At 68.7% G+C, this 43,296-nt stretch carries 44 protein-coding genes (1 of these 44 cut by a window edge); 23 read left to right on the top strand and 21 right to left on the bottom strand.

From position 1 onward, the window contains the following. Together KF871_RS11335 and ylqF are read right to left on the bottom strand one after the other, a co-directional pair. On the bottom strand, positions 1–803 hold an 803-nt coding region (locus KF871_RS11335), incomplete at its 3' end, for a biotin carboxylase N-terminal domain-containing protein (protein WP_291142161.1). A gap of 86 nt (positions 804–889) precedes the next feature. Beyond that, positions 890–1,855 (bottom strand): ribosome biogenesis GTPase YlqF, encoded by a 966-nt coding sequence (gene ylqF / locus KF871_RS11330; RefSeq protein WP_291142158.1) that lies wholly within the window; start codon positions 1,853–1,855, stop codon positions 890–892. Positions 1,856–1,973: 118 nt separating this feature from the next. Between ylqF and KF871_RS11325 the strand changes: the two genes are divergently transcribed. Continuing rightward, the gene (locus KF871_RS11325) at positions 1,974–2,459 is read left to right on the top strand and encodes an SRPBCC family protein (RefSeq protein WP_291142155.1); all 486 of its coding nucleotides are present in this window, start codon (positions 1,974–1,976) and stop codon (positions 2,457–2,459) included. Positions 2,460–2,471: 12 nt separating this feature from the next. Here the strand turns inward: KF871_RS11325 and gshA are convergent, their stop codons facing one another. Both gshA and KF871_RS11315 read right to left on the bottom strand, forming a co-directional pair. Next, complete coding sequence (gshA, locus tag KF871_RS11320; protein ID WP_291142152.1) at positions 2,472–4,040, bottom strand: glutamate--cysteine ligase; 1,569 nt, start codon at positions 4,038–4,040, stop codon at positions 2,472–2,474. 31 nt (positions 4,041–4,071) lie between these two features. Then, positions 4,072–5,058: a tRNA-dihydrouridine synthase gene (locus KF871_RS11315; RefSeq protein WP_291142149.1), complete on the bottom strand. Its 987-nt coding sequence runs from the start codon at positions 5,056–5,058 to the stop codon at positions 4,072–4,074. A 56-nt stretch (positions 5,059–5,114) separates the two neighbouring features. Between KF871_RS11315 and KF871_RS11310 the strand changes: the two genes are divergently transcribed. The 11 genes from KF871_RS11310 (at position 5,115) to KF871_RS11260 (ending at position 15,722) form a co-directional block, all read left to right on the top strand. Next, positions 5,115–5,603, top strand: coding sequence for a HugZ family protein (locus tag KF871_RS11310; protein WP_291142147.1), 489 nt, complete (start codon positions 5,115–5,117; stop codon positions 5,601–5,603). 5 nt (positions 5,604–5,608) lie between these two features. Further along, positions 5,609–6,292 carry an RluA family pseudouridine synthase gene (locus KF871_RS11305; RefSeq protein WP_367172051.1) on the top strand — a complete coding sequence of 228 codons (684 nt, stop codon included), beginning with the start codon at positions 5,609–5,611 and terminating at the stop codon, positions 6,290–6,292. Positions 6,293–6,325: 33 nt separating this feature from the next. Next, on the top strand, positions 6,326–7,096 hold the full coding sequence (locus KF871_RS11300) for an SDR family NAD(P)-dependent oxidoreductase (RefSeq protein ID WP_291142141.1): 771 nt from the start codon (positions 6,326–6,328) through the stop codon (positions 7,094–7,096). 24 nt (positions 7,097–7,120) lie between these two features. Continuing rightward, positions 7,121–7,684 (top strand): histidine phosphatase family protein, encoded by a 564-nt coding sequence (locus KF871_RS11295; RefSeq protein ID WP_291142138.1) that lies wholly within the window; start codon positions 7,121–7,123, stop codon positions 7,682–7,684. 56 nt (positions 7,685–7,740) lie between these two features. Beyond that, positions 7,741–8,925 carry a beta-ketothiolase BktB gene (gene bktB / locus KF871_RS11290; RefSeq protein WP_291142135.1) on the top strand — a complete coding sequence of 395 codons (1,185 nt, stop codon included), beginning with the start codon at positions 7,741–7,743 and terminating at the stop codon, positions 8,923–8,925. A 132-nt stretch (positions 8,926–9,057) separates the two neighbouring features. After that, positions 9,058–10,080 carry a methionine synthase gene (locus KF871_RS11285; protein ID WP_291142180.1) on the top strand — a complete coding sequence of 341 codons (1,023 nt, stop codon included), beginning with the start codon at positions 9,058–9,060 and terminating at the stop codon, positions 10,078–10,080. Positions 10,081–10,082: 2 nt separating this feature from the next. After that, positions 10,083–11,267, top strand: coding sequence for a serine hydrolase (locus tag KF871_RS11280; protein ID WP_291142132.1), 1,185 nt, complete (start codon positions 10,083–10,085; stop codon positions 11,265–11,267). A gap of 72 nt (positions 11,268–11,339) precedes the next feature. Beyond that, entirely contained in the window at positions 11,340–11,837 is a 498-nt protein-coding gene (locus KF871_RS11275; protein WP_291142129.1) for a hypothetical protein, read from the top strand. 102 nt (positions 11,838–11,939) lie between these two features. Then, positions 11,940–12,617: a response regulator transcription factor gene (locus tag KF871_RS11270; protein ID WP_291142126.1), complete on the top strand. Its 678-nt coding sequence runs from the start codon at positions 11,940–11,942 to the stop codon at positions 12,615–12,617. Positions 12,618–12,808: 191 nt separating this feature from the next. Further along, positions 12,809–13,750, top strand: coding sequence for a patatin-like phospholipase family protein (locus KF871_RS11265; RefSeq protein ID WP_291142123.1), 942 nt, complete (start codon positions 12,809–12,811; stop codon positions 13,748–13,750). Between the two features lie 121 nt (positions 13,751–13,871). Then, positions 13,872–15,722, top strand: a complete 1,851-nt coding sequence (locus KF871_RS11260; protein WP_291142121.1) for an ATP-binding protein — start codon at positions 13,872–13,874, stop codon at positions 15,720–15,722. A 47-nt stretch (positions 15,723–15,769) separates the two neighbouring features. Here KF871_RS11260 and KF871_RS11255 read toward each other — a convergent pair whose 3' ends face one another. Further along, a complete protein-coding gene (locus KF871_RS11255; protein ID WP_291142118.1) occupies positions 15,770–17,251 on the bottom strand; it encodes a SulP family inorganic anion transporter in 1,482 nt (493 codons plus the stop codon). Between the two features lie 248 nt (positions 17,252–17,499). After that, positions 17,500–18,393 carry a LysR family transcriptional regulator gene (locus tag KF871_RS11250; protein WP_291142115.1) on the bottom strand — a complete coding sequence of 298 codons (894 nt, stop codon included), beginning with the start codon at positions 18,391–18,393 and terminating at the stop codon, positions 17,500–17,502. A gap of 132 nt (positions 18,394–18,525) precedes the next feature. Here KF871_RS11250 and KF871_RS11245 point away from each other — a divergent pair, with 132 nt between their 5' ends. After that, positions 18,526–20,004 carry an MFS transporter gene (locus tag KF871_RS11245; protein WP_291142112.1) on the top strand — a complete coding sequence of 493 codons (1,479 nt, stop codon included), beginning with the start codon at positions 18,526–18,528 and terminating at the stop codon, positions 20,002–20,004. Here the strand turns inward: KF871_RS11245 and KF871_RS11240 are convergent. From KF871_RS11240 to KF871_RS11200, 9 genes are all read right to left on the bottom strand, one after another. Beyond that, positions 19,965–20,417, bottom strand: a complete 453-nt coding sequence (locus KF871_RS11240; RefSeq protein ID WP_291142108.1) for a DUF1810 domain-containing protein — start codon at positions 20,415–20,417, stop codon at positions 19,965–19,967. The genes KF871_RS11245 and KF871_RS11240 overlap by 40 nt on opposite strands. 83 nt (positions 20,418–20,500) lie before the next feature. Further along, entirely contained in the window at positions 20,501–21,853 is a 1,353-nt protein-coding gene (locus KF871_RS11235; protein WP_291142105.1) for an MATE family efflux transporter, read from the bottom strand. Further along, entirely contained in the window at positions 21,850–22,551 is a 702-nt protein-coding gene (locus KF871_RS11230; RefSeq protein WP_291142101.1) for an SDR family oxidoreductase, read from the bottom strand. The genes KF871_RS11235 and KF871_RS11230 overlap by 4 nt, the downstream gene beginning before the upstream one ends. Before the next feature lie 79 nt (positions 22,552–22,630). Further along, positions 22,631–23,224, bottom strand: a complete 594-nt coding sequence (locus KF871_RS11225; protein WP_291142098.1) for a TetR/AcrR family transcriptional regulator — start codon at positions 23,222–23,224, stop codon at positions 22,631–22,633. A 101-nt stretch (positions 23,225–23,325) separates the two neighbouring features. Then, on the bottom strand, positions 23,326–24,237 hold the full coding sequence (locus KF871_RS11220) for a cytochrome c (RefSeq protein WP_291142095.1): 912 nt from the start codon (positions 24,235–24,237) through the stop codon (positions 23,326–23,328). A gap of 12 nt (positions 24,238–24,249) precedes the next feature. Continuing rightward, positions 24,250–25,401 carry a hypothetical protein gene (locus KF871_RS11215; protein WP_291142093.1) on the bottom strand — a complete coding sequence of 384 codons (1,152 nt, stop codon included), beginning with the start codon at positions 25,399–25,401 and terminating at the stop codon, positions 24,250–24,252. Between the two features lie 25 nt (positions 25,402–25,426). Then, positions 25,427–27,010 (bottom strand): hypothetical protein, encoded by a 1,584-nt coding sequence (locus KF871_RS11210; RefSeq protein ID WP_291142089.1) that lies wholly within the window; start codon positions 27,008–27,010, stop codon positions 25,427–25,429. Between the two features lie 87 nt (positions 27,011–27,097). Beyond that, entirely contained in the window at positions 27,098–27,874 is a 777-nt protein-coding gene (locus tag KF871_RS11205; protein ID WP_291142086.1) for a hypothetical protein, read from the bottom strand. A gap of 132 nt (positions 27,875–28,006) precedes the next feature. After that, complete coding sequence (locus KF871_RS11200) at positions 28,007–28,999, bottom strand: hypothetical protein (RefSeq protein ID WP_291142083.1); 993 nt, start codon at positions 28,997–28,999, stop codon at positions 28,007–28,009. Positions 29,000–29,184: 185 nt separating this feature from the next. On the opposite strand from KF871_RS11200, the gene KF871_RS11195 reads away from it, so the two are divergent. The 4 genes from KF871_RS11195 (at position 29,185) to KF871_RS11180 (ending at position 32,628) form a co-directional block, all read left to right on the top strand. Next, positions 29,185–30,723, top strand: a complete 1,539-nt coding sequence (locus KF871_RS11195) for an AMP-binding protein (protein ID WP_291142177.1) — start codon at positions 29,185–29,187, stop codon at positions 30,721–30,723. Positions 30,724–30,854: 131 nt separating this feature from the next. Then, entirely contained in the window at positions 30,855–31,241 is a 387-nt protein-coding gene (locus tag KF871_RS11190) for a hypothetical protein (protein ID WP_291142080.1), read from the top strand. Positions 31,242–31,330: 89 nt separating this feature from the next. Beyond that, positions 31,331–31,900 carry a sigma-70 family RNA polymerase sigma factor gene (locus KF871_RS11185; RefSeq protein WP_291142078.1) on the top strand — a complete coding sequence of 190 codons (570 nt, stop codon included), beginning with the start codon at positions 31,331–31,333 and terminating at the stop codon, positions 31,898–31,900. Further along, a complete protein-coding gene (locus KF871_RS11180; RefSeq protein ID WP_291142075.1) occupies positions 31,897–32,628 on the top strand; it encodes an anti-sigma factor in 732 nt (243 codons plus the stop codon). Before KF871_RS11185 ends, KF871_RS11180 begins: the two co-directional genes overlap by 4 nt. A gap of 38 nt (positions 32,629–32,666) precedes the next feature. Here KF871_RS11180 and KF871_RS11175 read toward each other — a convergent pair whose 3' ends face one another. Beyond that, positions 32,667–33,260: a DUF2889 domain-containing protein gene (locus KF871_RS11175; RefSeq protein ID WP_291142072.1), complete on the bottom strand. Its 594-nt coding sequence runs from the start codon at positions 33,258–33,260 to the stop codon at positions 32,667–32,669. Positions 33,261–33,352: 92 nt separating this feature from the next. Here KF871_RS11175 and KF871_RS11170 point away from each other — a divergent pair, with 92 nt between their 5' ends. Together KF871_RS11170 and KF871_RS11165 are read left to right on the top strand one after the other, a co-directional pair. Next, positions 33,353–33,865 (top strand): cupin domain-containing protein, encoded by a 513-nt coding sequence (locus KF871_RS11170; protein ID WP_291142069.1) that lies wholly within the window; start codon positions 33,353–33,355, stop codon positions 33,863–33,865. Further along, positions 33,862–34,428: an MOSC domain-containing protein gene (locus tag KF871_RS11165; RefSeq protein WP_291142068.1), complete on the top strand. Its 567-nt coding sequence runs from the start codon at positions 33,862–33,864 to the stop codon at positions 34,426–34,428. The genes KF871_RS11170 and KF871_RS11165 overlap by 4 nt, the downstream gene beginning before the upstream one ends. Here the strand turns inward: KF871_RS11165 and KF871_RS11160 are convergent. Further along, positions 34,416–35,159 carry a 2OG-Fe dioxygenase family protein gene (locus KF871_RS11160; protein WP_291142065.1) on the bottom strand — a complete coding sequence of 248 codons (744 nt, stop codon included), beginning with the start codon at positions 35,157–35,159 and terminating at the stop codon, positions 34,416–34,418. The genes KF871_RS11165 and KF871_RS11160 overlap by 13 nt on opposite strands. A 344-nt stretch (positions 35,160–35,503) precedes the next feature. Here KF871_RS11160 and KF871_RS11155 point away from each other — a divergent pair, with 344 nt between their 5' ends. Beyond that, positions 35,504–36,328 (top strand): DUF2189 domain-containing protein, encoded by an 825-nt coding sequence (locus KF871_RS11155; protein ID WP_291142062.1) that lies wholly within the window; start codon positions 35,504–35,506, stop codon positions 36,326–36,328. Between the two features lie 18 nt (positions 36,329–36,346). Here KF871_RS11155 and KF871_RS11150 read toward each other — a convergent pair whose 3' ends face one another. The 4 genes from KF871_RS11150 to KF871_RS11135 form a co-directional block, all read right to left on the bottom strand. Further along, positions 36,347–36,709, bottom strand: coding sequence for a hypothetical protein (locus KF871_RS11150; protein ID WP_291142060.1), 363 nt, complete (start codon positions 36,707–36,709; stop codon positions 36,347–36,349). A gap of 170 nt (positions 36,710–36,879) precedes the next feature. Further along, positions 36,880–37,878 (bottom strand): MDR family oxidoreductase, encoded by a 999-nt coding sequence (locus KF871_RS11145; protein ID WP_291142057.1) that lies wholly within the window; start codon positions 37,876–37,878, stop codon positions 36,880–36,882. After that, positions 37,847–38,116, bottom strand: a complete 270-nt coding sequence (locus KF871_RS11140) for a hypothetical protein (RefSeq protein WP_291142054.1) — start codon at positions 38,114–38,116, stop codon at positions 37,847–37,849. Before KF871_RS11140 ends, KF871_RS11145 begins: the two co-directional genes overlap by 32 nt. Positions 38,117–38,119: 3 nt before the next feature. Next, positions 38,120–39,892 (bottom strand): long-chain fatty acid--CoA ligase, encoded by a 1,773-nt coding sequence (locus KF871_RS11135; protein WP_291142051.1) that lies wholly within the window; start codon positions 39,890–39,892, stop codon positions 38,120–38,122. A 337-nt stretch (positions 39,893–40,229) separates the two neighbouring features. Here KF871_RS11135 and KF871_RS11130 point away from each other — a divergent pair, with 337 nt between their 5' ends. The 3 genes from KF871_RS11130 to KF871_RS11120 form a co-directional block, all read left to right on the top strand. Beyond that, positions 40,230–41,267, top strand: a complete 1,038-nt coding sequence (locus KF871_RS11130; RefSeq protein WP_291142049.1) for an amino acid ABC transporter substrate-binding protein — start codon at positions 40,230–40,232, stop codon at positions 41,265–41,267. 159 nt (positions 41,268–41,426) lie between these two features. After that, a complete protein-coding gene (locus KF871_RS11125; protein ID WP_367172049.1) occupies positions 41,427–42,605 on the top strand; it encodes an amino acid ABC transporter permease in 1,179 nt (392 codons plus the stop codon). Positions 42,606–42,610: 5 nt separating this feature from the next. Continuing rightward, positions 42,611–43,296, top strand: the 5' portion of a protein-coding gene (locus KF871_RS11120) for an amino acid ABC transporter permease (RefSeq protein WP_291142047.1). The gene runs 418 nt beyond the window's last position; only the first 686 of its 1,104 coding nucleotides appear in the window; the start codon lies at positions 42,611–42,613; the stop codon falls past the right edge of the window.

Raw genomic sequence — 43,296 nt, 5'->3', positions numbered from 1 at the left:
GCGATCTTCAGCGCATAGCCGCACAGTTCCTGGCGCAGTTCGTCGCTCAGATAGGGAGCCGGCGCGCGTTCCACGACCTTCTGGTTGCGCCGCTGGATGGAGCAGTCGCGTTCGAAGAGATGCACGACGTTGCCATGCGTGTCGCCGAGTATCTGCACCTCGACATGGCGCGCGCGCCGGATCAGCTTCTCGAAATAGACCTCGTCGTTGCCGAAGGCCGCCAGCGCCTCGCGCCGCGAGGCTTCCAGCGCGCCCGGCAGGTCGGCCGCGGACTCGATGACACGCATGCCGCGCCCGCCACCACCCCAGCTGGCCTTGAGCATCACCGGAAATCCGATGCCTTCGGCCAGGCGGCGGCATTCGTCCAGGTCCAGCGGCAGCGGCGGCGTGGCCGGCATCACCGGCACGCCGGCCGCCACCGCCGCGTGGCGCGCCGCGACCTTGTTGCCCAGCGTGCGCATCACCTCGGCGCGCGGGCCGATCCAGCGCAGGCCGGCGGCCACCACGGCGTCGGCGAAGTCGGGATTCTCGGACAGGAAACCGTAGCCGGGGTGGATGGCGTCGACACCGGCATCACGCGCGATGCGCAGGATGTCCTCGCCGTCCAGGTAGGCCGCCAGCGGCTTCTTGCCTTCGCCGACGAGGTAACTCTCGTCGGCCTTGAAGCGGTGCAACGATTGCCGGTCCTGTTGCGAGTAGATGGCCACGGTGCGGATACGCATCTCGTTGGCCGCGCGCATGACGCGGATCGCGATTTCGGAACGGTTGGCGATCAGGATCGAGCGGATCGGGGCGGGCTGCATGGGAGAACTCCGGGGTGGGCGTGTTACCCCGGATGATGCCGCATTGCGCGGCGGCGGGGCCGGCTCGTATCCCCTGTCAACGCGGGTCAGCCCACGCCGCCCCCGTCATCGCCGCCCTGCCCGCGTTGCGGCAGCTTTTTCTTCTTGTGACTGCGCGCCGCCCGCCTGGCCTCGCGCTCGGCATCCAGCAGCTTCGCCTGCGCCTCCCACTGCTTGAACTCTTCCAGCGTCTCCAGCGTAACCGGCCCCCAGGCGCCGCTGCGAAAGTCGTGGATCGCGATCTCGGCGGCCTTCTGCATATGCGGCCGGCCGCCGGGCAGCAGCGGCGCGCGCTTGCGGCCGATCTCGGCCAGCACGGCTTCGTCGCTCAGGCCGGCGAGGTCGCCCAACTTGTAGCGGGCCTGCAGCCGGTCGGCGTGGTGGCGCAACATCTGCACCAGCAAGGCCAGCGCAACTTCTTCGTCGTCGTAGGCGTTCCGCCCCACGGCGCCGCTGGCGGCCAGCAGGTAGCCGCTGGCTTCGATGGCGATACGCGGCCACAACATGCCGGGTGTATCGAACAGGTAGAAATCGTCCGCCAGCACGATGCGCTGCTCGACCTTGGTGATGCCAGCCTCGTCGCCGGTCTTGGCGGCGCGCTTGCCGCCGCGCAGCGTGTTGACCAGCGTCGACTTGCCCACGTTGGGGATGCCGCAGATCAGCACCCGCATCGGCTTGACCATGCCGCCGCGCAACGGTGCCAGTTCGCGGCAGGCCGCGATCAACCGACGGGCCGGTGCGGTGTCGCTGGCGTCCAGCGCCAGCGCCCGGGTGCCGGCCTGGGCCTGGTAATGGGCCAGCCAAGCCGCCGTCTGCTGCGGGTCGGCGAGGTCCTGCTTGTTCAGGATCTTGAGCGCCGGCTTGCCGCGCGTGAGTTCCGCGAGCAGCGGGTTGGCACTGGAGCCGGGCAGGCGCGCGTCCAGCATTTCGATCACAACGTCGATGGTCTTCACGCGATCGGCAATGGCCTGTCGCGTGAGGTGCATGTGACCGGGGAACCACTGGACGCTCATGGGGAGATGCTGCAACGAAAGGCGGGGATTGTGCCCTGCCCCGGGGGTAAGCCCGCAGCGCAGGCCTGAGGGCTCCTGCCTAGAATGGCCGCGCCCGCAACCCACCCGAAAGGCAGACATGGCCATCACCGTCAAGATCGACCTCGGCTACGAATTCGCCGTCAAGGCCAAGGCGGCCGACGTTTTCAAGCTGCTGTCCGACGTGCCTGCTTCGGTGAGCCATTTCCCCAAGGTCGAGAAACTCACCGACCTGGGCGACGGCGCCTACCAGTGGGAGATGGAGAAGGTGGGCACCGCGCAGGTCAACATCCAGACGGTGTATGCGAGCAAGTACACCAGCAAGTTCGACGCCGCCAAGGGCACCGGCACCGTGAAATGGACGCCGGTCAAGGGCGTGGGCAACGCCCAGGTGGGGGGTCACTGGAAGATCGCCGATCAGGCCGGCAAATCCACCGCCATCGAGCTGTCCATCGTGGGCACCGTGGATGTGCCCCTGCCGGGTCTCATGAAGATGGTGGTGGCCCCGGTGGTCGAGGGCGAGTTCGAGAAGCTGGTCGACAAATACATCGCCAACCTCATCAAGAAGTTCGGCGGCGAGGTCTGAGCCTCTCGGCGTTCAGACCGTCATCGCGCCCAGCGCCGGCGCCGTGACCGGTGCGTGGCCCAGCCGCTCGGGCGAGACGTATTCCTGGCGGTAGATCTCGAACGGCATGGTGTCGCCGGCCTCGATCTCGCGCTGCTTCTGCACCGATTGCGCGGCCATGGTCTCGAAGCGCTGTTGCTGATCCTCGCCCCAGGGCAGTCCCAGCAGGTGCTGGTGGGTGCGCAGCGACTGCGCGCGTGCAAAGTCGATGAAGCAGTCCTCGTAGCCTGCGGCCATGGCCTTGAGCACTCGCGCCGAGGGCAACAGATCGGGCTGACGCAAGGTGCTGCGCGCATGGGCCACCGCCATGGCGTGGGCATCGGTGCCGTCGAGGTCGTCCAGGGCGTCGGCAATCGGCTGCAGTTGCTCGATGAGCTCCAGGCCCCAATCGGTCAGCTTGACCGGCGAGCCGTGGCGCAGCAGTTCGAGACCGGGCTCGCGACCGCGTGCGGCCGTGAGGTGCTGGTTCTGGGCCAGCTCGCGGATTTCGCTGGGCGTGTCGGGCGGGCTGTCGGCCAGCAGGCAGTGCAGCAGGAACACGTCCAGAAAGCGCAGCGTCATCGCGTCGATGCCGATGGGCTCGAAGGGGTTGAGGTCCATCAGGCGAACCTCGATGTACTCGACGCCGCGCTCGCGCAGCGCGTGCAGGGGGCGCTCGCCCGGGAAGATCACGCGCTTGGGGCGGATGGTGCCGTAGAACTCGTTCTCGATCTGCAGCAGCGTGGTGGCCAGCTGGTTGTAGTCGCCACCCGGGTTGCGGATGCCGACCGTCTCGTAGGCCGGCCAGGGGCGCGTGAGGGCGTCGTGCAGCGACGCGGCATAGCCTTCGAGGCTGTTGTAGCTCACCGCCAGCGTGCCCTGCGCCTCGCTCTGGTAGCCCAGACGCCCCATGCGCAGCGTGGTGCCGTGCGGCATGTACAGCGTGCCGCTGGCGCCCAGCTTCTGCAGTTCGTGGTTGCGGCCTTCGACAAAGCTCGAACACACCGTCGGCGACGCGCCGAACAGCGTCAGCAGCAGAAATGCGTGCCGGCGGAAGTTGCGGATCAGGCCGAAATAGCCTTCGTTGTTCACACCCGGGAGCGACCAGTTGTAGTGGATGCCCGAAATCGTCTGCATGCGCCGGCCGTAGCGGTGGCCCAGGCCCATGCGGTACACGCTTTTGGCACGGCCCACGTTGGACGAGCCGTAGCGCCCCAGCGGAATCGTCTCGTCGGTGGGCAGGCCGCAGGGCATGCTCGAGACCCAGAGCATTTCATCGCCCTTGGCCTTGAGGGTGCGCACCACGAACTGGTGCACCTCGGTGAGTTCGGCCAGGCAGGCGTCCACGCTGGCGTGCACGCCGGTGATCAGTTCGAGCTGCGACTCGCTGTAATCGGTGGTGATGTGCGGGTGGGTCAGCGCGCTGCCCAGCGGCGTGGGGTGCGGCGTGAGCGCCAGCTTGCCATCGGGCTGCGAACGCAGGCTTTCTTTCTCGAGGCCACGGCGCATGCCGCGAAGGCGCTCGGGGCCCAGGGCGGCCAGCCGTTGTTGCAGTGCAGACATAAATGACACTCTCGCGAAATGGGGCCGGAAGTTACCACGCCTGCGCGGTTTCTGCCTTGACCGGATCGGGGCAGCCCCAGCGGACCTGGGCCTGCTCGATCCAGGCAGAAATCAGTCGCGGATCGTGTTGTAGGCGCAGCTCGTCAAAGGCCTGCTGCGCCTGGGCATGGCGGTGACGCAGGTAGTTGAGCCACTGCTTGAGTCGCCCGGCGCGGTGGCGCGGTTCCACGCGGGCGCTGACGCGGGCCCAGAACACCGGCAGCAGCGGCACGATGCGCGACCACGCCACCGGCTCTCCGCCTTGTATCTGCTGCGCCAGGCCGGGGTCCGTGATCTGCCCGCGGCCAATCATCAGGTGATCGCAGCCAGTGACGGCGCGACAACGTTCGGCGTCCTCGGTGGTCCAGATTTCGCCGTTGGCGATCAGCACCGGCCGCTGCGCCGGCAGGGCCTGCGCCACGTGGGCAATGCGCTCCCAGTGCGCGGGCGGCTTGTAGCCCTGGGCCTTGGTGCGCGCATGGATCACCAGTTCGTCGGCACCGGCGTCGGTGATGGCCAGCGCGTTGTCTTCGGCACGGTCGTCGTCGTGGTAGCCCAGCCGCATCTTGGCCGACACCGGAATGTGCGCCGGCACGGCGCGCCGCACCGCGGCCACGATGCGCCCCACCAGCTCGGGCTCGTCGAGCAGCACCGCACCACCACGGCTGTTGTTGACCGTCTTGGCCGGGCAGCCGAAGTTGAGGTCGATGCCGGGCGGCCCCAGCGTGGCCAGGCGGGCCGCGTTCTCGGCCAGCAATTGCGGGTCGGAGCCCAGCAGCTGCGGGCGCACCGGCACGCCGGCCGCCGTGCGGCCCCCGTTGAGCAGCTCGGGCACCACGCGGATGAAGGCGCGCTCGGGCAGCACGGTGTTGGTCACGCGGATGAATTCGCTGGTGCAGCGGTCTACCCCACCCAGGCGCGTGAGCACATCGCGCAGGGTGGCGTCGAGCAATCCTTCCATGGGGGCGAGCAGCAGCATGGACCGTATTGTCCTGTGCCTGCCAAAACGCCCAAGCCAGCCCGACAATCGCCCCCATGACGCACGAACCCCGCCTGACCACCCTGCTGCGCGACATGCTGCACACGCGGCGCACCGCCGCGCTCGCCACCGTGGACGAACACGGCGCGCCCGCGGTGTCCATGGTGCCGTTTGCGGTGGATGAAACGCAGCGCTGCATCGTGCTGCACCTGAGCGCACTGGCGCCCCACACCGCCCAGTTGCAGCGCCAGCCGCGCGCGGCGCTGCTGGTGGCGCAAGGTGAGGTGCCCGGTGAGCCGGTGCATGCGCTGCCGCGGGTGAGCATCCAGGTGCTGGCGTTCACGCCGGCGCCCGAAGCACCCGATGCCGCGTCGGCGCGTGTGGCCTACCTTGAACGCTTCCCCGAGGCCGCGCCCATGACCGAACTCAGCGACTTCCGCTTTGTATTGCTCGAGCCCGTCGCCGCGCGACAGATCGCCGGCTTTGGCGCGGCGCGCACCGTGGACGAGGACGAACTGCGGCTGGCGCTGGGGCCCGCGCCTTGAACAACGTGAGCAACCTGAGCCACTCAACCAGCGTGGGCGAAGTCAGCCTGGTGTACGAGGACGAGGCCTTGCTCGTCTTCGACAAACCCTCGGGCCTGCTGGCCGTGCCCGGGCGCGGCCCCGAGAACCAGGACTGCCTGAGCGCGCGCGTGCAAGCGCGCTGGCCCGAAGCCCTGATCGTGCATCGGCTGGACATGGCCACCTCGGGCCTGATGGTGATGGCGCGCGGCATCGACATGCAGCGGCGCTTGTCGTCGAGTTTCGAGAAGCGCCGCTCACACAAGCGCTACGTCGCGGTGGTGGCCGGCGAGCTGCGCAACCCCGACGCGGACAACGGCTGGCAGGCGATCGATCTGCCACTGACCATTGACTGGCTCAACCGGCCACGCAGCATCGTGCACGCCAAGCTGGGCAAACCCAGCCTCACCCGCTGGCGGCTGCACCCACAAGACCCGGGACACCACACGGACATCGGCACGCGGTTAGAACTCGAACCCGTGACCGGGCGCACCCACCAGTTGCGCGTGCATCTGCAGGCCATTGGCCACCCCATCGTGGGCGACCCGCTGTACGCCAGCGAGGCGCAACGCGCGCTGAGCGACCGCCTGCTGCTGCACGCCACCTGGCTGTCACTGCCTCACCCGATCACCGACAACCTCATCGCGTTCGAGAGCCCCTGCCCTTTCTGACACGCTTCGCACAACGCACAACGCACAACCACGATGCACCACCTCTACATCCTCACCGGCGCCTCCCGCGGCATGGGCCTGGCCATGGCCCGCCAACTGCTTGCGAGCGATCACACGCTGCTGTGCCTGTCGCGCCAGATCAGCGCCGAACTCGACGCCGAGGCGCAGCAACGCGGCGCGCGCCTGATCCAGTGGTCGCAAGACCTGGCCGACAGCACGGGTGCGCGCGAGCGCGTGACCCGCTGGCTGACCGACCTCAACGCCGGCGACTTCGCCAGCGCCACGCTCATCAACAACGCCGGCGTGCTGCCCGACATCGTGCCGCTGCCCGATGTGCCCGAGACGCAACTCACCAACGCACTGCGCGTCGGCCTTGAAGCGCCCATGCACCTGACGGCCGCCTTCCTCGCGGCCACACGCGCCTGGGTGCAGGCCGGCTGGCAGGGCCCGCGCAAGGTCATCAACATCTCGTCGGGCCTGGGCCGCAACGCCATGGCCTCGCAGGCCGCCTACTGCGCGGCCAAGGCCGGCATGGACCACTTCACCCGCTGCTGCGCGCTCGAAGAGGCGCAACAGGCCAACGGTGCGCGGCTCGTGTCGCTGGCGCCGGGCGTGATCGACACCGACATGCAGATCCACCTGCGTGGCAGCGACGCCGGCAGCTTCCCCGACCGCCAGCGCTTCGTCGACCTGCGCGAAAAGGGCATGCTGAGCTCGCCCGACGAGGCAGCCGCACGCGTGCTGGGCTGGCTGGACCGCCCCGACTTCGGCGCCAACCCGGTGGCCGACGTGCGCGACGCCTGACGCACCTCAGGCACGGAGGCGACCATGCTGCAACGACGACGTTTCATCACCGCCTCCCTGCTGCTGGGCACACCGGCGCTGCACGCCCAGCCAGGCGACTTCTGGGCCACCTTGCGCGCAGGCGGCCACATCGTGCTGATGCGCCACGCCATCACCGAACCCGGTGTGGGCGACCCGCCGGACCTTCGGCTGGGCGAGTGCCGCACGCAGCGCAACCTCAGTGACCTCGGTCGCGAGCAGGCACGCCGGGTGGGTGCGGCCTTCGGGCGCGAAGGTGTGCGCGTGGACGCTGTGCGCAGCAGCGCCTGGTGCCGCTGCGTCGATACCGCGCAACTGGCCTTCGGTGCGCATGCGGTGTGGGCGCCGCTCAATTCGTTCTTTGGTGGCCAGGGTGCGCGCGAGGCACAGACCCGCGCGGTGCTTGCTGAAGTACGCACCCTGCCCGCCGGGGCCACCTGGGTGTACGTCACCCACCAGGTCAACATCACCGCACTCACTGGCGAAACGCTGGCCATGGGCGAGCTGTTTGCCACCCGGCCCGACGCCAGCGGCGAGCGCCTGCAGGTGATCGCGCGACACGTGCCCTGAGGCGCCCGGCGTACCATCCCGGGGTACCCCACCAACGACAACCCTGGAGAGACGCCATGTCCAAAGAAGTCTTCGTCGTCAGCGCCGTGCGCACCGCCATTGGCACCTTTGGCGGCAGCCTGAAAGACACCCCACCCACCGCGCTCGGTGCCCTGGTGGTGCGTGAATCGCTGGCCCGCGCCAAGGTCGAGGGCCAGGACGTGGGCCATGTGGTGTTCGGCCACGTGGTCAACACCGAGCCGCGCGACATGTACCTCTCGCGTGTCGCCGCACTCGACGGTGGCTGCGCACAGGGCACGCCGGCCTTCAACGTCAACCGCCTGTGCGGCTCGGGCCTGCAGGCCATCGTCTCGGCCTCACAAAGCATCCTGCTGGGCGACACCGACATCGCCATCGGCGGCGGTGCCGAGAACATGAGCCGCGCGCCCTACGCCAGCCTCAACACCCGCTTTGGCGCGCGCATGGGCGACGCCAAGCTGATCGACATGATGCTCGGCGCGCTGCACGACCCTTTTCACACCATCCACATGGGTGTGACGGCCGAGAACATCGCCGCCAAATGGGGCATCAGCCGCGATGACCAGGACAAGCTCGCAGTGGAAAGCCACAACCGCGCGCAGCGCGCCACCGAAGCCGGCTACTTCAAGAATCAGATCGTGCCGGTGATGCTCAAGAGCCGCAAAGGCGAGGTGGCCTACGCAACCGATGAGCACTTCCGCCCCAACGCCACCATCGAGGACATGGCCAAGCTCAAGCCGGTGTTCGTCAAGGAGAACGGCAGCGTCACCGCCGGCAACGCCTCGGGCATCAACGATGCCGCTGCGGCCGTTGTGCTCATGAGTGGCGAGCAGGTGAAGGCGCGCGGCGCCAAGCCGCTGGCACGGCTGGTGGGCTATGCGCACGCCGGCGTGGACCCCAAGTACATGGGCATTGGCCCGGTGCCCGCGACACAGGCCGTGCTCAAGAAAACCGGCCTGAGCGTGAAGGACCTGGACGTGATCGAGGCCAACGAAGCCTTCGCCGCACAAGCCTGCGCCGTCACCCGCGACCTGGGCCTGGACCCGGCCAAGGTCAACCCCAACGGCTCGGGCATTTCGCTGGGCCACCCCATCGGCGCCACCGGCGCGCTGATCACCGTGAAGGCCTTGTACGAGCTGCAACGCACCGGCGGCAGGTACGCGCTGGTGACGATGTGCATTGGCGGTGGCCAGGGCATTGCGGCGATATTCGAGCGCGCATAGCGCACATCCAGCGCGCATCCAGCGCACACCCCCGCCGCGCTGCGCGCGACCCACTCAAGGGGGCGGCGCCCGCAGCCCGGCGAAGCCGGTTCTGCGGCGCCTCTTGACCAAAACCACGGAGACCACCTCATGCTGTTCACCACCGCCATCGCCGGCAGCCTGCCCAAGCCCGCGTGGCTCGCCGAGACCCAGAAACTCTGGCCGCAATGGAAGGCCCAGGGCAAGGAGCTCGATCAGGCCAAGGCCGATGCCACCCTGTTGTGGATCAAGGCGCAGGAGGACGCGGGCCTGGACGTGATCGGCGACGGTGAACAGGCGCGCCAGCACTTCGTGCACGGGTTCGTGGAGCACGTGGAAGGCATCGACTTTGAGAACAAGGTCAAGATGGGCATCCGCAACAACCGCTACGACGCCATGGTGCCGCAGGTGGTGGCGCCGCTGAAGCTCAAGGGCCGCGTGCACGCCTTCGAGGCGCAACTGGCGCGCGCCCACACCCAGCGAAAACTCAAGTTCACCCTGCCCGGGCCCATGACCATCGTCGACACCGTCGCCGACCGCTACTACGGCGACAAGGTGAAGATGGCCATGGCCTTTGCAGAGCTGCTGAATCAGGAAGCGCTCGCGCTGCAGGCCGATGGCGTGGACATCATCCAGTTCGACGAGCCGGCCTTCAACGTCTACATGGCCGAGGCCGCCGACTGGGGCGTGAAGGCGCTGGAGCGTGCCGCGCAAGGCCTCACCTGCAAGACCGCGGTGCACATCTGCTACGGCTACGGCATCGAGGCCAACGTGAAGTGGAAGGAAACCCTGGGCGAAGAATGGCGCCAGTACGAGCAGGTGTTCCCGGCGCTGGCCGCCAGCCGCATCGACCAGGTGAGCCTGGAATGCTTCCACTCGCACGTGCCGCCTGAGTTGATGGCGCTGCTCAAGGGCAAGGAAGTCATGGTTGGCGTCATCGATGTCGCCAGCGACACCATCGAAACACCCGAGCAGGTGGCCGAGACCATTGGCACCGCGCTGCAGTACGTGCCCAGGGACAAGCTGATCGCGTGCACCAACTGCGGCCTCGCCCCCATGAGCCGCGAAGTCGCCATGGCCAAGCTCGACGCGCTGGCCAAGGGTGCCGCACTGGCGCGCCAACGCTTCGGGGTTTGAACATGCACCATTTGCCAACGGCCAACCCGGCCGAGGTGGGGCTGTGCCCCGACCGCACGCAAGCCATCGTCGACGTGCTGCAGCGCGACGTGGACCGCGGCTACCTGCCCGGTGCGGCCGTGCTCATTGCGCGGCGCGGGCGCGTGGTGCTGGACACCGGGCTGGGCCGCCTGGACCCCGCGCGCGATGCGCCCATGGGCACCGATGCCATCTTTCGCATCTATTCCATGACCAAGCCCATCGTCTCGCTGGCGGTCATGATGCTGGCCGAGCAAGGCCGCCTGCTGCTGAGCGACCCGGTGGGCAAGTACATCCCGGGCTTCCTGCAGCAACAGGTTGCCGTGCCCGGCCCTCACGGCGTGCGGCTGCTGGCCGCCGAACGGCCGTCCACCGTGCAGGACCTGCTGCGCCACACCGCCGGCCTCACCTACGAGTTCACCGGCAACGGCCATGTGAATGCGTTGTACGCGCAGGCCGGGCTGGGCAACCGGCAGCAGACCAATGCCGAGCTGTGCGAACGCCTGGCCGCTTTGCCGCTGGCCCATCAGCCCGGCACCGAGTGGGCCTACAGCCGCGCCACCGACGTTCTGGGCCGCGTGATCGAGGTCGTGACCGATGGCCCGCTCGGCGCCTGGCTGCACGCCCACATCCTGCAGCCCCTGGGCATGCACGAGACCGCGTTCTTCGTGCCCCCGGCACAGCACCACCGCATCGCAGAGGCCTTTGCGCACGACCCCGACGGTGGTGTGCAGATGCCCATGCACGATCCGCGCGAAGTGCCGCTGATGGAGATGGGTGGCGGCGGCCTGATGTCCACGCTGCACGACTACGCGCGCTTTCTGCAATGCCTGCGCAACGGCGGCGAGCTCGACGGGCAACGCTTGCTGTCGCCCGCCACGCTGGCCTTCATGACGGCCGACCACCTGGGCCACATCGACGTGCGCGACAACCCGCTGCTGCCACCTGGCCATGGCTTTGGCCTGGGCTTTGCGGTGCGCACCCACGCCGGTGTTGCAGCGGTGCCGGGCTCGATCGGCACCTACCACTGGAGCGGCATCGGCGGCACGCACTTCTTCGTCGACCCGGCGCAAGATCTCTACGCCATCTTCATGGCCCAGGCGCCCAACCAGCGCGTGCACTACCGCACGCTGATGCGGCATCTGGTGTACGCGGCGGTGGTGGACTGAGACGCCGCGGGCGAGAGCAATGCACCATCTTCGGGCCCATCCCATCAAACAGCCAACCACCCACTTCGTGCCATGACACCACTGCCCACAACCATCGCATCGATCAAGCGCTTTGTCCCTGCCGCCACCCGGATCACTCTGGCCGCAAGCGCCGCTTGGGCATTGGTGGGCCAGCCTGCCCTTGCGGGTCCGGCCAGCGAAGCGTTTCGCACCTGTGTCGCCGAAAGCACCACCGGCAAGGACCGCAAGGACGTGGCCCGGTGGTTCTTGGTCAGCATGGCGGCACACCCGGAGTTCGCCGGCCTGTCCACGATCACGGACGCAGAGCGCGATCAGGCCATGCAGCGCGTGGGCGTGCTCTTCACGCGCTTGCTCAGCGAAGACTGCGCGGCGCAGGCCAAGGCGGCCGTCAAGCTCGAAGGCAGTGCCGGCATGCAAGCCGCCTTCGGCACGCTGGGGGAGCTCGCCATGAAAGAGCTCATGACCAACCAGAATGTGACCCGCACGCTGGGAAGCTTTGAACGGTTCGCCGACCGCAAGAAGATCGACAGCGCGCTGGCCGATCGCTAACGCGTCCGACGCAACCAACGCACCCGCCACATTCGATCTTCCAGCCAAAGAGTCAACGCCCTGGCAATCAACGTTGTCCGGTCTCAGCCTGCCGAAGCCTCCGTGACACAACCCGACGCTTCTTCTCCTGCACTTCCGATCCTCGTCGGCATCGTTGAAGACGAGCCCGACGTGCGTCGGCGGTTCGAGGACGCGGTTCGCGCGCACCCGCGTTTGTCGTGGCAGTTCTCGGCATCGACGGTCGCCGAAGCCATCAGCCTGACGGCCCAGCGCCCGGCGGACGTCTACCTGGTGGACCTGGGTCTGCCCGACCGGGACGGGCGCGATTTCATGCGGTGGCTGGTGCATCAGTACCCCGAGGCCCTGGCCATGGTCGTCACGGTGTTCGCCGATGAGGAGCATGTGCTCAGCAGCTTCGAGGCGGGCGCCATGGGCTACCTACTCAAAGACACGCCGGGCAGTGAGATCGCCGAACGCATCGTGGAGATGCATGCCGGCGGCTCTCCCATCAGTGCGTCGGTGGCGCGTTCCGTCATTCGCCGCTTTGCGCGGACCACGGCGCCGGCGGCCATGGGCACCCCGGAGCAAAACCCCCTGAGCGCCCGGGAGCTGGAGGTGCTGCGCCTGATCGAAAAGGGCATGACCTACGACGAGGTGGCCCAGGTTCTGGAGATCTCCTGGCACACCGTCACCGCGCATCTGCGCCGTGTCTATCGCAAGCTGCAGGTGGGCTCCCGCGGCGAAGCGGTTTTTGAAGCACGCCAGCGCGGCCTGATCTGAGCGCCCGGCGGCCGGCACCGCCACAGGCCTCTGTCGCAAATTCTGGGGACATGCCCGCGGCCATTGCGCAAGGCTTGGGGACATACAAACCCGGGACGGACTCGAAGAATCCAGGACCATGCAGCGAGGGGTCTGTGCCCACCGCGCGGCAAGCCGGGTGCCTCTGTCCCGGCGTCCTGGAGCAGTGCAACATGCAGTCCGCCCTTTCTTCGTTCTCAGCCACCTCGGGTCCTTCCGCCCTCTCCCTTCCTCCGCCCGTCTTTCCGGTGGCGGGCGGCGCCAAAGCCCGACCCCGTATCGCCTTGGTGCTGGGCAGCGGCGGGGTGCGCAGCGTGGCCGCCATCGGCATCGTCGATCGGCTGGCGCGCGAGGGCATCCGCCCTGATGTGATCGTCGGTTGCAGCTCGGGCGCCCTGTTCGGCGCCACCATCGCCTGCGGCATGGCGCCCGATGAAGCCCTGGACGCCGCCACGTCGCTGTGGACGGCAGAACTCACCCGCCAGAAGCGATGGCGCTCGCTGCTGCAACTGCTTGCACCGCGACTGGCGGGCTTTGACGCCGACTTCGCACTGCGCGACAACCGCCTGATCGCCGAACGCCTGCGCAGCGCTTTTGGCTCCTTGCGGTTTGACCAGTTGCCCACCCCGTTGCGGGTGGTGGCCACGGCAGCGGCCACGGGTCAACGCGTGGTGCTTGAGGAGGGCAGCGTGGTCGACGCCCTGTTGGCCAGCATGGCCGTTCCCTTTCTGTTCCCCAGCGTGAAGATCGGCAACCTGCGCCTCGTCGACGGCGTGGTGAGCGACCCGCTGCCGGTGGCCGTCGCGCACGATGCCCAGGTCGTCATTTCGCTCGGCTTCTTCGGTGCGGTGCCGCGTCGACCGCGCAACGCCGGCCGCATGGCGGCGCAGGCCGCCACGTCGCTGATCAACAACCTGATGCAGGCACGTCTGGACGCGGCTCGCGCCAACGGCCAGCGCATCGTGCCCCTGCACCTGCGCGTACGAGGCCGCGTAGGCATCTGGGAAACCGCGGCCATGCCGACCTTGTGCGAAGCCGGTCGTGCAGCGGCCGAAGCCTGCCTCCCCGAGCTGTGGGACGCCCTGCAGGGAGCGCAGCCGCGGCTGGTGGCATGATCCGCGTCGCGCGAGGTTGATGGGCATGCCACGCGCGGAGCGTGCAATGCAGGCTGTCTTTGTCTGGTGGCGAGGGAAGGTGCGCGGGCGCACAGCGCTTGGCGTTGCACGGGCTTTGGCCATGGCGGCATTTGCGGCATTTGCGGCCCTTGCGGTCTTTTCAACACCCGTGGTGCGTGCCGATGAGGCGCTGGTCGTCCCGTTGATGTACGGTACCGTCGAAGACCTCGACGACGGCAGCCGCCACCAGATCGATCACCTGCCTGCCCGGCGCACGCTGGCTGCGCGCCATCACCGGCACTTTCGCCTCACCCTGAACCTGAGCGTCCCGGACCCGACGGCCGCACCCTTGTGGGCGCTGTACTTCGTGTCGCTCAACGACGGCGGGCGCATCGCCGTCAACGGCACGGTGGTGGGTGAGGTGCCCAGCTCCACCCCCACGGTCGCCGTGCAGCATGTGCGCCCCTTCTACTTCGTTGTGTCGCCAGCGCTGCTGCACACCGGCCACAACGAAGTCACCGTGACCTGGACCAGCCACGACAGCCTGCAGCACCTGGCGCAGGCCTACCTCGGTCCGGCCGACGTGGTGATGGCGGCCTACGAGCGCCGCCTCTTCTGGCAGAACACCATGGCGGGCGTGGGCTTCGATCTGGCGATCGTCAGCGCAGCCCTGCTGCTCGGCATTCACGCCATGCGGCGCGAAGAACGACGCTACCTGTTGATGGGGATCACCTCGCTGGGCTGGGCGGTGGTCTGCGTGGCCTACTTTCTGCCACCCATGCCGGCGCCGCTCTATCCCTATTGGCACGCGCTGCGCCTGGCCGGCATCGCGGTCACAGCCTGCGCCACCTGGCTGTTTCTCATTGGCGAGACCGGCCGCGGCCATCGGCGATATGCCGCGCTGTGCATTGCCTGGGCAGCGGTAGGCCCGCTGGGCCATTTGCTGAACGTCTGGACACGCGACCTCATCTACGCCCCCACGTTCGAGACGCTCTGGGGCGTGTCCCTTCTGCTGCTGGGGGTCTATCCCCTCGCGTTGATGGCCAGGTCATTGGTGCGCAGCTGGGACTGGCGCCACGCGGCCTTCCTGGTGGCCGCGACAGCGGGCCTGTTGGCGGGCGTTGCCGACGTGAGCCTCGCCGGCTCCGGCAGCAGCGTGTTCCACAACACCGGCTATGTGACGCAGGCGACCTCACCCATCTGGTTCAGCGCCATCGTGCTGGTGCTGGTGCGCGATTTCGCGGGCTTTCTGGCCCAGCAGCGGCGCCAGCAACAGGAGTTGGCCTGGCGCCTGCAGGAGCAACAGATCGAATTGCAGCGCCTGCATGCCGACACGCAAAAGCGCGAGCGCGAACGCGCCGCCGTGCAGGAGCGCCAACGCATCATGCAGGACATGCACGACGGACTGGGCTCTCAGCTCGTGAGCTCGCTGGCCCTGGCCGAGCGTGGCGCGCTCGGCGCAGCCCAGACCAGCGCCTTGCTGCGCGACTGCCTGGACGACCTGCGCCTGGCCATCGACAGCATGGCCGAAGGCAGCGACTCATTTGCCGTGATGCTGGGCAACCTGCGCTTCCGAATGGCGCCTCGGCTGCGCGCCGCGGGCATGGGTCTGCAATGGCAATGTGCCGAGCTCGACGACGCGCACCTGCCCACACCGGTACAGGCCCTGCCACTGCTGCGCATCGTGCAGGAGTGCCTGAGCAATGCGATCCGGCACTCGTGTGCCCAACAGATCCGCGTGCACGTCGCCAGCAGCGCTCAGGGGCTGCAGGTCGAGATCACCGACGACGGCAAAGGCTTCGACCCCGCAACGACGCCGCGGGGCAAGGGACTGGGTGGCATGGAGAAGCGGGCGCGATCGCTGGGGGCCCACTTTGTTGTGGTCTCGCGTCCGACTGCGGGCACCCAGGTAAGGCTTGATCTGCCCTGGCAGGAAGGCGAGCCTGTCGTGGCACAAGCGATGCCAACCTGAGGTGCCCCTGCAGGCCACGCAGGCACCTCGACGGCCACTGAACGCGGTCAGTGCCCCTTGAGCATGTCGTCGGCAACCTGCTTGTCGTGGACACCGAACTTGTCCACCAGCGTGGCGCTGGCCTCGTTCAATCCCAGCACCTCGACGTCCACGCCCTTGCGACGCAGCTTGAACACGACCTTGTCGAGTGCGCTCACGGCCGTGATGTCCCAGAAGTGCGCGTGGGTGAGGTCGATGCGCACCTGCTTCGGCGGCGTGTCGACGTCGAAGGCTTCCACAAAGCGGTCGGCTGAGGCGAAGAACACCTGCCCGTAGATGCTGTAGGTGCGCCGCTCCTGCACATCGTCTGCCGACACCTGAATGAGCAGGATCTGCCCGATCTTGTGGGCGAAGAAGAAGCCCGACAACAACACACCGGTGAGCACACCCTGGGCCAGGTCGTGCGTGTACACGGTGACGGCCACGGTGGCCAGCATCACCACGCTGGAGCTCTTGGGGTGGGCCCGCAGGTTGCGAAACGACGCCCAGTTGAAGGTGCTGATGGAGACCATGATCATCACGGCCACCAGGGCCGCCATCGGGATGCGGGCCACCCAGTCGCCAAGGAACACCACCAGGATGAGCAGCACGACACCTGCGGTGAGTGTGGACAGGCGCCCGCGCCCACCAGACTTCACGTTGATGACGGACTGGCCGATCATGGCGCAGCCCGCCATGCCGCCGATGAAACCGGTGGCGATGTTGGCCACGCCCTGCCCCACACACTCGCGGTTCTTGTTGCTCCGGGTGTCCGTCATGTCGTCCACGATGGTGGCGGTCATCAGCGACTCCAGCAGCCCCACCACCATCAGCGTCGCCGAATAGGGCAGGACGATGGCCAGCGTCTCGAGCGTCCATGGCACGTTGGGCACGAGGAACGACGGCAGGCTGTCGGGCAAGGCCCCCATGTCGCCCACGGTGCGAATGTCCAGCCCCAGCGCGATGGCGACTGCAGTGAGCACGACGATGGTGACCAGCGGCGACGGCACCACCTTGGTGAGGTATGGCAGGCCATAGATGATGACCAGCCCCGCCGCCGTCATCGCGTACACATGCCAGGTGACGTTGATGAGTTCGGGCAACTGCGCCAGGAAGATGAGGATGGCCAGCGCGTTCACGAATCCGGTGACCACCGAACGGGACACGAAGCGCATCAGCGAGCCCAGCCGCGCCCAGCCCGCCAACACCTGCAGCACGCCCGCGAGCACCGTGGCGGCCAGCAGGTAGTCCAGACCGTGGTTCTTCACCAGACTCGCCATGACCAGCGCCATCGCGCCGGTGGCCGCTGAGATCATGCCCGGGCGCCCACCCGCGAAGGCAATGATGGTCGCGATGGAGAACGAGGCATAGAGGCCCACCTTGGGGTCCACGCCCGCGATGATGGAAAACGCGATGGCCTCGGGTATGAGCGCAAGCGCCACCACCAGCCCCGCCAGCAGGTCGTTGCGTGTGTTGGAGAACCACACGGTGCGAAGTGATTGAAGGGTCATGACGAAGCGGCCACCGCGATGAAGCGGCGACGGGATCAGTGAGCGGAAACAGAGTGCGGGTTGAACCCAGGAACCGCAACGGTGCAGTGATTGCGAACCGGAGGGCAGAGATGCAGAGCGGCATCAAGGGCGCGCAATCCCTGCCGCCAAGAGGTCTGTCACGGCAGGGCAGCGCACGCCTGTTGTGCGGCGCAGCATTATAGGTTTTCGAGTGGCGGCGACCTTAGCCTACTGCCTCACCGCCCGCCTCACTGCTCGCCGCAACACCCCATCACCACGCCCCGCAGCCAGACATGCGCCGCATCCGACTGCATGCGCGGGTGCCAGCACAGGGCGATGCTGAGTTCAGGCGTGGCAAAGGGCAGCGGCAGCGCATGCAGGCCGGCGCGCAGGTTGGCGGTGTGGCGATCGGGCACGCAGGTGAGCAAGTCGGTACCGCGCACCAGGGCCAGCGCGGCAACGTAGCCGCTGGTGATGGCGACGACGTTGCGCCGCAGCGCCAGTGCGGTCAGCGCCTCGTCCACCGGGCCACCGGTGATGCCGCGCCGCGAGACCGACACCTGCGGATGGGCCGCGATGTCTTGCGCCGTGAGGGTGCGGCCCATGAGGAGATGGCCCTCGCGGACGACGGCAACCCAGCGGTCGCGAAACAGGGCCTGGGTGCGGATCTCGGGGCCCATGGCCGGGCCGATGACCGCGGTCTCGAGGTCGATGCTGCCTTCGCGCAAGCCGGTGCTGTCCTTGTCGGGCTTTGGCACGAAGCGCAGGCGCACGCCGGGCGCTTCGGTGGCCACGCGTTGGAACAAAGCTGCGCCGAAGTTCTCGACGAAACCGTCGCTGCAGCGCAGGGTGAACGTGCGCTGCAAGGTCGCCAGGTCCAGCCGTTGCAGGGGGCGCAGCACCGTCTCGGCCTGCTGCACCAAAGGGCCAACCTGCTCGCGCAGTTCCAGCGCCCGCGGCGTGAGCACCAGGCCCCGGCCCGCGCGCACCAGCAAGGCGTCGCCGGTGCTCTCGCGCAGCCGGGCCAGGGCACGGCTCATGGCCGATGGGCTGAGCTGCAAGCGCCTGGCCGCGCGCGCCACGTTCTGCTCGGTCAGCAGCACGTGCAGGGTGCGCAGCAGGTTGTAGTCGGGATCGGACATGGAGCGGCAACATAGCACTCCCTGGCATGGCGTGGCGTGCACGATGGGCGTGCGCGCCACGCGCCTTCCGCCCAACGGGGGCGGTTCCTAGCATCGGTCCACCCAGATCAACACCGCCGCAGGAACCCCCTCATGAACGCGCCAGCACCGCATCGCACCGACGATGCCCCCCTCTCCCCACACGCCCAACCCGGGGCCTCGACGACCGAGCCAACGAACCGTCGCCCGGTGATGGCCGCCCTGTCGCTGGTGATGCTGCTGCCGGCGCTGGGCACCAGCATTGCCAACGTGGCCTTGCCCAGCCTCACACAGACTTTCGGCGCGGCGTTCGCCACGGTGCAATGGGTGGTGATTGCCTACCTGCTGACCATCACCGCGCTGGTGGTCAGCGCCGGTCGCCTGGGCGATCTGGTGGGCCGTCGCCGCTTGCTGCTGAGCGGTCTGGCGGTCTTTACCCTGGCCAGTGCGGCCGCCGCCATCGCCCCCGGCCTGGGCTGGCTGATTGCAGCACGCGTGGCGCAAGGTGCGGGCGCGGCCACCCTGATGGCGCTCACGCTGGCGTTGGTGAGTGAGGTGGTGCCCAAGGGCAAGGCCGGCGCCGCAATGGGCTGGCTGGGCACGGTATCGGCCGTCGGCACGGCACTGGGCCCTACCCTGGGCGGGGTGTTGATCGGCATGGCCGGGTGGTCCGCGGTGTTCTGGATCAACGTGCCGCTGGGCATGGTGGCCTGGGCCATGGCCGTGCGCCACTTGCCGCGAACCACCCCCATTACCGCCGCCAAAGTGCGCTTCGACCTGACGGGCACCGTGCTGCTCACCGCCACATTGAGCAGCTATGCCCTGGCATTGACGCTGGGCCAGGGGCAGGCAGGCAGTGTTCGCGCCGCCCTGTGGCTGGCGACAACGCTGGGCGCGGCGGCGTTCGTGTGGACACAGCGGCGCGCAACAGCGCCTTTGATTCGCCCGGCGCTTCTGCGCCAACCCACCTTGGCCGCAGGCTTTGTTGCCAACGCGCTGGTCACAGCGGTGGTGATGGCCACGCTGGTGGTCGGGCCGTTCTACCTGGCCGGTGCGTTGGGCTTGACCACCACCCGCATGGGCTTGCTCATGTCGGTCGGGCCGCTGGTGGCGGCGCTGGTGGGTGCGCCGGCTGGCCGCCTGGTCGACCGGATGGGCCACACCCGCGTCGGCCACGCCGGCCTGGGCCTGATGCTGGCCGGCAGCGTGACCATGCCCTGGTCGGCGCCACTGTGGGGTGCGGCAGGCTACGCCGGCGCGCTGGCCTTGCTCACCGCTGGCTACGCCGCCTTCCAGGCCGCCAACAACACGGGGGTGATGGCCAGCGCGAGTGCCGACCAGCGCGGTCTGGTCTCCGGTTTGCTCAATCTGTCGCGCAACCTCGGCCTCATCACCGGGGCCTCGGCCATGGGCACCGTGTTCCAGCTGGGCGCGCGCACGGTCTCGCTCGCCGACGCCAGCGCGCCAGCACTGACAGCGGGCCTGCGCTGGAGCTTCGCTGCGGCCACCCTGGCCGTGCTGCTGGCAGCGGCGGCAACGCTCATGGCACGGACTCAAGCGGCCTCATCTGCGTCAAGCCAGCGCACGGTCTGAGGGTCGAGTTGACCGCCATAAAAGGTACTCAGCGCCGCCAGGAAACACGGTTCATGCGGCGCGACCAGGGCAAACAGCGTCAGGCAGGAGCGCCACTTCATGGCGTCCACCTCGCCCAGCATGTCAACGGCGCTGCGATCCGCATGGGCTTGCAAGGCAAGCACACATTCGATCAACCGCGGCCCGAGCACCGGGTGCGCGGCATACGCCGCGGCCTCGCGCCGGTCGGCCATGCCGTAGTACCGCGCCATGGGGCTGCGGCCCAGCGCACGCAACTGCGGCAGCACGTACCAGATCCAGTGCGTCTGCTTGTGGCCGGCACGCAGTTCGACCAGGGCCTGGGCGTAGGCGTCGGACTGGGCGCGCACGAAGCGTTCGAGCGAGTCGACGAGTGCGGGGTCAAGGGTGGGCACAGTGTGCTTTGCCGGGAGCGGAGCGACATCGTAGGTGCGCGCACCGATGCGGCCAAGCCGCAGCGCCGTCCTCGTCCCATGGTTCAGGCCGGCACGGGCGAGGACCAGTCCGCGCGGTACACCGCCCAGGCCAGCGCCACGCCCATCACCGTCAGGCTCAGCGCGATCACCGCGTACAGGCTGGTGGTACCGGCCTGCAGGACGTGCAGCGCCATCCAGCCCCCCACGCCCACCACGAGCAGACGCGCGGCGCTCGACATCAGCGGCGCCGCCAGACGCCCCGCGCCTTGCGAGGCAAAGAACAAGGCCAGGCCCAGGCCAAAGAAGCCGTAGCTGCCACCCACGACGCGCAGGTAACCGGCACCCGCCGCCTGCACCGCGGCGTCGCTGGTGAACATGGCCATCCACCACTGCGGCTGCAGTGCAGCCACCAGGCCGATCGCGCCGGTGATGCCACACACCAATGCCGCGCCCTGCCAGGTCACACGCCGCGCGCGGGCCACCTGTCCGGCGCCCAGGTTGGCCGCCACCATCGCGGTGAGCGCGCCACCCACGCCGAAGGCGATCGGTACCAGCACATATTCCAGCCGCGCGGCGATGCCGTAGCCCGCCACCGCCAGGCTGCCCAGGCCCGCCATGAAGGCGGTGGCCAGTGCGATCGAGCCGTTACTGAGCACCGGGCTCAGTGCCGACGGCAGGGCCAGACGCAGCACCTGCGCGAAGGCATCGCGCCGCACGCGCCAGGCCGACCCCAGCACCCGCACCGCGCTCGATCGGCGAGACAACCACATGAGCAGCGCCACCGCGGAGACCGCGTTGCACAGCACCGTGCTGGCCGCTGCGCCGGCCACACCTAGCGGTGGCAAGCCGGCGGCGCCGAACACCAGCACGGAGCTCAGACCCACGTGCATCACGGTGGTGGCGATCAAGGCCAGTGCCGCGGCCTTCATGTCGCCAGCGCCGCGCGCGATGCCCGCCAACACGTTGATCGTCCACACCGCAAACGCGCCAGAGAACAGCACCGCGGCGTACTGGCTGGCGTGCGCCAGCACCGCCTGGCGTGCGCCCATCAGGCCATAGACCAGGGGCCAGGCAAAGGCCAGGGTGAACAACAACGAGGCCAGCCAGCCCACCATCAGGGCGTGCTGCGCCAGTCGCACAGCGCGCGGTGTGTCGCCCGCGCCCAAGGCGCGCGCCACCACGGCCGTGGTGCTGCCTCCCAACGCCCCGGCCGACATCTGCAGCATCAGCATGGCCACGGGCAACACCACGGCCACGCCGGCCAGCGCGTCCGGTCCGAGCCGACCCACGATGTAGCCGTCCCAGCCGATGACCACGGTGTTGGCAAACAGGCCGATCGCGTTGGGCGTGGCCAGGCGCAACAGCGTGGGCAGCAATGGCCCATGCAGCATGGGCTGCGCAGCCTGCGCCTTCATGCGGTGGCCAGGTAAGCCGCGGCGTCGCCGCTGAGCGAGAGCTTCACCTGGCGGGTCAGCGCATCGGCCAGCACCTCTGGTGCGCCCGATTCCAGGCCGTCAAAGGCCTCGCGCACGATGGCTTGCGGTGTGGACTTGGGCATGTCGATGCCACGCGTAAGGTCGGTGTCCACGAAGCCCATGTGCAAGGCCGTCACCTGCGTGCCCTGCGCGCTCAGCTCCTGGCGCAGGCCATTGGTGAGCGCCCAGGCCGCCGACTTGGTGGCGCCATAGGTGCCCAGCATCGGGCGATTGATCCAGCTGGCGATCGACAGCACATTGAGCAGCGCGCCGCCACCATGGCTGGCCAGCACTGGCGCAAACGCGCTGGCCAAACGCCACATGCCGAACACATTCACGTCGAGCTGGCGCTGCATCGAATCCAGCGCGTCCGCGCTCAGAAAGCCGCCGGTCTCGGCCACGCCCGCGTTGTTCACCAGCACGGTCACGTCGGCGCAGGTTTGCGCCGCCTGGGCCACCTGGGCGGGGTCGGTCACGTCCAGCGTCACGGGCACCACGCGGTCTGGCAGATTGGCCATCGGGCGGCGGCTGGCGGCGTAGACCTTGCGTGCGCCACGCGCCAAGGCCTCCTGCACAAAGGCCTCACCGATGCCGCGATTGGCGCCGGTGATGAAAACGACTGCGTCCTTGAGTTCCATGAAGCGCTCTCCATATGATGATCGTCATATTCAATGACGAAGAAAAAGGCCCGCCTCACGGCGTGCCTGGTGAAGGATTTCAGGCGGGCAGCGGCTCGAACTGCCCCAGCAAATGCTCGCGGCTGATGGCCAGGTGACGCCGCCCCCGGGCGTTGTTGCCGTAGGCCCTGGCGATCTGCAAGGCACCCACCAGCTGCGCCACCACGATCGCCGCAGCGTCCGGGCGGTGGGTGGGCCCCAGTGCGCGCGCGACCGCATCGGTCAAGCCATCGATGCGCCGCAGCGCAGCCTCACGCACCACGTCGGCCTGGCGCGGCACATCGGAGGCCAGCGAAGCCACCGGGCAACCCGAGCCGGGCGATTGCAGGTGGCGCTCCGACAGATAGCCTTCGACCAGGGCCCGAAACGGGCTGATGGCCTTGGCTTCGCCGGTGGCCACCGATTTCTGCAAACGCGTCTGGCTGTCCTGCCCGGCGCGGTCCAGCGCCTCGGCCAGCAAGGCCTCACGCGAGGCAAAGTGGGCGTAGAAGCCGCCGTGCGTGAGGCCGGCGCGCTTCATCACATCGGCTACACCCACGCCCTGGAACCCACCTTCGCGCAGGGCCTTGGACGCGACATCGAGGATGCGGTCGTGGCTTTGCTGTTTGCGGGGCGTGGCGGTCTGGGCGGGCATGGGGCTGGCTCGGTAGCAGGCACTGAATCTGGTGGCGGAGCATACCCTTGAATATGATGCCCATCATATTCAGGGGGTCTTTGCCCCACCCGAGGTCGCCCTCACCCGTGCGGGCGCGCCGGCAGTGCCTTGAGGAACAGGTGCAGGGCGCGCAGATCGGTCTCGTTCATCTCGCGCAGAGACTCGAACGGCATCACCTGCACCGCCGTGCCGTCGCTGCGCTGGCCGCTGCGAAACATCGCGATCAGCGCATCGGCGTCGGGGTAGTGGCCCATCACGCTGCCCTCGCCCGGCGTGAGGTTGGCCGCCGAGGGCCAGTCGGGCGGGCCGCCAGGGATTTTGCCGCCAGCCAGACCCACGCCGTGACAGCCCACGCACATGTTGGCGACGTAGCGGCCGTGTTCGAGGGTGACGCCTTCGGCCACCGGCGCCTGCGGTGGCAGGCTGTGGTCGATTCTGGCGGCCGCATCCTTGATCACGCCAAAGCCATACAGCGCTTTGACCGGCAGGGGCAGCTTCACCACGGCGCCCTGCCCGCTTTGCGCTGGCAAGGCACGGATGTGCGCTACCAGCGCAGCGAGGTCGTCGTCGGTGAAGCGGTTGTAGTCCTCGCTGGGCATCACCATCAGGGCGCGGCCTTGCGGGGTGACGCCGTGGCGGATGGTGCGCACCCAGTCAACGGGCTGGTAGGCCCCGACCACGCCACCGGAGCCGGTCGTGATGTTGGGCCCGGCAATGGTGAGGCCACCGTCGTCCACAAAGGTGCGGCCGGCGCCGTTGGCGCCGTGGCAGTCCACACAGCCGCGCGATGCGTAGAGGTAGCGCCCGCGTTCAAGAGCGACGGCGTCGTTCCTGTAGGCCACGGCTTGCACCGTGAGCGCGACCTGGCGCTGCTGCTTGCGCTCGGCCAGCAGCACACCGGTGCCCAGCGCCACCGCCGCCAGCACCACCAACGACCCCAACACGATGGCAACGAGACGCACCCAGCGTCCGTTCTTCTTGCGAGTGCTCATGACAGCTCCGGTTCAACGCGCGGCGGCATTGTGCGCGCCGACAGGGGAAGACACCAGCGCCTGCAGGCCCGCCACATCCAGTGTCTGCAGCACGCGCTGCATGGGCGCTTCGAATTCGGCACCCCCGCGCACCGACACCATCAGCATCTGCACCCGTGCGGGGTGCTCGCGGTCCCAGGCGAAGGCGGGGTCGGGTCTGGCCAGCAGGGCAAAGCGCTCGTCGGGCGTGTCGGCCGGCTGCAGGCCGTTGAGCCCGAGGCGCGCCTGCGCCGCCAGTTGCGCTGGCGTGCGACCCGCACGCCAGGCCCGCACCTTGGCCAGCATGGTGCGCAGCGGGTCGTTGTCGAAGGCCGGGTTGGCGCGACGGCGCGCTTCGGTTGCCTCGGCCTGGGCGCGGGCGGCCGCGTGCTGGGCACGGATCTCGGCGATCAGCTTCTCTGCGCCAGCGGGGTTGGCCTTGCGCAGGCCTTCGGCCACGCGCTGCAGCATGGCCTCGTCGGCGCCGGGTGCGCTGGCTTGCTGGACCTCGCGCCGGTTGCCATCGGCTTCGGCGATCTGGCGCTGCAGATCACGCTCGGTGAAGTCGAGGTACTCGGCGACGGTGACAGGCACCCAGGGCAGGCGGCCATTGGCGGTGAACACCAGCATGTGGCCGTCGTAGAGCGTGTGGCCGCCAATCTGGCCGGTGGCCGGCAGTTCGCGGAAGGCCTCGAGCTGGTCGTCCTTGACGTCGGGCACGCTGCTGACGAAGAAGGTGTTGGGCGCGTTGACACCGACCACGATGCTGGCGCGCGGCGGCAGGCGGTCGGCCCCTTTGAGCACGTCGCAACGGCCTTGCCACATCGACTCGCGGTGGTCGCGCAGCAGAAAGTGCGCCGATCGCGCAGGCGCCGTCCACTGTCCGCCGATCTGCCAGCTGCTGCGCAAACGGCTGCGCGGCAGCGCATGCAGCTCGGCCTGGCGGTGCAGCAAGGCGTTGAGGGCGTGCAGGGTGGCGCGCGTGGGTGCGGCGCGCTGGTCGCCGACCGCAAGCTGGTCGGCCGTGCGCGGGTGCTCGGCATCCATCCAGCAGTCGATGTCGGCCAAGGCGGTGGCCGAGAGGCTGCACAGGGCCACAGCGGCACACACGGCGCGCAGGCGTTGAAGCGGGTTCAGGTGGTTCATGGTGATGGCTCTTGTGGTGGGGATGTCAGAAGGTCATGCGGTGGATCACCCAGCGCACCGCGGCCGTGCCGCTGGTGGCATCGGTGGCGTAGCCGTCGGACACCAGGCCGATGCCCAGGCCGCCGGGCGCGTAGGTGCCTGCCGCGTCCGGCTCGCCGCGCACCGGCATGTCCTGGTAGCCCCCGATGCCGTTGATTTCGTCGATGGCCACGTTGCCGCGCGTGAAGCCGCCCACCACGGCGGGGCGTGGCACGTCGCCCGGCTCGCCGCTGGTGGCCACGACCGCGATCTGGGTCTGGATGGTGTAGGTGCAGGTGCGGTAGTCGATGACGAAGGTGGCGCCGCTGATCTGGTTCTGGTCGATGCCGGTGCCGATGGCCGGCTGCCCGTCGCCGAACAGGCGCGTGGTGACGCCGTCGCTGGTGTGGCGATCGTCCAGCGTGGCGCTGCCCTGCGTGCTCAGCCCGCGGAAGGTGCCAAAGAAGTCGTTCTGGTCGATGCTTTGCAGCTCGCCGCGCAGCACGCCCTGCTGATGCAGTTGCAGAGCCCCCAAGGGGCCGCTGCCGGTGAAGTCATAGGCCAGTTCGGTCTCGAAGTGCAGGGTGGCCACGTCGCGCAGCCACTGGCAACCCTGGTAGCGGGTGATCAGGATGTTCGACACCAGCGTGACCGGCACCGCGCCCGGCGCCACCTCGTCGTACACCACCGACACCGCCACCGGGTTGGGAGAAGGCAGCAGCACCGGGGCGTCAAAGCGCGCACGGTGCGGCGCCTCGCCCTGTGCCGGGCCGCTGAGCGGGATTTCGGTGATCACGCCCGTGGCCTGCGTGCCGCCCGGCACGCCACTGACCGACCACTGGGAGAGCTCACCCACGAACACCGGCTGCTCGGTGCAGGCGTCGAGCGTGGACGTCTCGCCCTGGCCGGGCTGCGCCTTGCAGGTCACCAGTGTGAGGTCGATCGACTGGCCGACCGGCAGGGTGGCGGTGCCCGGGCGCAACTGCGCGCCTGCGATCACAGCCCAGTCGCTGAAGTGCGAGGTCTGCACGCTCAGCGTGCGCCCGCCCAGGTCGCGCACCGCGTTGCGGTAGACCTGCCAGCTGCCATCGGCGCTTTGCGTCGCGACCTGCATCACACCCATGGCGCTGCCCTCGAGCATGGCGTCGTCGACCGCGAAGCGCAGCGTCATGGGCACGGCGCTGTGCAGGCCCTCCGGTGAGATGCGAAAGGCGCGGCCCCGCCCGCCATGGGCGGCGTTACCGATGGGCTGGATGCTCAGCGTGGTGGCCTGTGCCAACGCGCCTACCGGCACCTCCAGCGTGAGCGCGCCATCCACGCTGCGCAGCGTGCCACCGGCCGGGCCAATGCTGGCGGTGGTCATCACGCCCTCGGCCGAGCCAGCGGGGGTGGTCGGCGCCTGGGCCGGTGTGCTGGGGGCGCCAGCGGTCGCTGGCGCCCCCGCCACGGCGTCGCCCCCACCGCCACCGCAACCGGTGAACAGGAAGGCGGTGGAGAACAGCAGCGCCAGCGCGGCGCGCCAGGCGGCCAGGGGTGCGCGCTGCGGCGCATCGGTGGCCGTTGATTCGGCGTCGGTGAAAACAGGAGGCATGACAAGGTCCTTGGCGGGCACAGCCGCGTCGATGGATGAGAAAGGGGCTGGCAGCGACCCGCGCCACAGGCGCGCGGGCCGCGGAACTCAGGTGGCGAACAACAAGGGCTCGGGCGGCAGGCCCAGGCGCGCGGCGACGTCGGTGCGTCGAAGGGCGTGCAGCTCGTCGCGCAGCAGGCCCAACAGGCCGCGCGCTCGCGCTGGTGGCAGGCTGTGCTGCATGTCGTCGATCAGGTGGGCGAGCTCGCTGGTGTTGAGCGCACCCGCCAGCGTGCGCACGAAGCCCTCCATTTCGGCCGGCGAGAGCGCGTCGCGCAGGCGATCGATCAGCGCCTGCAGCTCGTCGTCGCTGAAGTGCGCCCACAGCGCACAGGTGAGCGTGCCCTCCTCTTCCGACATGTGCGCCAGACTGTCGCCGACGAATTGCGACAGCCGCAGGTACAGCTCGTAGCCCAGTGCCTCGACATCGTCGCCATGGGCCCCGGCGTCGCGCAGGCGTTGCAGCAACAGCCGCATGTTGTCGATGGCGTCGAGGTGATCGAGGTGGTCGTAGTGAAAGGCCAGCACCGCGTGCGCCGAGCGCTCGCGCAGCGGCTCGTGCAGGTAGCGGTTCTCGTGTGCCAGGTGGTCGGCGCACACCGCCAGCAAGCGTTCCACGTCGTCCACCAGCCGGGCGCGCTCCTGCGGGTCGGCGGCGTCCAGCGCGCCGGCGTTGTGCAGCACCTGCGACAGCGTGGCGCGCAAGGCCTTGTGGGCCAGGCGGTAGGGCTGCAGCCGGCGCGTCGCACAGGCGGTGGTCAGCGCATCGTCGCGCGGCTGGGGTTCGTCGGCAGCGGTGGTGGGGCGGGGTTGGGCTTGAGGCATGGCGGACGCATCGGCAGTGAACAGCACAGCCGCGATGGTCGCCAGGCGCCGCCTTGGGCGGCAGACCTCAATTTGGGTACTGCCCTATTTGGGCACCCGCCTCCACGGGTGAGGGAACGCCCGCGCCGAGGCTCAACCCGCCACCGGGTTGGGTGGTGCGGCCGCGCGCCGGGGCGAATCCGCCATGGCTGCGTAGGGGCGCAGCTCTTCGGGGTGCTGACGCAGGTAGTGCAGCAGCGCGCGCCGCTTCTCGGGGCCGCGCGTGCCGGCGTCGGCCTCGGCGCCTGCCTCATCGAACAGGCCCGGCATGGCCCCCATGGCGCGCTGGTAGACCGAGCGCCAGAGCTTCTTGACGCCATGCACCGACACGCCCAGTTCGTCGCCGATCTCGTCGTCGCTGAGTTGCGTCACCGCCAGGCGCAACAGGCGCCGCTCGGCCGCCGAAAAGCCGAAGTGCGGCGGCGTGAACTGAAAGGCGTCGCGCACCGGCGAGCCGGGCAACAGGCGCGCGGCCTCGGCGCGGCTGAGCCCGTAGAGCTCGGGCACGCCGTCCTGCGCGCGCGCGGTGCGGGTCCGAAAGCCCATGCTCTGCAGGTAGGCCCCCTGCTCGCCCAGGCCCTCCTGGTAGAGGTGCTGCAGGCGGTAACCGGCGTGCGCCTGGCGAAACAGCGTCATCGCCACCCCCAGCAGCTCCAGCGTGTCGGGGTCGGCCAGGTCGTTGAGCACCTGCTCGTAGTGCAGCACGAAGAAGCTCACCTCGCCCTGGCCGCTCAGTCGGGCCAGCTCCTTGTCGCTGGGGGGCTGGAAGCTGCCATCGGCCAGCGCGGCGTACAGGTGCGCGGCGGCAAACGGTGGCGGGTCGTCGATCAGGCGCTGCGCCCAGGTGGCGTCGAGCGCAACGGCCACGCCCAGGCCGACGATGCGCTGGCCCGGCGGGCGGTCGAGGTCTTCGATGAGGTCGGCGTTGAAGCCGCTGTGGCCCAGCAGACGCGTCCACACGGACGGCAGGTCGGCGCGCAAGGCCGGTGGCAGGGGCAGCCAGGCCGGCACCAGGGCCAGCGCCTCGGCCAGGTCGGCATGACCCAGCAAACGGCCGTGCAGTCGCTGTCCCGATCCATCCAGCATGGGCGGCTCCACCAGTGGGCACCGGTGGTGCCGAGGAGCGCGATTATTCCAGCGCGGCGGCCGTTTGGTGCGTCGCAACAGCGTCGCAACAACGCCGCGATCACGTGCCTGGCGCCAGCGTGCTGGCGGACGCGCGCTGCCGCCGCTATGGTGTGCGCCTTCGTCACCTCGCCCCGTTCAGCGTCATGTCACTTGCGCCACTGCTCGTCCGCCAGGCCCTCCTTGCGCCGGATGGTCCCGCCATCTTCAACGGCACCGATGTGTGGGCCACGCACGCGCTGTGGGCGCAGCGCAGTGCCGCTCTGGCGCAACGCCTGCGTGCGGCCGGCCTGCAACCCGGTGACCGGCTGGTGCTGTTCATGCGCAACCACCCGCGCTACCTCGAACTGCTGTGGGGCGCATGGTGGGCCGGGCTGGCGGTGGTGCCGGTCAACGCCAAGCTGCACCCGGCCGAGGTGGAATGGATCGTCGACAACGCGCAGGCCCGCTGGGCCTTCGTCACGCGCGACGTGGCGCCGCGGCCGCTGGCGGGCCTGCAGCGGCAGATCGATGTCGAATCGAGCGAGGCCGACGCCCTGCTGGCGCCACTGCCCGATGCGGCCCTGCCTGCGCCGCACGAGAGCGCACCCGACGACCTGGCCTGGCTGTTCTACACCAGCGGCACCACCGGGCGCCCCAAGGGCGTGATGATCACGCAGCGCAACCTCATGACCATGGGCATGGGCTACTTTGCGGACGTGGATGCGGTGGCACCGGGCGACGCCATCGTCTATGCCGCCCCCATGTCGCACGGCTGCGGGCTGTACGCCATTCCGCATCTCATGGCGGGTGCGCGGCATGTGGTGCCGGCGTCGGGCGGGGTGGACGCGGCCGAGCTGTTCGCGCTTGGCGATGCGTTGGGGCCCTTGTCGACCTTCGCGGCGCCCACCATCGTGAAGCGGCTGGTCGACCACGCCGAGGCGCAGGGCCTCACGCCCACCGACGCGGCCCGCGCGTTCAAGACCATCGTCTATGGCGGCGCGCCCATGTACGTGGCCGACATGCAGCGCGCGTTGCGCGTGATGGGTCCGCGCTTCGTGCAGATCTACGGCCAGGGCGAGACACCTATGACCGCCACCGCGCTCTCGCGTGCGCACATTGCCGACGGCGCACACCCCGACCACGCAGCGCGGCTGGCCTCGGTGGGCGTGGCACAGACGCCGGTACAGGTGCGCGTGGCCGACGCCGACGGCCAAAGCCTGGCCGCCAACGAGGTTGGCGAGGTGCTGGTGCGCGGCGACTCGGTCATGGCCGGCTACTGGCGCAACCCCGAGGCCACGGCCGCCGCCATCCGCGACGGCTGGCTCTGGACCGGCGACATGGGTGCGCTCGACCCGCAGGGCTTCCTCACACTCAAGGACCGCAGCAAGGACCTGCTCATCAGCGGCGGCTCCAACATCTACCCGCGCGAGGTGGAAGAAGTGCTGCTGACCGCACCCGGCGTGAGCGAGGTGGCGGTGGTGGGTGCGCCCGACGCCGAATGGGGCGAGATCGTGGTGGCCTTCGTGGTGACCGCGCCCGGTGCGGCGGTGGACGCCCAGGGTCTGGACGCGCACTGCCTGGCCCGGATCGCGCGCTTCAAGCGCCCCAAGCGCTATGTCTTCGTCGACGCCTTGCCCAAGAACCACTACGGCAAGGTGCTCAAGACCGAGCTCCGGGTGCAGGCGGCCGGGCTGACGGGCTGAACAGCGGCGCATTCGCCTGGGCAGAAAGTTTTTTTTGAGGCAGGTGCATCCAGACGCGCATGTCGTCCGTTCTGAAGGCAGGCACGCAATGTTGCGCGCCGTTCCAACCACCTACCAAGGACTATGACACCATGAACACCCGTGCACTCTTGGCCGCCTGCGGCCTGTCCCTCCTCGCCGCCGCCGCCCAGGCCCAACCCGTCATGCACAACGGCGTGCTGGCCGACAAGACCGGGCGCACGCTCTACATCTTCGACAAGGACGCACCCAACAAGAGCAACTGCAGCGGCGGCTGCCTGGCGGCCTGGCCCGCCTTCACCGCCAAGGCCGACGCCGCGGCCACGGGCGAGTTCGGCCTGATCAGCGACACGCGCCAGTGGACGGTCAATGGCAAGCCGCTCTACTACTTTGCCGGTGACACCAAGCCCGGCGAGCGCAACGGCGACGGCTCGGGCGGTGTGTGGCACGTGATCTCGTCCAAGCCGCTGGTGCCTTCGTCCTTCAATCCGGTGTACTGAGCAAGCGCCAGCGCCTGGAGGAACAGGAATGTGGCCGGGCATATCGCCAAGGTATGCTCGGCCGCTTCGCATGGGGGAGGCCTGTCCCGATGGATGACCGAGAAGAAGTCGGCCAACTGCTCGCACGCGTGGCCTTGCGCGACGCCAAGGCGTTTGAAGCCCTGTACCACCAGGTCGCCAGCCGCTTGCTGGCGGTGGCCATGCGCGTGACACAGGAGCGCGCCATGGCAGAAGACGTGCTGCAGGAGGTGTTCACCGCCATCTGGCACCGCACGGCCACGGCAGCACCCGGCCAGCACCGCACGCTGGCCTGGCTGTGTGTGGTCACCCGTCACAGGGCCATCGACCTGCTGCGCCAGCGCAAGCCCGAAGAGCCACTGCACTGGCGCAGTGACAGCGGCGAAGAGCAAACGCACGACGTGGCGGCCGACGGTGGCTCGCCGCTGGATCAGCTGCTGTCCCACGCCGACGACGCGCAACTCACGCGTTGCATGGGCACGCTGGAGACCGAGCCCCGCCAGGCCTTGCTGCTGGCCTTCTACGAGGGTCTGACCCACAACGAGATTGCGCAGCGCATGGCGCGACCGCTGGGCACCGTGAAAGCCTGGACGCGGCGCAGCCTGATGCGGCTCAAGGGCTGCATGGAGGCCGTGGCATGAACTGGTACCGCAACCCATCGGCCATCGAACCGCTGGCGGCGGCCTACGTGGCCGGCACGCTGCAAGGCCCCGCGCGCCGCCGGTTTGAGGCCGCGATGCACCACCACCCTGCGCTGGTGAGCGCAGTGAACGACTGGACGCAGCGGCTGGCCCCCTTGCACCGAGCCCTGCCCGAGCAGGCGCCCAGCACCGCGCTGTGGCAACGCATCGCCGGCGCCACCACCGGCAAGGCGCCTGCGGCGACGGCGCCCTCGTGGTGGCAACGCTGGCTGGCCCCCATCCCGGCAAGCGCGCTGGCCATGGGGCTGGCGGTGGGCATGGTGGTGCCGGTAGTCTGGCAGATGCAGATCGACCAGCGCCGCGGCATGGAACTGCCCGACAGCTATGTGGGCGTGCTGGGCACGGCCCAGGGGCAGCCGGGGCTGATCATCTCCAGCCTGCGCCGGGGCACGGTGGTGGACATCAAGCGCGTGACGCCGGTAGATGTGCCCGAGGGACAGACGCTGTACCTGTGGCGCATCGACAAAGCGGGCGTGGTCACAGCGGTGGCGCCTATGCCACAGGTGGCGCAGGCCCCCTTCACCCGCCTCACGCTGGCCGAGCCGGCCGAGCAGGTGTTCTTCCCGGCGGTGGAGCTGGCGGTGTCGCTGGAGCCGGTGGGCAGCCAGCCCACTGCCCCAAGCTCGCCCTTCGTGTACCGCGGGCTGTGCGGCAAGCTCTGGCGATGAACCGGCACTGAACCGGCGCTGGCCAGGCCGGGGGCCGATCAGCGAACGGCCTGCGGGTCGTTGACCGTTGTGCCTGCGCTCGGCTCGTCTTTGGCCGGCGCGCGCCAGCGAAAGAACATCGGGTAGACCTTCTCCACCACCGGGCCGTCGAAGTCCCAGGTGTGGCATTGGCCCAGGTGCGGCGGCGGGCGGTTGCCGCTGGGCGCAAACGAGCCCGAGCGCGATTGCATGGCGGCGGTGGCGAGGTTGTAGAGCAGCTCGCGCAAGTGGGTGCAGCCCTGCAGGCCACCCAGGTGGCGCTGGATGGTGTGGCGCCAGCCCCGGCCCAGCGTCTCGCCCACCATGCGCTGCATCGCGGGCATCACCTGGGGGCAGGGCTCGTGCGGGAAGGCGTCCATCGCAACGTCGATCGCGTGGATCACCATGCGCTCGTCAAAGGTGACGCGCAGGCGCATGTGGTGTACCGGCTCGCCGGCCTCCCAGCGGCGTTCGCCGCGAATCTCGAAGTCAAAGGGCTTGCTGTCGTGCAGCTCGCCTTCGATGTCCCAAAGGCCGTCGTCGCGCTGGAAGCCCTGGTAGGTGACGCGGCGGGTGTGCATGGGGGTGCGGGGGGCGGGGGCGGGCAATGGCAAGGCGGGCACTCCAGGCTCGGGGAAAACCCTGGATTGTCGGTCTATCGCGCGATCTGCGCTGGCACACTGGCGTCTCCCACCGGAGCAGCGCCATGGCCCACGACCACGACCACGAACATGCGCACGACCCCGCGCACGAAGAAGACCCGCCCTGGAAGCACAACGGCGTGCGGGTGATCCCGGGCAACCAGCTCGACGGCAACGTGCCGTCCACGCCCGGCATGGACCGCAAGGCGGCCATCACCTTCGCTCGGGTCGGCGCCCAGAAGCTGTGGGCCGGCACGGTGACCATCCACCCCGACGCCAAGACCGGCGCCCACCACCACGGCCACCTGGAGAGCGTGATCTACGTGGTCAAAGGCCGCGCGCGCATGCGCTGGGGCGACCAGCTGGAATTCACCGCCGAAGCCGGCCCGGGCGATTTCATCTACGTGCCGCCCTACGTGCCGCACCAGGAGATCAACGCCAGCCCCACCGAGGTGCTGGAGTGTGTGCTGTGCCGCAGCGACGGGCAGGCGGTGGCGGTCAACCTCGACATCGAACCGGCGGAAAAGCCCGAGACGGTGCTGTGGGTGGACCCGACACACCCCACGGGTGGGGTGTGAACGGGCGCGGACCAGCAAGCGGGCTGCACGCCCTGACCGCCCACGTGCCGGGCACGGGCCGGCTGCAGGCGATCGTGCTGCGCGGCGCGCGGCTGGTGCCAGCCGAACTCGTCGATCAGGTCGAGGCCATCGCGGGGCGCGGCCTGCAGGGCGATCACACGGCGTTGCGCCGCAGTGCCCGGCGCCAGGTGACGCTGATCCAGGCCGAGCATCTGCCCGTGATCGCCGCCCTCACCCATCAAGTGGTGAAACCCGAGACCTTGCGCCGCAACCTGGTGATCTCGGGCCTGAACCTGAGGGCCGCGCTCAACCCGTTTGCGGGCGAAACCATGCACATCCACATCGGCACGTCGGTGGTGCTCGAAGCCACCGGTGACTGCGCACCGTGCTCGCGCATGGAGACCCTGCTGGGGCCAGGTGGCTACAACGCCATGCGGGGACACGGCGGCCTCACTGCGCGCGTGCTGGCCGGCGGCCTGTTGACCGTGGGCGACCAGGTGCGCATCGTGCACGCCGCCACCGGGGCTGACGTGCACGCCCCACCCGTCGGTCACGCCCCCTGAAAGCCGCCCGCGCGCAGGGTCACCACCAGCGTGTCGCGCCAGCCCAGCCCATCGGCCGGGTCGGGCTGAATGGGTGTGCTTTCGTGGATCACGCGCGGGTCGTCGAGCAACAGCAACGACCACGGATCGCGCAGCGTGAAGCGCTGGCCGCCGGGGCCGTTGGCGTCGAATACCCGGCTCTCGCCGCCCTTGATGGCGTGGCGCCCGACCAGGAAAACCGCCACCAGGTCCACGCCGTCGCGGTGGGCGCCTTCGGGCGTGGGTCGGCCAATGCCGTCGGTGGTGTCGATGCGAAACGGATGTGCCTCCACGAACCAGGGCTGCGGGCCGCGCAAGGCGCTGGCCGCGGCGCCCAGGCGCAGCAGCAAGCGCTGCCACGCGGCTGACGCCACCATGGCGTCTTCCATCGGTTCAAACCAGCGCTGCATGCCGCCGTGCAAGGCGTTGTATTCCACCGGTTGCCAATGGGCCCGGTGCGGCACCTGGGTGAGTCGCTCGCCGTCGACCACAAAGCAGCTGTGCCGGCGCTGGCGGTAGCGGCCACCGTCCTTGAGGTAGTTGTCGGGTGCGAGACGGTGCCAGAACGGCTCGAGTTCACGCAGCGCGGCCAGCGGCACGCCGATCCAGGCCGCGGTGTCTGCACCACTGAGCAAGCCCACCCCGCGCTCGCGCAAGGCGGTGTCCATGGCGTGGGGCGACAGGTAGGGCGGGGAAAACTCGGACGTGCTCATGGCCGGCGAGTGTAGGGGGCGCCCTCGGGGAAAGCCCGCATCAGGGCCATGCGCTGTCGGTGGCCCAATCGCTAGGGCCTGTTCACACTATTTTTCCAAGATGCGTTGCGGATCAAAAAGGCCATGCGCAAGGCGCGAAACGCAGACGGGCCGGTGGCCCGGCGAGGCTTCGCAACGCGGCGCATGGCCCTTTTTGGCCGCAACCCGCAGGGAACGGGGTGAAAACAGCGCCACTCTTCGTTGCACTCCCAGGCCAGGCAGCCAGCCTGGCCGTCGTCCCGCGCCTGGATTGGCGCTGTTTTCACCCCGTTCGCACTTGGAAAAATAGTGTGAAAAGGCCCTAGATGAACGCCACCACGGACCCCACGCCACCCGACACCCAGGAACCCGCGCCTGCCGCGTCAGAGTCATCGGTTTTCAATCTGCGCATTGCCGCGCTGAACGTGTCTGCACCCCTCGCCTGGTTGCGCGCCGGTTGGGCCGACTTTGTGCGCTGCCCGCGCATCGGCCTGTTCTACGGCGCCTGCTTCTTCCTGATGGGGCATGCGCTGCTGTGGGTGTTCCAGCAGGCGCCGGCCTACGTGCTGGCGTTGTCCGCGGGCTTTCTGCTGATGGGGCCCTTCCTCTGCCTGGGTCTGTACGACGCCAGTCGCGCCCTGCAACGCGGGGAGCGTCCGTCGCTGCGGCGCTCGCTGCGCGCCTGGGTGCCCACCAAGGGCACCATGGCCATCTTTGCGGGTGTGCTGCTGATCCTCGAGATGCTGTGGGGCCGGGCCTCGCTGGTGGTGTTTGCCGTCACCTTCAACACCATGCCCGACGCGCACAACCTGCTGACGCAACTGCTCAGCGGCCAGAACATCGAATTCCTGATCACCTGGACGGTGGTGGGCGCCATCTTCGCGGGGCTGATCTTCGTCACCAGTGTGGTGAGCATCCCCATGATCCTGGACCGTGGCACCGACGCGATCTCGGCCGGGCTGACCAGCATCCGCGCGTGTCTGCAAAACCCGGGCGTGATGCTGTGCTGGGGTGCATTGATCGCGCTGACGGTGGCGCTGGCGATGGCGCCCTGGTTCCTGGGGTTGCTTGTGATCGGGCCGGTGATCGGGCATGCCACCTGGCACGCCTACGACGCCACCGTCAACGCACCCAACCGCGACGGGGCCTGAGCCGAGCCGACGACGGGCTCAAAGACCGAGCGATGAGTCGCGTCGGGCGCGGCGCGCAGCGGCCGACGGCGTGAGCAGCGAGGCCTCGACCATGCCTTCAAACAGCGGCTGAAGCGACATCACCAGCCCCATGGCGGCGCGCTCGTCGTGGCGACGGCACAGCCACTGCAGCAAAGCGGGTCGCAAGAACCACAGCGATTTGGCCGAATCGGCCACCAGCACACGGTGACGCAACAGCTCGGATTCCCAGTCATTGACCGGGCCCACCAGCTCCACCATGGCCTGGCGGATGCGCATCAGGCGGTGCGGGTCTTCGTGACGGGTCTCGCTGTGCAGACGCTGAGCGACGGTGTCGAACAAGGTCGAGAAGAACTGCTTCATTCGGGGTTCGGCGTGCGAGAGGGGTAACGATGGGAGGTTTGTGACAGCCGATCAGCGGCGAGATTCCAGCACAAATTTGACCTTTGCGTAACTCTCAGGGCGAAATTGGTGCAAAAAAACCGGGTTTCCCCGCCGATGACCCCGGTTCTCCCCACATGCCAGGGGTGCTTTCAGCGGTTGACGTCGACCACCAGGCGCCCGCGCACCTGCCCGGCCAGCACCTTCGCTCCGGCCTCGATGGCCTCGCCCAGGGCGATTTCCTGGGTGATGGCGTCCAGCCGGGCGCGGTCCAGGTGCTGGGCCAGACCGGCCCATGCGGCTTCGCGCCGGGCCTTGGGCGCCATGACGCTGTCGATGCCGTACAGCGCCACCCCGCGCAGGATGAACGGCGCCACGCTGGCGGGCAGGTCCATGCCCTGTGCCAGGCCACAGGCCGCCACAGCGCCGCCGTAGCGGGTGCTGGCGCAGGCGTTGGCCAGCGTGTGGCTGCCGACGGCGTCAACCACCCCGATCCAGCGTTCCTTCTGCAGCGGCTTGCCGGGGCCGGACAGCTCGGCGCGGTCGATTACCGCCGCAGCGCCCAGGCCCTTGAGATAGTCGGCCTCCTGAGGGCGCCCGGTGGAGGCCACCACGGTGTGCCCCAGCGCGGCCAGCAGGGCAATCGCCACGCTGCCCACGCCACCGCCCGCACCGGTCACCAGCACTTCGCCGCTGCCGGCCGCCACGCCCTGCTCGGCCCAATGGCGCTGCAGCGCCTGCACGCACAGCATGGCGGTGTAGCCCGCCGTGCCGATCGCCATGGCCTGGCGCGGCGTGAAGGCACTCGGCAGCGGCAGCAGCCAGTCGCCCTTGACGCGCGCCATCTGTGCCAGACCGCCCCAATGCGCCTCGCCCACGCCCCAGCCATTAAGCACCACCGCGTCGCCCGCCTTGTAGGCAGGGTGATCGCTGGCGGTGACGGTGCCGGCGAAATCGATGCCCGGCACCAGGGGGAAGCTGCGCACCACCGGCGACTTGCCGGTGATGGCCAGGCCGTCCTTGTAGTTGATCGTGGAGTAGGCGACGGCAACGCTCACGTCGCCGGTCGTGGGCAACTGGGCTTCGTCGATGCGGGCGAGGTCGCAGCGGTAGCCGCTCTCAGGCTTGGTGATCAGCAGACCGTTGAACATCAGAGGGTTGCTCCTGGGGTAAGGGTGGCGCCCGCCACAGACGCGCCAATAGCCACCAGCCCACCACGGAATTGAGCAGCGCCACGGCGGCCAGCAGCCAGCGCAAGGCGCTGGCCGGATCGGAGATTTGCAGAAAGAGAACCAGCACCGCGGTCAGCAGTTGAAACGCCGCGACAAGCCAGAACAGCGGGTGATGCGGGCGCCAGATGCGGCGCCACCCAGGGGAACGGGAAGACATGCGTCATTGTGCCGAGGCCGCTTTCTTATCAGCCTTCTCATCCGCTTTCTGACCCGGCTTGTCGGCAGCTGGTGCGCGCGCAGCTTCCTGCTCCTGCAGCCAGCGCCACATCACCTTGCCGCTGCCGCTCTTGGGCAGCGCGTCAACGAACTCGACCTCGCGCGGCGCCTTGTAGACCGCCATGTGCTCGCGGCACCAGGCCAGGATGTCGGCTTCGCTGGTCTTGCCTTTGGCGTCACCGCGCAGCACCACAACGGCCTTGACGCTTTCACCGCGGTAGGCGTCGCGCGTGGCGATCACGCAGGCCTCGGCGATGGCGGGGTGCTTGAACATCAGCGCCTCGACCTCGGCCGGCCAGACCTTGAAGCCGCTGGCGTTGATCATGCGTTTGAGGCGGTCGGTGATGAAGAAGTAGCCGTCCTCATCGACGCGCCCCAGGTCGCCCGAGCGGAAGAAGCGCTTGCCGTCGATCTCGATGAAGGCCGCGGCCGTGGCCTCGGGGCGCTTCCAGTAACCGTTGAAGACCTCGGGACCGTGGATCACGATCTCGCCGGTCTCGCCTTGCGGCACCTCCTTGAGTGTCTCGGGGTCGATGACGCGCGCGTCGGTGCTCATGAACGGAATGCCCAGGCACTGCTGCTTGGGGTTGTCGGGCGGGTTGCTGTGCGACGGCGCCGCGGTTTCGGTCAGGCCGTAGCCTTCGACGAAGCGCAAGCAGAAAAGCTCGAGCAAGCGCTGGGCGACGGCCTGCGGCATGGCCGCACCGCCACCGCCGATGTAGACCAGGCTCGACAGGTCGTACTGATCGAAGCTGGGGCTGGCCAGCAGGTCGATCACCATGGTCGGGATGTTGGTCCAGTGCGTGACGCGCCAGCGCGAGATGAGCCGCCCCGCGAGTTCGCGGTCCCAGCGCGGCATGACCACCAGGGTGGAGCCACCGTAGATCGCGGTGTGCATGCCCGTCACCATGCCGGTGATGTGAAACAAGGGCACCACCAGCAAAGCCACGGTCTCGGGCGAGTTGCCGGCCCACAGACTGCCTGCCACCGCGTTGTGCATCAGGCTGCTGTGCGGGTGCATGCAGCCCTTGGGCAGACCCGTGGTACCGCTGGTGTAGGGCAACACGGCCAGGTCATTCGGCCCGCGGTTGTGCGCGGGCAGCGCCGCCTGGCAGGCCAGCGCCTCGGCCCAGGTGGCTACGCTGCCACTGATCAGCGTGGGCCGTTCGTGCTGTGTGTTCAACCACGGTTGCCAGGCCGGTGGGACCTCGGCCTGGGGTCCGTAGGCATCGCTGTAGTGGGTCACCACCAGATGGCGCAGTTGCTCGGCGGCTGGTACCTCGGCGTTGGCCTTGACCAGCTCGGGCGCCAGGTCGGCCGCACAGATGGCCACGCGCGCATCCGGGTCGGTGATGTAGTGACCGAGCTCGTCGGCCTTGTTCATGGGGTTCACCGGCACCACCACCGCATTGGCGCGCAGCACGGCGTAGTACGCGACGATCCACTGCGGGCAGTTCTGCATGAAGACGATCACGCGATCGCCGTCCTGCACCCCTTGCTCGCGCAAATGCGCCGCCAGCGCCTCGGCCTGCGTTTGCAGCTCGGCGTAAGTGATGCTCCGGTCGAAGAACACCAGCGCCGGCTTGTCGGGGTAGCGGCGCGCGCTGACTTCGAGGTTGACCCACAGCGACGTTGCGGGTGGTCGGATGGCGTGCGGCAGTCGGCGCGGCCAGAAACGGTGGTGCGCGCCCACGGGCACGGTAGGGGCAGATGGCATGTGGCTTGTCTCCGATCGGGCACGCTCTGGTGGTTCAGGGCAATGGCCCTGCGTGGCGCGCTCCCGCCGCAGCATACGGGCCTGCGGCCTGGGCCGACAGGTCTGTATGTCGCCACAGGGACGAAGCGCCGTGGCATGGAACCTGCTGACACCGCCACCGCAGGCGCACGGGCCATTGTGGTGCGATGAACCAATACATCCTTTGCATGGCTTTCCCACGTAAACCCCGATCCCCTGGTGGAAACCCCGGGAATACAGTGCCCCGCAGCCGGCCAGTGCACCGATCGGGTGCAACTGACCGGTGCCTCACAACCTTCCACAAGCACGGAGAGACCGCATGAAATTTCAGAGCCTGAAGCTGACCGCCCTGACCCTGGGCGCCACCGCAGCCCTCATGGCCGCCCCCGCTTTCGCGGGCAAGGACGTCGACGCCATCAAGAAGCGCGGCGAACTCAACTGCGGTGTGAACACCGGCCTGCCCGGCTTCTCGGCGGCTGACAGCCAAGGCAAATGGAGCGGCATGGATGTCGACGTCTGCCGCTCGGTGGCCGCCGCCCTGCTGGGCGACCCCAACAAGGTTCGCTTCGTGCCCCTGACGGCGCAGCAACGCTTCACCGCACTGCAGTCCGGCGAGATCGACATGCTGGCGCGCAACACGACCTGGACGCTGACGCGCGACGCCTCGCTGGGCATCGACTTCACGGGCGTGAACTTCTACGACGGCCAGGGCTTCATGGTGCCCAAGAAGCTCAACGTCAAGAGCGCCAAACAGCTCAAGGGCGCCACCGTCTGCGTGCAGTCGGGCACCACCACCGAGCTGAACCTCACCGACTACTCGCGCGCCAACAAACTCAACATCAAGCCGGTGGTGTTCGAGAAGCTCGAAGCCGCCGTTGGCGCCTACGCCTCCGGCCGTTGCCAGGCGTACACCACCGACGCATCCGGCCTGGCCTCCACCCGCGCCAAAGACATGGCCAAGCCCGATGACCACGTCATCCTGCCCGAGCTGATTTCCAAAGAGCCGCTGGGCCCGTCCGTGCGCCGCGGCGACGATGACTTCTTCGCCATCGTCAAATGGGTGGGCTTTGCCCTGATCGAAGCCGAGGAATACGGCATCACCCAGGCCAACGTCGACGAAATGAAGGGCTCCAGCACCAACCCCAGCGTCATGCGCCTGCTCGGCATGGGCAACGAAGACACCGGCAAGCTGCTGGGTCTCGACAAGGAATGGGCGTACCGCGCCATCAAGGCCGTCGGCAACTACGGCGAGCAGTTCGAGCGCCACGTGGGCCCGAAGACTGCGATCGGTCTGCCGCGCGGCGTCAACAACCTCTGGACGCAAGGCGGCCTGATGTACTCCCCGCCGGTCCGCTGACCGGCGCATGAGCGAGGCCCTGGCGCCTCGCCCATGCTTTGTTGCGGAACCGTGGCCGCGTTGGTGGCCACGCACCGTGATCGTGGTGCCTTCTCCTTCGAAAGCCATGGCGGACGGGGGTGATGGCGCACTGGTGTGGACACATCGGCGAGGACTCCTTTGGCCATCTCTGCATCCCCCCCTCCCAAGACCCGGCACTTCTCGCTCAACAGCCGGGCCACGCGAGGCCTGATCTACCAGGTCATCGCCATTGCTCTGCTGGCGCTGGGCCTGTGGTACCTGGCGCACAACACGCAGGCCAATATGCAGGCGCGTGGCATCCAGAGCGGTTTTGACTTTCTGCAGGCCAGCGCCGGCTTCGACATCGGCGAAACCGTTGTGCCCTATGACCCCAGCCAGAGCTACGGCAAGGCCATCTGGGTGGGTGTGCTCAACACGGTCAAGGTGGCCATCGCCGGCATCATCCTCACCACCTTGCTGGGCGTCTTGCTCGGCGTGGGGCGCTTCTCGCGCAATGCGTTGGTGCGCGGCCTGAGCTACGGCTACGTCGAAGCATTTCGCAACGTGCCGCTGCTGCTGCAGCTGCTCATGTGGTACCTGGTCTTCATCGAGATCCTGCCGCCGTCCAACGAGGCATGGAACCTGGCCGACCTGTTCTTTCTGAGCAAGGGCGGCCTGTCGACGCCCTGGCCCGCCGCGGGCGTGGGCCACGTGCTGCTGGGTCTGCTGGTGGGTTTGATCGCGGGCCTGTTGTGGCGCCGACGCGTACACAAACGCTTCGAGGCAACCGGGCAGGACGGTGACCGCGTGTGGGCGCCGCTGGCCATGTTGCTGGCCTTCGCCATCGTCGGCTGGGTGGTGGCGGGCATGCCGCGCGAGTGGCGCATTCCCGAACAGCTGCCCTTCATGGTGGACGGCGGCGTGGCGCTCACGCCTGAGTTCCTGGCGCTGCTGATCGGCTTGGTCATGTACACCTCGTCCTTCGTGGCCGAGGTGGTGCGCGGCGGTATCCAGTCGGTGGGACGTGGTCAGGACGAAGCGGCGTCGGCACTGGGCCTGAACCCGGGGCAGAAGATGAAGCTGGTGATCCTGCCGCAGGCCATGCGCGTGATCATTCCGCCGCTGACCAACCAGTACCTCAACCTCACCAAGAACTCGTCGCTGGCGGTTGTCGTGGGCTACCCGGACGTGGTGTCGATTGCCAACACCACCATCAACCAGAGCGGGCGTGCGGTGGAGTGCATCGCCATCATCATGCTGGTCTACCTCAGCACCTCGCTCACCACCTCACTGGTGATGAACTGGTACAACCGCCGAATGGCGATCAAGGAGCGTTGATCGCCATGAGCACGCAGTTTCAACCCATCGCAGCGCGCCCATCTCCGGTGCGCCAGTCGGGCCCGATGGTGTGGGTCCGCCGCAATCTGTTCGCCGACTGGAAGTCGGTGCTGGCCACGGTCATCGTGGCGGCCGTGCTGGTCTGGGCCCTGCCGGGCCTGTGGCGCTGGGTCATCGCGGGCGCCGTGTTCCGCCCTGATCCGGAAGCCTGCCAGGCCGCTCGCGGCGTGGGCGCCTGCTGGGGCGTGGTGGCCGAGAAGTACCGAATCATCCTGTTCGGCCGCTACCCCTTTGAAGACCAATGGCGTCCGCTGGTGGCCACCTTGCTGGTGATCGGCGGCCTCATCGTGAGCTGCATGCGCGCCTTCTGGAAGCCCTGGCTCGGCTTGCTGTGGGTGGGCATCCTGGCCGTGTTCTTCACGCTGATGGGTGGCGGCGTCCTCGGCCTGGAATCGGTGCGCACCGAGGTCTGGGGTGGCCTGCCGCTGACCATCATGCTGGCGGTGCTCTCGCTGTTCCTGGCGTTCCCGCTGTCGGTGGTGGTGGCCCTGGGGCGGCGTGCCAAGCTGCCCGCCATTCGCACCATCTGCGTGCTGTACGTCGAGCTGATCCGCGGCGTGCCGCTGATCTCGGTGCTCTTCATGGCGTCGTTCATGTTCCCGCTGTTCGTGCCGCAGGGCGTGACGGTGGA

The sequence above is a fragment of the Hydrogenophaga sp. genome (assembly GCF_019635465.1).
GTDB lineage: Bacteria > Pseudomonadota > Gammaproteobacteria > Burkholderiales > Burkholderiaceae_C > Hydrogenophaga.
Note: the sequence above shows the minus strand (reverse complement) of the source record. Positions and strands in the feature narration are given on the sequence as shown.

Coding starts and splice junctions, on each gene's coding strand:
- ylqF (WP_291142158.1), bottom strand. CDS start 1,855: ATGAGCGTCCAGTGGTTCCCCGGTCACATGCACCTCACGCGACAGGCC.
- KF871_RS11325 (WP_291142155.1), top strand. CDS start 1,974: ATGGCCATCACCGTCAAGATCGACCTCGGCTACGAATTCGCCGTCAAG.
- gshA (WP_291142152.1), bottom strand. CDS start 4,040: ATGTCTGCACTGCAACAACGGCTGGCCGCCCTGGGCCCCGAGCGCCTT.
- KF871_RS11315 (WP_291142149.1), bottom strand. CDS start 5,058: ATGCTGCTGCTCGCCCCCATGGAAGGATTGCTCGACGCCACCCTGCGC.
- KF871_RS11310 (WP_291142147.1), top strand. CDS start 5,115: ATGACGCACGAACCCCGCCTGACCACCCTGCTGCGCGACATGCTGCAC.
- KF871_RS11300 (WP_291142141.1), top strand. CDS start 6,326: ATGCACCACCTCTACATCCTCACCGGCGCCTCCCGCGGCATGGGCCTG.
- KF871_RS11295 (WP_291142138.1), top strand. CDS start 7,121: ATGCTGCAACGACGACGTTTCATCACCGCCTCCCTGCTGCTGGGCACA.
- bktB (WP_291142135.1), top strand. CDS start 7,741: ATGTCCAAAGAAGTCTTCGTCGTCAGCGCCGTGCGCACCGCCATTGGC.
- KF871_RS11280 (WP_291142132.1), top strand. CDS start 10,083: ATGCACCATTTGCCAACGGCCAACCCGGCCGAGGTGGGGCTGTGCCCC.
- KF871_RS11275 (WP_291142129.1), top strand. CDS start 11,340: ATGACACCACTGCCCACAACCATCGCATCGATCAAGCGCTTTGTCCCT.
- KF871_RS11265 (WP_291142123.1), top strand. CDS start 12,809: ATGCAGTCCGCCCTTTCTTCGTTCTCAGCCACCTCGGGTCCTTCCGCC.
- KF871_RS11260 (WP_291142121.1), top strand. CDS start 13,872: ATGGCGGCATTTGCGGCATTTGCGGCCCTTGCGGTCTTTTCAACACCC.
- KF871_RS11255 (WP_291142118.1), bottom strand. CDS start 17,251: ATGACCCTTCAATCACTTCGCACCGTGTGGTTCTCCAACACACGCAAC.
- KF871_RS11250 (WP_291142115.1), bottom strand. CDS start 18,393: ATGTCCGATCCCGACTACAACCTGCTGCGCACCCTGCACGTGCTGCTG.
- KF871_RS11245 (WP_291142112.1), top strand. CDS start 18,526: ATGAACGCGCCAGCACCGCATCGCACCGACGATGCCCCCCTCTCCCCA.
- KF871_RS11235 (WP_291142105.1), bottom strand. CDS start 21,853: ATGAAGGCGCAGGCTGCGCAGCCCATGCTGCATGGGCCATTGCTGCCC.
- KF871_RS11230 (WP_291142101.1), bottom strand. CDS start 22,551: ATGGAACTCAAGGACGCAGTCGTTTTCATCACCGGCGCCAATCGCGGC.
- KF871_RS11225 (WP_291142098.1), bottom strand. CDS start 23,224: ATGCCCGCCCAGACCGCCACGCCCCGCAAACAGCAAAGCCACGACCGC.
- KF871_RS11220 (WP_291142095.1), bottom strand. CDS start 24,237: ATGAGCACTCGCAAGAAGAACGGACGCTGGGTGCGTCTCGTTGCCATC.
- KF871_RS11215 (WP_291142093.1), bottom strand. CDS start 25,401: ATGAACCACCTGAACCCGCTTCAACGCCTGCGCGCCGTGTGTGCCGCT.
- KF871_RS11210 (WP_291142089.1), bottom strand. CDS start 27,010: ATGCCTCCTGTTTTCACCGACGCCGAATCAACGGCCACCGATGCGCCG.
- KF871_RS11205 (WP_291142086.1), bottom strand. CDS start 27,874: ATGCCTCAAGCCCAACCCCGCCCCACCACCGCTGCCGACGAACCCCAG.
- KF871_RS11200 (WP_291142083.1), bottom strand. CDS start 28,999: ATGCTGGATGGATCGGGACAGCGACTGCACGGCCGTTTGCTGGGTCAT.
- KF871_RS11195 (WP_291142177.1), top strand. CDS start 29,185: ATGTCACTTGCGCCACTGCTCGTCCGCCAGGCCCTCCTTGCGCCGGAT.
- KF871_RS11190 (WP_291142080.1), top strand. CDS start 30,855: ATGAACACCCGTGCACTCTTGGCCGCCTGCGGCCTGTCCCTCCTCGCC.
- KF871_RS11185 (WP_291142078.1), top strand. CDS start 31,331: ATGGATGACCGAGAAGAAGTCGGCCAACTGCTCGCACGCGTGGCCTTG.
- KF871_RS11180 (WP_291142075.1), top strand. CDS start 31,897: ATGAACTGGTACCGCAACCCATCGGCCATCGAACCGCTGGCGGCGGCC.
- KF871_RS11170 (WP_291142069.1), top strand. CDS start 33,353: ATGGCCCACGACCACGACCACGAACATGCGCACGACCCCGCGCACGAA.
- KF871_RS11160 (WP_291142065.1), bottom strand. CDS start 35,159: ATGAGCACGTCCGAGTTTTCCCCGCCCTACCTGTCGCCCCACGCCATG.
- KF871_RS11155 (WP_291142062.1), top strand. CDS start 35,504: ATGAACGCCACCACGGACCCCACGCCACCCGACACCCAGGAACCCGCG.
- KF871_RS11150 (WP_291142060.1), bottom strand. CDS start 36,709: ATGAAGCAGTTCTTCTCGACCTTGTTCGACACCGTCGCTCAGCGTCTG.
- KF871_RS11145 (WP_291142057.1), bottom strand. CDS start 37,878: ATGTTCAACGGTCTGCTGATCACCAAGCCTGAGAGCGGCTACCGCTGC.
- KF871_RS11140 (WP_291142054.1), bottom strand. CDS start 38,116: ATGTCTTCCCGTTCCCCTGGGTGGCGCCGCATCTGGCGCCCGCATCAC.
- KF871_RS11135 (WP_291142051.1), bottom strand. CDS start 39,892: ATGCCATCTGCCCCTACCGTGCCCGTGGGCGCGCACCACCGTTTCTGG.
- KF871_RS11130 (WP_291142049.1), top strand. CDS start 40,230: ATGAAATTTCAGAGCCTGAAGCTGACCGCCCTGACCCTGGGCGCCACC.